Raw genomic sequence first — 49,424 nt, 5'->3', positions numbered from 1 at the left:
CCTGACAGCGGCCCGGAGCCGGACGCCGCGCCGGCCCCGCGCAAGCGCCCGCCCCGGGCCGCTGTCAGGCGGACGCCGCGCTGAGCCGCCACTGACACATGGCCCGTATACGGATCGTCACGTTGCGTGAGTTCGGTGGCACCGACGAGGGAAGTCCGGCACCTTTCCGACCTGCGGTTATTGGCACGGGCGCTCCCGCGCGCAACAATTACCGAGGGTGCACCGTGCGGCGCGTCGGGGCGCACGGTGCCCCTCTAGCTTTGACGCAGGGTGAGTAGGTCCCGAACGTCGCGGAAGGTCCCGCGGGCTGAGCTCGGCGGGGACCGCACGGAAGGGGACATGGGGTGAGCGAGGCGGTCGAGACCGGGATCGCCCCCATCGTTCCCGGATCCGAGGGCACGAACGGCGCCAAGCCCGGCAAGTCGGGCGCGCGAGGCGTCCCGCGGCCGCCGGCCGAGCCGGAGCAGCCGGAGACGACCAGCACCGAGCTGAGCGACCCTGCCCAGCCGTGGCGCACCCTGCGCCGGCAGGCGGAGCGCCGCCGCTACCTGACGATCCTCACGCCGCGGCGGGTCGGCAAGGAGAAGCCGCGCCGCCCGAGCCCGACCGCCGGGGTCCCCCGGGACGCACACCACCTGCTGCGTCCGCCGGCCGAGATGACCCGGACCGCGTCGAACTTCCCGGACCCGGAGCACGTCCGTCAGTACCTGCGGCACTCCTGCGACCTGACGATGAGCGGCGGCCTCGCCGCGAGCGTCGTCTACCCGCTCGGGGTGTGCGCGCTCGCCGAGCACTACGTGATCCGCCGGGTCGGCGGCTCCTCGGTCGCCGCCGTCTCGGCGGCCGCGGCGGCCGCCGCCGAGATCGGCCGCGCCGCGCCGGACCCGACCGGCGAGCGCGACCCGCTCTCGGTGGCCCCCGGGTTCGCCGGCCTCGCGGAGATGGTCGGCTGGCTGGCCGGGCAGGACGTCGCCCACCAGGACGCGATGAGCCTCGCCGCCGGTCTGACCCCCCTCGACGAGGGCCCCGAGCAGTGGCGGCTCGCCCGGCTGCTCCGCCCGGCGGGCAAGACCCGCACGCTCTACCGGCTCTTCACCGCCGTCCAGCGGCTGCGTGCCGCCGCCCCGGGCGAGCGCCGGCCGCTGCGCCGCCGCGTCGCGCTCGCGGTGCTCGCCGGCTTCACGGGCAGCTCGCGGGTCGCGACCGCGACCGCCTGGCTCGGCTCGCTCGTCGGCTGGGCGCTCGTCACCGCGGCCCTCGTCCGCTCCGACCTCGCCTTGCCGCTCGCGCTCGTCACCTCGCTCGTCTTCGCCGTGACCGCGGCCCTCGCGGCGGCCGGGCTGTCGGCGCTCGTCGCCGTGCTCACCCTGCGCGACCTCGTGACGCGGCGGGCACCGGCCCTCGGCTTCGGTCTCGTGCCGGGCACCGCTGTCGAGTGGACGTCGCGGCGCCGCCGCCGGCGTCGGGTCGCCCAGCGGCTCGACGACCTCGCCGGCATCCCGGCGGCCGACGGCGTCCCGGCCCTGTCGACGTGGCTCGCGGACCGGCTCGACGACCTCGCCGGGATCCCCGACCAGCGGCTGGAGACGAAGGACCTCTTCGACTCCGCGGGCCTGCGGCACGACGGCGGCATCGGCGGCGACGCCGACGCCGGCCGACCGTCCCTGACCTTCGGCGACCTGTGGCTCGGCCGGGTGGGGCCGCGCCGGGCGGGCGACGAGGAGACGCTGCGCCGCGCCGCCGCCGACCCCGAGCACCGCGTCGTCGACCTGCTCCTCACGACGACCAACGTCTCGCAGCACCGGCCCTACCGGTTCCCGCTGCCGGGCGCCGCCGAGCTGGAGCGGCGCGGGCTCACCCCGCTGCTGTTCTGCCGGATGTGCCTGGAGGCCGTCCTCCCGGTGCGGGTCGTCGCACACCTCGTCCAGGCGTCGCCGGCGCTCGAGCCGGACCACACCTGCCCGCGGCACGAGGGCTCCCAGCTCCACGAGCTGCCGGACCCGTGGGACGTCCCCGTGGCGCTCGCCGTCCGGATGAGCATGGCCGTGCCCGGGCTGCTCGCCGCCGTGCCGCTCGCAACGGTCGAGGCCGACCGCGACCGCCCGGGCGAGGGCAGCGTGCACCTGCACTGGTTCGCGGACGGCGACCTGTCGGCCGGGATGCCGGTCGGCGCCTTCGACACGCTCCTGCCGCGCTGGCCGACGTTCGGCTTCCACGTGCGGCCCGACGCCGCCTCCGCGCGCACCGCGGACGAGGCCCCGACGGCCGGCCCGGGCTGGGTGCTGCCGGAGCAGGACGCCGTGCGCCGCGCGGTGCACTGGCAGGACGTCCCGACGCTCGGCGCCTTCGCCCGGATGCTGCTCGGCACCGCCCGCTCGTGGGGCGACGCCTCGGTGACGGACCTGCCGGGCTTCCGGGGCCGGGTCGCCCAGGTCTCCGCGGGCGACCGCGCCGACGGACCGGACCCGGTGCCGTTCGTCCGGCAGCGCACGCTGCTCTCGCTCGCGCTGCGCGGTTTCGCCGCCGGCGAGGCGATGCGGCTGCGCTTCACCGGCTCGGACGACGGCGTCTCCGGGCAGAGCCAGACCGACCGGTACCGCTGGATCCGGCTCCGAACGGCGCTGCGCGAGTACCGCGGCATGAGCCTGTCGATCGGTGCCCGGCTGCCGCTCTACAGCGACCTCGCCGCCGGGTACCGGGTGCCGGAGGCGCTCGCGAGCTGGTTCCCCGAGGGGTTCGAGGCCGGCAGCCGTGACCCGTCGTGGCCGGAGGCGGCGGCAACGATCACCCACCTGCGGGCGCTGTCCGCGGGCGGCGTCCTCGACTGGGACGCCGAGCTCGGCGCCCCGCCCGTCGACCCGGACCTGCGGCTCAGCCCGCCGATCTGACGGCGGTCCCCGGCCGGCGGCCGGGCCGGGCGAGCGCCGCGGCGAGGGTCGCGAGCGCGGTCCCGGGCTCGGCGAGGTCGGCGAGGCGTTGCGACGGCAGCCCGCCGGCGATGACGAGCGCGGCGACGGCCGCGGCGTCGGCGGCACCGGTCGTCACGACGGTCGCGCCGAGCACCCGCGGGTCACGGCCTCCGGAGACGACGACCCGGACGAGGCCGGACGAGCCGACGAGCTCGTGGACGCGGGCGCCCTCGGTGCGCGCGGCCTCGCTCTCGCCGATCCCGACGACGGCGACCGCCGGGTGGGTCTGGACGCTCAGGACGAGCGGCTCGGGGGTCCACCGGGCGGCCCGGAGCCGGGCCACCGCGTTGGCGCCGGCGAGCCGGGCCATCCCGAGGTCGGGACGCCGGCCGGCGACCGGACCGGCCGCGAGGACGCTCGGTTCGGAGGTCCGCAGCCGGTCGTCGACGGTCACAGCACCGGCCTTGCCGACGGTGACCCCGGCCGACGGCAGGTCGAGCCCGGCGAGGTCGGCCCGCCGTCCGGTCGCGACGACGAGCAGCTCGGCCGCGACGTCGCTGCCGGCCTCGGTGCCCACCCAGGCGCCGTCGTCCAGGGTCGGCGCGACCTTGACGACCGGCGAGCCGAGGAGCAGCCGGACGCCGTCCTTGCGCAGCGCCGTCTCGATGGTCGCCGAGACGTCGGCGTCGAGCCCGGGCAGCACGCGGTCCTCCGCGTCGACGAGCGTGACCGTGACACCGAACCGGGCAAGTGCCTGCGCCAGCGCGACGCCGCGACGGCCGGCGCCGACGACCGCGACGGTCGGCGGCAGGTCGGCGACGTCGAGCAGGGTGTCCGGGGTGACGTACCGGGTGTCCACGAGCCCGGTGACGTCGGGGAGGGCCGGCGCGGACCCGGTGGCGAGGACGACCCGCTTCGTCGCGATCCGCAACAGGCCCCCCGCGGCGTCCGCGCCCGCGCGCTCGACCTCGACGGTGCCGCGCCCCGCGAGGCTCGCCCGGCCGAGGACGACGCGGACGCCGTCGAGCGCGGCGGCGTCCGGTGCCCCGGCGTCGGCGAGTGCGGCCCGTGCGGCGGTGCGCGCGGCGTCCCAGCCGAGCCCGGCGGCGGCCGCCTCGCGCAGGAGCGCGGCGATGGGCCGACCGGCGACCGGTCGTGGTCCGTGGGCGCCGTCGTCCACGAGCACGACCCGGGCGGAGCCGCCGGAGGCCGCGCGGGCCGAGGCAGCGGCAGCCACCCCGGCGGGGCCGCCTCCGATGACGACGACATCCGCCTGCGCGCGATCAGTCACGTGGAGGTGATCGGCGCGCGGGGCGTCGGCCTCGATCGGCGGTGCGGGTGACGGGGCCGGTCGCGGGGCACAAGATCACTCGTTCGGGTGCTTTGCTCTGCCAGCAGGAGCGAGCCAGGCACTGGTCGTTCGCCGGGCGATCGTCAGAAGAGGACGCCCTGCTCCAGGTCGAGGAGGAACCGCTTGCGGTCGAGCCCGCCGCCGTACCCGGTGAGCGAGCCGTCGGCGCCGATGATCCGGTGGCAGGGGACGACGATCGAGATCGGGTTCGCGCCGTTGGCGAGCCCGACGGCGCGGGACGCGCTGGGCAGCAGGCCGATCCGCTGCGCGATGTACCCGTACGAGACGGTGCGGCCGTAGGGGACGTCGACCAGAGCGGTCCACACCCGGCGCTGGAAGTCCGTGCCGGCCGGGTGGAGCGGCAGGTCGAAGACGGTGCGCTCGACGGCGAAGTACTCGCCGAGCTGACGGGCGGTCTCGGCGAGGACCTTGTCGTCCGGAGCCTGGTCGCCGAGGCGGGCAGCACCGGGCCGGTCGTCGACGCCGTCCTTGTGGCTCTCGAAGAAGACACCCGTGAGGTGGTTGCCGTCGCCGGTGAGGAGGAGCTCACCCACGGGCGAGTGGATCGTGGTCCACACCGCCCGCGCCGCCATGGGGCCATCCTCGCACCGCGATCCCCGCGGCGGCAGTCACTCGCGGGGGTCGGCGACGAGCTCGGCCCGGGTCTCGACGACGACGATGTCGAGCGACGGCGACACGACGGACGCCGTCCCGTCCACCGGCAGCGCGGGGCCGCCCGCGACGCTGTACGTGCCGGACCAGGTCGTCGTCAGCGTGACGGTGCGGCGCCCGGGAGCGGTCCAGGTGTGCGCCGTGCCGAGGTCTGGGTACGGCGCCCCGGGCGTGGAGAACGTGCGGCTCGAGCCGTCGCCGTAGGTCCACGCCCACGCGGTCGGCCGGGCGCGGACGAGGACCGGGGTGCCCAGCAGCGTGACCCGGAACGTCGCCGACCTGCTCGTCGCGTAGAGGTTCGTCGGGACCGAGACAAGGGTCCGCCCGCTCGCCGGCTGGACGTTCACCCCGGCCTGGGGCAGCGGCAGCCGCCGGAAGTCCGCGAGCGTGAACGCCGGGACGGCCGTGCCCGGCACGTCGCCCGGCCGTAGGCACACCGCCCCGGACTGGACCCAGGGCGTCTGCGACCCGTCGGGCGAACGGACGGCGGTGTAGCGCCAGTAGAGGATGTCCGTCGCATCTGGAGTTTCGCTGCACCACCGCAGCGCAGCTTGGCACAGGCCGTAGCTGCGAGCACTGCTGTCCGGTGAATTGCCGGCGCAGGCCGGTACGAACACGTAGATAGTCCTGTTGCCAGGCCGAGAACTGCCCTCTCCGGTTGAATCACCAGCCTCATCTGTCCAGTCGCCTGACACATCGATGACCTCGTCGCCAGCCTCAGCGTCGATGTCTCGCGACAGCGAGAGAGCGGGCACCACCGGGAGCACCACAAGCAAGATCGCCAGCAGAGTGCCAAGTGCGGTGCGGACTCGTCCGGTCACACTCGACCTGTCCGAGCAGCTCGCAACTGCCAACGACCCGACTGCCAGACGACCCGAGCCTGCATCTGAGTCGCCTTAGCAGGTTGAGACTCCTGGACTACGCCGCTGGCGTCGAGAGTGTCGCTGGCCTTCTGACTAAGAAGGACGTTCATGACGTAGGCAGCGCCGTCATCGTCAGCCGCCGACACCAAGGACTCGATCTCCACCGCTCCACCGCGGAAGGTTTGCCCCCGTGACTTGGCCGCTTCGACGTTCTTCTTCACGCTCAGGCAGAACTTGCATGCCGTGTCACTAACTGCCAGCAGCGGGCCAGGGTCAAGCGAGTCGTAACTGTAGTTGTACAGCGCCATGAAGTATCGATAGAAGGCTTCCGCGCCGGCCTTAGACCTCTGCTTGGCAGCTAGGGGAAACGGAACGATCACAGCTCTTTCCACGGGCGACTGACTACTCGTCGGGTCGACCGAGGATTCAGCGACGGAAGAGCTCGTAGCAGTCTGCCCGGGCGTCGAATCACCCGACGTGTTGCCGGCAAGAACCTGACCAGCGACAACGACGCAGACCACGATTGCGCTAACCGCGATCGCCATGCCCCAGAACGGATGGCGACCGATGATCTTCCCGTCCATCCGCCACACCCTAGACGCCGCACCACTCGTTTGTGATCACGACATCAGTCACCTGTGGACAACCCCGCTCTCACGCAAGGCCTGTGGACAACGCTCGACGTCCTGTCGTCCGGTCCGGCTACGGTTCGGCGCCATGATCAGGATGCCGACCGATGCGGACGGGCTCGTCGTGCCCTCCGCCGATCCGGGGGCCGCGTGGGACGCGGCGGCCGGTCTGACGTCGGTCGCACGGTCGGCCCTCGCAGCGGCTGACGCACTGTCCGCGACGCCGACGTCGGCCGTCTGCTGGACGGGCGACGCGGCCGACGGGTACCGGCGCGTGCGGGAGCGGATGACCCGGCGCAGCAACGAGATCGCCGAGCTCGCGTCCACCGGTGCGGCGGTCGTCCTCGGCTGGCTCCGGGAGGCCGGGCCGGCCCTCGTGTCGATGCGCATCATCGCCGAGCGGATGACGGACCTGCAGCGCCGGGTCGACGCCGCGGCGGCGCTCGCCTACGACCCGGTCCTCGACGCGGCGCTGCAGGCGGAGGTCGACGAGACCTACCGGCAGTGGCACGTCGCCCGTGACGCCTACTGGCAGGCGGTCGACGTCGCGGCTCGGCGGCTCGTCGCGCTCCGGGACGTCGTCGTCGACCGACCGCTCGACGGGCAGGACCAGGTCGAGGGCGCGATGCAGGCCGCCTGGGACGGCTACGTGGCCGGCCCGGCGACCGCCGCCTGGGCGCTGACCGGGCTCGCGTTCGTCGACCGGGACCGCTGGTGGGACAACGTGTCCGGGCTCCCGGGCGCGACGGCCGACACCCTGGGCGCCGTCGCCGACGACCCGCTCGGCGCCCTGGCCGACGTCGCCGACGTCGACGCCTGGGAGAGCGGCCACTACGGCGAGGCCGCAGGCGGCCTCGCGGCGATGTTCCTCCCCGGGCCTCGATGGCTCGGGCTCGGGGAGGACGTCGGCCGGCTGCGGTTCGCGAAGAACATCGCCGACCCGGACGCACCGAAGCCACAGCTCCAGACGGTCGACGAGATGCTCGATGGTGTCGACCTCTCCCGGCACGAGCACTACGAGTACGGCCACGCCCTGCGCAGACACGTCGACGTCGACGACGACTACCTCATGGACCGGCTGACCTACGGCACCCTGATCGACGATCCGGGACGTGGTGTCCCGCCACGGGAGGCATCCCGGTTCACCGACCGGGCAACCGCCGAGACGGTGATCACGGATGCGCTCCGGGTCAACCAGATCGATCTGCGCGACTTCGTCCATCAACCAGTGGGGTCCGAGCTGCACATCGCTTACATGTCACCGACTCCGATCGGTGAAGTGATGAGAAGAGCGCCTGACGGCTTCGAGGTCGACGTGGGGCACCAACTCGCCCTCAGCATCAAGATCGGCCCCGCAGGCCCCTACATCCACACAGCCTTCGTCATGGGAGACACGACGTGATCAGCTCTGCCTACCCCCGCCTGCGCTTCCTGCTGAGCGGCTACGCACCCGGCAGCGAGGTCCACGCCCTCGACCCCGACTCAGTCCCGGAGTCGGTCGTCTTCCGATGGCCGGACGAGGCCCTCGAGGAGCTCCGCGGGGACATCTCCCGGGCTCTCGACGTCATGTCCGCAGGCGACGACGAAGCCGCCCTCGACCTCCTCGGCCTTCATGTCGGGCTACCAGCAGGAGGAACCGCCGCCGGGTGGCTCCGCTATCTCGGGGAGCACCTGACGGAGTTCTTCCCGCACCGCAAGCCGCAGACGATCAACGGTGACGGCTGCCTGCCGCCGCGAGCGTCCCGCTTCACCGACCGGGAGACGGGCAACGACGCGGCGACCCAGGTGCTGCGCGCCAACGAGTCCCTGCTGCGGGCGTGGTCCGACGACCCGTCCGGGCCGTGGCGCCTGCATCTCTACGCCGACCTCGGACGGCCCGTCGGCCACTACCTCTCCGGCGAGGAGGTGCAGGCGTACCGGCGGGCCGGTCCGGGGTCGGCCCCCGAGCCGGCGCGGCACGCGGCGACCGGCTGCGTCGTCGTCATGCGCCGCGACCGGGAGACCCGCCGGCCCTACGTCGCGACGGCGTACCCGGAGAAGCACCTGCCCGTGGGCACCCGGGAGCGCTACCCCGACCTACCGCTGCTCCTCGGTGGCTACCTGGGGCAGGACTACGGCGCGCTGGACGGCAACCGCTGGGTCGCCGAGCGCAACTACAACAGCTCCACGCCGGCCGCGGTACGGGAGCGGGCCGCGGACCAGCTGGTCCGGTTGCTCGCCTCGGACGACGCGACGCTCAGGGCGGACGTCGAGGCCCTCGGGTCGTACGTCATGCCCGACGCGCTGCGCCGGTGGGTCACCGGCCTGCACCGGCGGATGACCCGGCTCGACTGGTCGGCGCCGAGGTAGCGACCGGCCGGCACGGAAACCCGTTGCGGGGGCGGGGCGGCGCTCCCTACGGTCGTGCCATGTCCCGCACCCGTCGACTTCTCGCCGCGCTGCTTCGCCGGCGCTCGACGGCTCGCGCCTGATCCTCACGGACGGGCCACGGACCCACCGTCGAGCGCCACGACCGCGCTCGGCACCCTGCCGCAGCACACGGACCGGGTCCTGCACGCCCCCGTGGCCCAACTGGTAGAGGCACCCGGCTCAGACCCGGGACGGTGATGGTTCGACTCCATCCGGGGGTACGCCGCGGTAGCCCAACAGGTAGAGGCACCAGGTCGAGGGCCTGGCCGGTGCGGGTTCGACTCCCGCCCGCGGCACCGAACGCTGCCGTCCCCTCGATCGATGCGGCTGTCGGCAGGAGCTTCTCGGTCGCGGGTGACCTGCTCACTGGCACCCTCGCGGGACGACCTTCTCGGACAGGACTGATGATGCGGCGACCGACGCTCTTCCTCACCGTGGGACTCCCCGGCACCGGCAAGACCACCGCCGCCCGGGGCATCGAGGCCGAACGGGGGGCGCTTCGTCTCACGAGGGACGAGTGGGTGAAGGCGCTCTACGGCACCGAGAACCCGCCGGCCGCCTCGGACGTGATCGGGGGTCGGCTCGTCGAGCTCGGCCTGCGCGCCCTCGCGCTCGGCAACGACGTCGTGATCGACTTCGGCCTGTGGAGCCGGGACGAGCGGTCCGCCCTGCGGCACGCCGCGGCCGAGCTGGGCGCGACGGTGGAGATGTTGTACGTCGAGCTCACCCCGGGCGAGCAGCGGACGCGACTCGACCGTCGCCAACGGGCGGAGCCGCACACGACGTGGCCCATGTCCGACGAGGAGCTCGCCCGGTGGGCCGCCGGCTTCGCCGTCCCTACCCCGGGAGAGCTCGACGGCACTGAACCCGTCGACGACCCTCCTGCCGGTTTCGTGACGTGGGCCGCGTGGCGCCGGCATCGTTGGCCGCCGTCGGTCTCCTGACAGACAGTCGGTCTCCTGACGGACACCGGCGTGCCGTCCCGGGCGAAGGGTTAGTCTCCGGATCATGGGCCTGTTCTCGCGGCGCAAGTCCCCGGAGTCGGTCGCCCGGGCGCAGGCACTGGCGATCGACGACTTCTGGCACTGGTGGCGCACGACCGGGGCCCGCGAGACCGCTGAGGCGATCGACGACAGGGCACCCGAGCGGATCACCGACGCCGTGAGCAAGCGCGTCCACGCCATCGACGGGGCCCTCAGCTGGGAGCTCGCGGCCGGTGCGGAGGCCGCCGACGGCGGCAGCCGGCACGTCCTCGTCGTGACCCCCGAGGGCGACCCGGCGCTGCGGGCGGTCGCCCGGCGCTGGCTGCTCGCCGCGCCGGAGCCGGACGCGACGTGGGAGTACGGCGACTCCCGGCGGGCCACGGCGCCGGACGGCCGGCTGACCCTCGGCGTCGGCGGTGCCCGGATCGACGTCGCACGGGCGACGATCGCGGCCCGGGTCGAGGGACCGGTCGTCGACGTGACCGTGCACCATCCCGACTTCGCCGACCTCGACGAGGACGTCCGGCGGCTGGCGGCGTTCCTCATGCTCGACGCGACGATCGGCGAGACCGAGGTCGAGCTGTGGGTCCGGGAGATCGGGACGACGACTGTCCCGCCGCTCGACCCGGTCCCGCTCCCCGGCCTGCGCAGCGTCGTCCGGCAGCTGCGCGAGCAGTACACCGACGCGGACGGCGGCCCGACCTGGGTGCTCCTGCACGGCGTCCGGCACGACGGGACACCGCTCGTCGCGAGCACCCAGGTGCCGCTCAAGGCCGTCACCGCGCCGCACTTCGACACCCACGCCGGCGTGGTCGTCCCCTACACCGACCAGACCCCCGAAGGGCTGCCCGGGCCGGACGGCCTCGCCGAGCTGCGCAGGTTCGAGGACCACCTCGCCGGGCGGCTCGAGGGCTGCGGGCGGCTCGTCGCGCACGAGACGAGCGGCGGCACGCGCCTTCTGCACTTCTACGTCGACGGCACGACGCCCGCGGTCGAGCAGCTCGAGGCGGCGGTCGTCGGCTGGTCCCAGGGCCGGGTGCGGGTCCAGGCCGAGCACGACCCCGGATGGTCGGGCGTGCAGCACCTGCGGGTCTGACCGCGCCCCAGGGCCCGACGGCGCACCGGCCGGCCCGGGTACCGCACCTCAGGCGCGCGGCCACCGCCGGTGCGGGTCGCCGTCCGGGTGCCGGGACGTCCAGTCCGCGGTGCCGAGCGCGACCGCACGGTGCACGGCACGGGCGACGCGCAGCCCCCACTGCGAGCGCGGCCCGCCGTACTCCTCGACGCCCGGGCCCCCGCCCCGCCCCGGCTCCGGGCACGCGACGCAGACCGCGTCGGACGACGTCCCGCTGCCGGGCACGCCGGCCTCGACGAGCGCCTGCGTCTTCGCCTCGGTCGCCGTGACGACCGCGTTGACGAGCGCCGCGTCCGACAGCGCCACCGGCAGCCGCACGAGGACGTTGATCGTCCCCGTCTCGCGGCGGACCGTCGCGTCGTCGGCGGCGGCCCACACCGGTAGCCCGAGACCGACGGTCGCGACCGCTGTGACGTCCTGCTCCTGGGCGCAGGTCCAGCGCGTGACGTCCGCGGCCGTGAGCATCCCGACGCCGGGCGCGTCACCCTCGGGGCCGCCCGCCGCACCGACCGCCGCGGCGATCTCCAGGACGTGCGCGGCCGGGTCGGGGTGGTGGTAGTCCATGGCCACCTTGGCGTTGAGCCACCAGGCCCGCGGCCCGATGCCGCCGCCGACGACGGCGGTCGAGACCATCCGCCAGCCGGGTCCGGGCGCCCAGAGCAGCACGGGCCAGCGCCGGCCGCCCTCCTCACGCTCCACGAGCCGGACGCCGGCCGCACCCGCCGGGTCACCGGCCACCGGGCCACCGACCGCGGCGGGAGCAGGACCGCTGCGCACGCCGGGCGCGGTCACGGCTGCGCCGGACCGTCGTCCGCCGACGGCACCGACGGGCACGGCTCCCCCGCCCGCACCGGCCGCGCCGGCCGCACCGGGTGCACCCGCAGCCCGTCGGGACCTTCGACGACCTCGGCGGTCGCCCCGTAGTGCCGGGCGAGCACGGACGACGTGAGCACCTCGCCGGGAGCGCCGGCCGCGACGACGCGGCCGCTGTCGAGAAGGACGAGCCGCTCGGCGTACTGCCCGGCGAGGGCGAGGTCGTGCAGGGTGCTGAGGACCGTGAGCCCGTCCTCCCGGCGCAGCTCGTCGACGAGCTCGAGGAGCTGCTGGGCGTGCCCGAGGTCGAGCGCGGCCGTCGGCTCGTCGAGCAGGAGGAGCCGCGGCTGCTGCGCGAGGGCCCGGGCGAGGACCGCCCGCTGCCGCTCGCCCCCCGAGAGCGTGCGCAGCGGGCGGTCGGCGAGGGGCCCGAGGTCGAGCCGGTCGAGCGCGTCCTGCGCGATCTCGCGGTCGGCGTCCCGGGCCGAGGACAGCAGCGGGTGGTACGGCGTCCGGCCGAGCAGGACGTACTCCCGGACGGCGACCCCGTCGGGCAGCACGGGGACCTGCGGCGCGTAGCCGATCCGGGCGGCGCGGTCGCGCGGGGCGAGCCGGCCGACGTCCGCACCGTCGACGAGCACCCGGCCGTCGTGCTTCTGCAGACCGGCGACGACGCGCAGCAGGGTCGACTTGCCGGCGCCGTTCGGGCCGACGATCGCGGTCCAGCGGCGGGGCTCGACCGTGAGGTCGACCCCTTCGAGGACCCGGGCCCGGCCGAGGGTGACACCGACGCCCTGCACCTCGAGCAGGGCCCCGCCCCACGTCGTCGGCGGCCCCGGCGGCGCGGCGCGCTCGCGCAGCCGCAGCCGCATCAGGACGACCCCCCGCCGACCCGGAGCAGCGCCGCGAAGAACGGGGCTCCGACGAACGCGGTGACGACGCCGATCGGCAGCTCCCCAGGCGCGATGACGGTGCGCGCCAACAGGTCCGCGAGCACGAGGAAGGCCGCGCCGCCGAGCAGCGAGACCGGCAGCACCGTGCGGTACGAGCCACCCGCGAGCCGGCGGACGATGTGCGGGACGACCAGCCCGACGAAGCCGATGAGGCCGCTCACGGCGACCGCGGCCGCCGTCCCGAGCGAGGCCGCGACGAGCACCGCGAACCGGACCCGGCGCGGCCGGACGCCGAGCGTCGTCGCCTCGTCGTCGCCGACCGCGAGGACGTCGAGGGCGCGGGCCGAGGCGAGCATGACGACCGTCGAGACCGCCATGTACGGCAGCACCATGACGAGCTGCGGCCAGTCCGCCGTCCCGAGCTGGCCGAGGATCCAGCCGTAGACCTGGCGGAGGTTGTCGGTGTGGGCCTGCTGCACGAGCGTCTGCAGGGCCGTGAGGAACGAGCTGACGGCGACCCCGGCGAGCAGCAGCGTGGCGCTGCCCGACTGGCCGCGGCCGGCCGCGGTCCCGAGCCCGTACGCGAGCGCGACACCGGTGAGCGCGCCGACGAACGCGGCGATCGGCAGGGTGCCGAGCGGGCCGAAGCCCTGCGGCACGAACGCGATGACGAGCGTCGCACCGAGCCCCGCGCCGGCCGCCGCGCCGAGCAGGTACGGGTCGGCGAGCGGGTTGCGGAAGACGCCCTGGTACGAGGCGCCCGCCAGCGCGAGGACGCCGCCGACGAGGGCCACGAGGAGCACCCGGGGCAGCCGGATGTCGAGCAGCACCCGGGCGTCGATCTCGCCGAGCGGGGTGCCGACCTCGACCCCGATCCGGTCGAGGAGCGTGGAGAGGATCCCGGACGTCGGCAGCGGCGTCACGCCGCGGCTCGTCGCGACGAGGACGGCGACGAGCAGCAGGGCACCGGCGACCACGAGGGCCGCGGCGCGCTGGCGTCGCACGACGTCCATGTCCCGCTCCTGCTCTGCCGGCGGACCGGCTCCTGCGGTCCGCCCCACTTCTGGTACCTCGGCCGGTCGGCCGCCCTGCTGGACGGCCGACCGGCCGCAGGCTCACTGCTGCACGGTCATCCTGCGCTCGTCACTGCCCCGCCAGCTCGCTCGCGACGGCCGTCGTGAAGTCCGCGACGCGCGGACCCCACCGGGAGGCGATGTCGTCGTCGCCCTCGACGACGCGCCCGTTCTTCACCGCGGGGATGCCGTCGAACCCGGGCCGCTTCGCGAGCGACGCGGCCGACTGCTGGCAGCACTTGGTGTCCGCCAGGACGATGAGGTCCGGGGCCTGCTTGACGACGTACTCGGCGCTCAGCTGCGGGTACCCGCCCGAGGCGTCCTTCGCGCCGTCCGCGATGTTCGTCAGGCCGAACAGCGTGTAGATGCTGCCGATGAACGTCGCGCTCGTCGCGCTGTAGAAGGTGTTGTCGAGCTCGTGGTAGACCTTCTGGCCCTTCACGGACGCCGGCACCGAGGCGACCGCCGCGGCGATCCGGTCCTGGGTGTCCTTGACGACCTTCGTCGCGTCGTCGCCGTGACCGGTGACCTGCCCGATCGTCGCCCACTGGGCGTACGCCTCGTCGAGCGTCGCGGCCGCGGGGAGGACGAGGACGGGCACGTCGAGCTTGGTGAGCGCGGCGACGAGGCCGTTCGCGTCGTTCGACGCGATGACGAGGTCGGGCTTGTAGCCCGCGACCGCCTCGGCGTTCGGCTGGAACCCCGAGAGCTTCGTCTTCGGGGCGTCCGTCGGGTAGCTCGACTGGTCGTCGACGGCGGTGACCTGGGCGCCGGCGCCGATGGCGAAGAGCACCTCGGTCGCCGTCGGGGACAGCGACACGATGTGCGACGGCTGCGCGTCGAGGGTCACCGGGCCGTTCTGGCCGGTGACGGTCACCGGGAAGGCAGCGGGTGCGGACGACGACGCGGCGGACGGCGTGGCCGCGGACGACGCCGCGGTGACCGCCGAGGAGGACCCGCCGCAGGCGGCGAGGGTGAGCAGGCCGGCCCCGAGGGCTGCGGCGAGGACCGCGCGGCGGGACGACCCGCGGGCGGTGGTGAGGCGATGCATGAGTGCTCCGGTGATCATGGGCAGGAGCGCACGCGGGTCCCTCGCCCGACGCGCGACCCTTACCTCGAGGGTCGAGGACGTCGGTACAGGCAGGCGACCTGGCTCACCCGCCGCCCCGTGGGGCGGCCGGAACACAGTTGCGGGACAGCGCCGGACTCGCACCGGCTTCGCTGGTCTGCACCATCGGCCCCGGATACGCAACCCGGGCCCGACCCGCGAACAGTAGCAGCCACCCGTGCGGGGGCGGGCGGGCGTGGTTGGCTGGGCGGCATGGACAGCGTCGAGCTCACCGTCCGCACCGGCAGCGCGCTCGTCACCGACCTGACGGCGCAGGTCACCGACTTCTGCCGGTCGAAGGGGGACGGGCTCGTGCACGTGTTCGTCCCGCACGCCACCGCCGGGGTCGCGGTCATGGAGACCGGGTCGGGCAGCGAGCCGGACCTCGCCGACGCGATCGACCGGGTCCTGCCCCGCGAGGACGTCTACCGGCACCGGCACGGCTCGCTCGGGCACGGCCGCGACCACGTCCTGCCGGCGTTCGTCGCGCCGTCCATGACCGTGCCCGTCCTCGGCGGCCGGCCGGCGCTGGGCACCTGGCAGAGCGTCGTCCTCGTCGACAGCAACGGCGACAACCCGACCCGGCGGGTCCGGCTGTCGTTCCTGCCGGGCTGAGCGCGACACCGGTCCAGGCATGCGCGAGGGGCGCCGTCCGGTCCGGACGACGCCCCTCGGCGGTGCTGCTGTGCTGCGGTGGTCCCGCGGTCAGCCCTTGAGCCCGCCCGCGAGCAGGCCGCGGACGAAGTAGCGCTGGAGCGAGATGAACACCAGGAGCGGGACGACCATCGAGACGAAGGCGCCCGCCGTGAGCCGCTGCCACTCCTGGCCGCGCGTACCGGCGAGGTCGGCGACGGCCGCGGTGAGCGGCTTGGTCTCCGACGTACCGAACACGAGACCGACGAGCAGGTCGTTCCAGATGTAGAGGAACTGGAAGATCCCGATCGAGGCCAGCGCCGGCACGATGAGCGGCACGACGATGCTCCGGAAGATCCGGGCGTGGTCGGCGCCGTCCACCCTGGCCGCCTCCATGAGCTCACCCGGCAGGTCGCTCATGAAGTTGTGGAGCAGGAACGTCACGAGCGGCATGCCGAAGCAGACGTGCGCGATCCAGATGATGACGAACTTCCCGGTGCCCTGCGGGTCCAGCAGGCTGAACGGCCAGGCCGTCGAGAAGATCCGCAGCAGCGGGACGAGCGCCATCTGGAGCGGCACGATCTGCAGCGCGAAGATCGCGATGAAGACCCAGTCCCGGCCCTTCCAGTTCATCCACGACAGCGCGTAGGCCGCCAGGGCGCCGAAGAAGAGCGAGAACATCACCGACGGGACCGTGATGACGACGCTGTTGAGGAAGAAGTTCGCGAGCTGCCCGTTGCTGGAGGACCCGAAGAGGACCTCCTTGTAGTTCTCGAGCGTGAACGACGGGTTCGAGAAGACCGTCCACCACCCGGTCTTCTTGATGTCGTTCTCGGGCCGGAACGAGGACAGCACCAGACCGAAGGTCGGGATCGTCCAGATCGTCGCGATGACGACGACGATGATCGACACGAGCGGGCTCGTGGACTTCTTCTTGACCCGGGCCGCCTTGGCGCTGGCGGCGCCGACGACGGCCCCGGCCGAGGGCGGGGGCGTGACGACGGTGCTCATCGGGCCTCCAGCTTCTGACGACGCAGCTGACGCACCTGGTAGAAGACGACGGGCGTCACGAGGACGAACAGGACGACGGCCAGTGCGGAGCCCCAGCCCTGCTGGTTGCCGGAGAACGAGTAGAAGTACATCCCGTTCGCGATGACGCTCGTGTCGTAGTTGCCGCCGGTCATCGTGCGCACGATGTCGAAGACCTTGAGCACGCCGATCGTGATCGTCGTGAAGACGACGACGACCGTCGGCCGGATCGTCGGCAGCGTGACCTTCCAGAACATCTGCCACGCGTTGACGCCGTCGAGCCGGGCGGCCTCGATCATGTCGTTGGGGATGCCCTTGATCGCGGCCGAGAGCACGACCATCGCGAAACCGACCTGCACCCAGATCATGACCATGATGAGCAGGAAGGTGTTCCACGGCGGGTTGAGCAGCCACTGCTGCGTCTCCAGGCCGAGCTTCTTGACGACGGCGTTGAGCAGGCCGATCTGCTCGAACCGGGTGGCCTTGTAGGCGAAGACGAAGCGCCAGATGATGGCGGCCGCGACACCGGAGATGGCCATCGGCAGGAAGATGAAGATCTTCGCGACGGCCTCACGCTTCATCTTGTCGATGAGGAGCGCGTACACGAGGCCGATCGCCACGGAGATGATCGGCGTGAAGAGCACCCAGATCGCGGTGTTGCGCAGGTTGAGCAGGCCGTCGGGGTCGGTGACGACCCACTTGTAGTTGTCCAGGCCCACCCAGCTCTCACCGTTGGGGTCCTTGAACGAGAGCATCGTGGTCCGGATCGCGGGGTAGACGAGACCGAACGTCACGAGGGCCACCGGCGGGCCGATGAACCAGGCGATCTGGGCCCGGTCGCGGAACAGCCGCTTGGGCCAGTTGTCGACGATGAACATGATCGCGGCTGCGACCACGAAGAAGGCAACGATGCCGACGACCAGCATCGTCAGCTTTGACTCCCAGTTCTCCATGCCCGTCCTCCTCGACGCAAAGAGCTGGTGGGGCCGTGCAGGGGTGGGTCACTTCTCACGCAGAAAGAATGTGATCCGAGACACGTCCGGCCCGGACGCTACCGTCCGGGCCGGACCTGCGGCTACTCGAAGGTCACATCGCGGGAGCTTCCCCGCTCACGACCTCGTTGCGTGGTGCTGTGAGGACGAGCCTCAGCTGGCGGGCCAGGACTTCTCGATCGAGTCCGTCACCGACTTGGTGTCGGCCCCGGTGACCCAGTTGATCATGCCCTTCCAGAACGTGCCCGCACCGACCGAGGCCGGCATCATGTCCGAGGCGTCGAACCGGAAGACCGAGTTCGGGTCCTGGAGGATCTGCACGGACAGGATCTGGATCGGGTTCGGCGTCTGGTCGGTGACCGTCAGCACGTTCTCGGTCTTGAGGCCCTTGTGCGCCGTGATCCAGTCGCCGAGCTTCGCCTTCTCGTTCACCCAGTTGACGTCCTGCATGTAGAGCTGGACGGCCTGGGTCTCCGCCTTGTCGTTGAAGGCCGCGAGGAACTCGCCGCCGCCGAGGACCGGCTTGCCCTTCGCCGGGTCGACCGGCGGGAGGTAGAACGCGTAGACGTCGCCGTCCTCGGCCACCTTCGTGCCCTCGGGCCACTGGTTGGCGTAGAACGAGGCCTGACGGTGCATCGCGCAGTCGCCGTCGACGATCGGCTTGCCGCCGTCCTGGAACGCCGTGGTCGCGATGGACTTGACGTCACCGGTACCACCGTTGACGTACGCCGGGTTCTTGAGGATCGCACCGGCCTTGTCGAACGCGTCCTGGACCTTCGGGTCGTTGAACGGGATCTTGTGCTGCCACCACTGGTCGTAGGTCTCCACACCCTGGGTGCGGAGCATGATGTCCTCGATCCAGTCCGTGCCCGGCCAGCCGGACGCGTCACCGGACTCGAAGCCCACGCACCACGGCTTGTCGACCTTGCCGCTCTTGGCGATCGTGTCGGACAGCTTGAGGAGCTCGTCCCACGTCTGCGGGATGGCCCAGCCGTTGTCCTTGAACATCTTCGGCGAGTACCAGACGAACGACTTGACGTTGGCGCCGAGCGGCGGGGCGTAGAACGTCCCGTTGACGGTGCCGTAGGTCAGCCAGTCGGCCGGGAAGTTCGCCTTCGACGCGGTCGCGACCTTCTCCGACGCCGGCTTGACGGCGTTGAGGCCGACCAGCGTCTGGAGGAGACCGGGCTGCGGGATCGGGGCGAGGTCAGGGGCGTTGTTGCCCTTGACGCGCACCTGGAGCTGGGCCTCGAACTCGCCCGAGCCGTTCCACTGGATGTCGATCCCCGTGCACTTCTGGAAGTGCTCGAAGGACTTCTCGAAGCGCTCGGCCTCGACGTCACGGATCGAGCTGTAGATCTCGACCTTCGCGTTGTTGAAGGTGCCGTACTGCGCGACGTCGGCGCACTCGGCGCTGCCCGTCGAGCCTCCGGCCGTGCCGGTTGCCGTGCCGCCACTGCTGGAGCCACCGCACGCCGACAGGGCGAGGGCGACACCGAGGGCACTCGCGACCGCGGTGCTACCGCGGCGCCAGGTGCGTGCTGCCATGGACTTTCCTCCCGGTCCAACGACGACCCGAGCGTCTTCGCCCGGGCTGCGTTCGGCGCTATGAAAGCGTTTTCGTAACGCCGTGGCAACAGCCGGACAGCACCGAGGCGGTAACGATTCGGTCACGTACCCGAAATCACCCACTTCCCGGGACGTCCGCTTTTTGGGAGCGCTCTCAGTCGAGAGCGACCCAAGCCCACGGACTCTTGGGGGTGGGGTGGTTCCAGGCACGGGACCGGGCGTCTCCGCCGGTGATCCCCATGCTGCTACCAGGGGGGACGCTACATGCTCCTGTGGTCGCGGTCACGGCCGAACGGCCCGCCGCGCGGGTTCGTGACCGTTTCGTTTCCGACCTCTCACAGGCCGGCCGGCGCGCGGCTCAGCCCGTGGTGCCCGCTGCCAGGCGCCGCATCGCCGTCTGGACGACGGTCACGAGGGCCTGCTTCGTGGCCGCCCTGGAACGTGCGTCGGTGTAGATCACCGGGACGTCGGCGGGGACCGCCAGCGCCGACCGGACGTCGTCCAGGGCGTGCCGGGCGACGCCCTCGAAGCAGTTCACGGCGACGACGAAGGGGATGCCCCGGGACTCGAAGTAGTCGACGGCGGGGAAGCACTGGTCGAGCCGGTCGGTGTCGACGAGGACGACCGCACCGATCGCGCCGCGGACCAGGTCGTCCCACATGAAGAGGAACCGGTCCTGCCCGGGCGTCCCGAACAGGTACAGCCACAGGTTGCCCGGCAGCGTGATCCGGCCGAAGTCCATCGCGACGGTCGTCGAGGTCTTGCGGTCGCTGACCATGCCGGCGTCGTCGACGCCGACGGAGTGCTCGGTCATCGCCGCCTCGGTGGAGAGCGGCTCGATGTCGGAGATCGACCCGATGAACGTCGTCTTGCCGACGGCGAACCCGCCCGCGACGACGATCTTCACGACGGTCGGCGGAGCCTGGCCCCCCTGCTGCGGCACGGCCGGGCCGGCGGCGGCCGGGGCCACGACGTCAGAGCGCGGAAATGCCATTGAGAACACTCTCCAGGACTGCGAGCGCGGCCGCCCCGGAGCGGGGGTCGGCCGGGTCGGACAGGGAGGCCTGGGTGAGGCCGTGGACGCGCACCGCACCGGCCTCCGCGAGGTCGGCGACGAGCACCCGGACGACGCCCACGGGCAGGTGCGCGTGGGCCGAGATCTCTGCCACCGACAGGTACTGCCCGGTCGTCAGCTCGAGGATCCGGCGGCTCTCCGGACCGGCCAGGGACGCCGTGGCAGCCGCGGAGGGCGAGGCGAGCCGGGGCGCCGAGTACGTTGCGCTGGAACGGTTCTCGGCCCCCGGCCCGGCGCCCTGGCCGGGGACGGCGGGTGGGTCCGTCGGCACGACGAGGCACTCGACGAGCGCCTCGATGGGCAGGTCGTCGCCGCTGGGTCGGGTCCGGCCGCCGGTCACCATGTAGGGCCGGACCGAGGGTGCGTCGACGGCCTCGTCGGCACCGCCGTCGGGGTGCTCGGCGCGGGCGTCGCGGGGGAAGGGGCTCATCGGCGGATCAGCCCCCGACGACCGCGCGGGTCGGGCCGGCGACCGGGAGGTGCGCGCGCATCTCGGAGACGAGCTGCGGGGTGAGCGTCGTCTCCGTGCGGCTCACGAGGAGAGCCATCTCGTAGCCGACGAGCCCGACGTCGGACGTCGCGTCGGCGACGACCGCGAGGACGGACCCGTCGGAGATCGTCATGAGGAGCAGGAACGAGGCGTCCATCTCGACGATCGACTGCCGGACCTCGCCGGCACCGAGCTGCCGGGCGGCGCCGCGGGTCAGGCTCGAGAGCCCGGCGACGATCGCGGCGAGCTGGTCGCCGCTCGTGCGGTCGAGCTCGTCGGACATCGCCATGAGCAGCCCGTCCGCCGAGACGGCGAGGGTGTGGCGGACGCCGGGGACGCCGCGGACGAAGTTGTCGAGCAGCCAGCCGAAGGTGGCCGCCTCGGTGCTCAGCTGGGTCACGGTCGCGTCCTCCGGGTCGTCGGTGCCGTCGGTTCCTGCTCAGGTGCTGCGGACGGTTCGGGTGCGGCTGCGCGCCCGGTCATGCGTCGTGCTCCGGGACCGGGACCCGCCGCGCCCGGCGCACGCCGTCGGTGAAGCCGGCGACGGTCGAGCGGACGCCGTCCGCGGTGCGCGGCCGGGGCGGGAGCGCCGCCGCCGGTGCATCGGGCGCCGCCCCGCGGCGGACCCGTGAGGGCAGCCCGCCGGCGGGCGCCGGGTCGGGCAGCGGCGTGCCGGGCTCGGCGAACCGCTCGGGCGGGTGGCTGCCGAACAGCGGCGCGGCGAGCGCCTCGGCCGCGAACGTCTCCGCCGGCCGCAGCCCGTGGTGGCCGTGGCCCTGCAGCTCCGGCACCTCCGCGGCGGGGCCGGCCGACATCGGCGGTGCGGACGGCGCGGGGGTCGGCGCCGGTGCGGGGGCCGGCGTCCGCCGGGTCAGCGACTCGGCGGGGGCCGCGTGGACGGTCGTCGGGCTGTACGACGAGAGCCGGCTCAGCTCGTTGAGCGCCTCGGACGTGATCGCGTGCCGCAGCCGCTCCTCGTCCTGGTCCTCGCCGCGGGCCCACGGCTTGGCCGGCGCGGCGTCCTTGCCGGGGAACAGGTCCGGCGACTCCGGCGGGAGCCAGCCGATGCCCTCCCGGATCGCCCGCCGGCTCGGCGGCTCCTCGGAGGTCACGGCCCGCCGGACGAGCTCGGCCGGGACGTCCGCCGGCCGCTCGGGCGCGCGGCCCCGGGCGTCGGCGGCCTTGGCCCGGCGCCCGCGCAGGAGACCGCCGCGGTGCTGGTGCGCGGCGGGGAGGATGTCGACGGTCATCGCGCCGAGCGGGACGCTGACGCCGGACGGCGTGGGCGCCTCGGGCTCGGGCTCCGACGTGTGCCCGGCCGGCGGGACCGGGGCCGGGGCAGGCGCCGCAGGGACGTCCTCGTCGGGCAGTTCCCGGACGAGCGGCGACCTGGCGGGCAGCGGCGGCGGGACCGCGACCGGTGCCTCGGCGGGCGGCTCGGCGAGCGCGACGGGTTCGGGCAGCGGCTCGGGCAGGCCGAGGCCCTCGGCGAACAGGGCCGGGCCGTGGTCGACGACGAAGTCCGGGTCGGTCAGCGGGTCGTACGCCGCCGGCGGCACGGGCTCGGGGTCGGCCGGGGCGGGCTCTTGCGCGACGGGCTCCGCCACGACGGGCTCCGCCACGACGTCCGGCGCTTCCGCCGCACTGTCGAGCGGTGCGAGGCCGGCGAGGTACACCTCCATCGGCTCCGGCGGTGCGAGCGGGACGACGTCCTCCTCGACGTCCTCCTCGACGTCCTCCTCGACGTCGTTCTCGACCTGGGCGGCCGGCTCGACGACCTCGCTCGTGCCGGCTTCGAGGTCGACGACGAACTGCAGCCCGGGCAGGTCGGTAGCGGGGGCGTCGACCGGTTCCGCGCCGGCCCGGGTGGCCTGCTGAACGGCCCCGGCGGAGACCGGGACCGGCTGCGGGACAACGGGTCCGGCCGGGATCCAAGGGCCGTCGGTCGCGGCGTCCGGGGCTTGGTCGACGGCGTCGTCGGCACCGGCCGGTTCCGCCGTCCCCTCGACGGTCCCGGCGACGAAGACGACGGCGCCGAGGTCGACGTGGGCGACGGTGCCGCCACCGGCCCCGGCCGCCAGGTGCACGCGCGCACCGATCTTCGCGGCGAGCCGGGCGACGACGAAGAAGCCGAGCCGCTGGCTGCCGACGACGTCCGCGACGCCGCCGTTCGCGAGCCGCGCGTTGGCGTCGGCGAGCTCGGCGCCGGACAGCCCGATCCCCGAGTCCCGGACGCTCACCCGCACGCCGTCCACCATGGCCCGGGTCTCCACGAGCACCGGGGCACCCGGGTCGGAGAAGGCCGCCGCGTTCTCGACGAGCTCCGCGACGAGGTGCGCCGCGGGCAGCGCGAGGTGCGCGACGACGGGCGGGTCGGCCATGACGTTGAGCCGCACCCGGTCGAAGTGCTCGATCTCGCTCACCGCGGTGCGGACGACGTCCGACAGCGGCATGGGCGCCCGCAGCCGGCGGCCGCCGTCCGCCCCGGCGAGCACGAGCAGCGACTCGGCGTTGCGGCGCATCCGGGTCGCGAGGTGGTCGAGCCGGAAGAGGTTCTCCAGGCTCTCCGGGCTCTCCTCGGTGCGCTCGAGCTGGTCGATGAACGCGAGCTGGCGCGACAGCAGCACCTGGTTGCGGCGGGCGACGCTGACGAACATGTCGGCGACGGCCGCCCGCAGCCCCGCCTGCTCGTGGGCGACCTCGAGGGTCGTCGCGTTGACCGACCGGAAGGCGAGCGCGAGCGCACCCACCTCGTCGGTGCCGTCGACGACCACCTCGGGGAGCGTGACGTCCTGCCCGGTCGCGACCTTGCCGACGATCCCCGGGAGCTCCGACGCCAGGCGCGTGACGTCGTCCGTCAGCCGGCGCAGCGGCGCCGTGATCCGCCGCGAGAGGACGAGAGCGAGGAGCACGCTCACCCCGACGAGCGCGACGACGGAGCCGAGCGCGACCGCCGCCCGGAGCCGGGCCGCGGCGACCCGGTCCTCGGCCTGGGTCGAGGCGGTCGCCGACACGAGGTGGGCCACCTGCCGGAGCTGCTCGGCGCGCTGCCCCGTCGTGAACACCCAGTCGGCCTCGGTGACCGGGACCTGCTCCGACGTGCCGGCGCCCGCGAGCGCCGTCCGCAGCCGGCCGAGGTCGGCGTCGGTGACCCGGCCGGACGTGAGCGCCGCGGTGAGGGCGGTGATCTGGGACGACGTCCCGTGGGCGCGCACCTCCTCGATCGTGCGGTCCTCGTCGAGGACGGCGATCGCGAGGTCGCGCTGCTGGGCGCCGGTCGGGGTGCCGCCGCGGATCATCGCGAGCCCGGCGAGCTGCTCGCGGGAGGCGGCCTCGCCGACCCGACCGAGCAGGGAGGCGACCGTGAGCGGCTGCGCGAGCGCCCGGTCCGTGAGGCCCTCGGCGATCCCGCCGGGGAGGTCGACGTCCGTGCGGACGACGTCGGTGTAGATCTGCTCGGCGAGCGCGGCGTCGACCGTGCCGGCGTCGATGCCGTCCCGGACGCCCCGCAGCCGGGTGTGCGCCTGCTGCGACCGGTCGACCGCGGCCGCGGCACCCGCCGACAGGGCGGACACGTCCGACGTCACGAGCGCGAGGTTGAGCGCGGAGACGTCGGCGTCGGTGCGCTCGCGGGCGGCGGTGAGCGCGGCCCGCGCGGACAGGTCCCCGCCGAGCACCTGCAGCGATGTGAGCCGCTCCTGCTGGAGCGACGCGGCGACCCGGCCGAAGCCGTCACCGGCGGCCGACAGCCGGCCCGCCCGCTGCGCCGCCGCAGCATCCGAGAGGGCGGTCACGGCGACCGCCCCGGAGGCGACCGCCATCGCGAGCACCGGCAGTGCGAGGACGGCGAGGACCTTCCACCGGATGCCCAGGTGTCGAAGCATGCAGGACGTCAGCTCCCCTCGCCGCAGCACCGCGATGTGGAAGGGCACACCGGGTGTCGGGCCTTCATCGGCATCCGGCCGGCGATCATCGAGGGGTTCCGGGGGAGGTTCACCCGGGCGTCGCAGGCGGGTGTCCGCCGTCCGGGCGACTGCGCTGGCACGGCTCGACGGGCCCGCGACACTGGGTCCGTGCCGATCACGTCCGCCCCGCACCCGTCCGGAGCAGCCGGTGACGAGGGCTCCCCCGGCCGTACGGCCGTGGTCGTGCTCGCCGGTGGCTCCGCGCGGCGCTGGGGCGGCCGGGACAAGACCGCCGCGGTGCTCGCGGGGCGGGCCGTCGTCCTCCACGTGGTGGACGGCGCACGCACCGTCCTCGGGGCGGGCGTCCCGGTCGTCGTCGTCGCCCCGGCCGACCACCCGGCGGCCGACGGGCTCGCCGCAGCGGGCGCCCGGCTCGTGCGGGAGGACCCGCCCGGCGGCGGACCGGTCGCCGGTCTCGCGGCGGGGCTCGCCGCGCTGCCGGCCGACGTCGACGTCGTCGCGGTCGTCGCCGGCGACGTCCCGTTCGGCGGGCCTGCGCTGGGCCGGACGACGCGGGCCCTGCGCGCCGACCGCACCCTCGACGCCGTCCTCGGCGAGGACCCGCTCGGCCGGCGGCAGCCGCTGCTCGGCGCCTACCGGCTCGCGCCGCTGCGGGCGGCGCTGGCCGCCGCCCCCGTCGACGGCCGCTCGGTGCGCTCGGTGCTCGACACCCTGACCGTCGCCCTGGCGCCCGTCGACACCCGCGAGTCGCTCGACCTCGACACCCCCGAGGACCTCGCCGTCGCTGCGGCCCTGCTCGACCCGCGGTGACCCCCGCCCTCGGGCTGGCGGCCGCGCTCGCGGTCGTCACCGGCTTCCTGCCGTGGCCGGACGCCGTGGTGACCCTCGAGCGGATCTGGCCCGTCCTCGCCTTCCTCGTGGCCGTGACCGTCGTCGCCGAGCTCGCCGACGCCGCGGGGCTCTTCGAGGTCGCGGCGGCCCGGGCGGCCCGGCTCGCCCGCGGCCGGGTGCTCGCGCTGTGGCTGCTCGTCGTCGCCCTCGCGACGGCGACGACCGTGCTGCTCTCGCTCGACACGACCGCGGTGCTGCTCACCCCGGTCGTCCTCGCGCTCGCCGCCCGGCTCGGCCTGTCGCCGGTGCCGTTCGCGATGACGACGGTGTGGCTGGCGAACACGGCGTCCCTGCTGCTGCCCGTCTCGAACCTGACGAACCTGCTCGCCGTCGAGCGCGTCGGCTGGAGCGCGGCCCGCTGGGCCGGGCAGCTCTGGGCGCCGGCACTCGTGTGCGTCGTCGTCCCGGTCGCGGTGCTGTGGCTGCTGCACCGGCGGGAGCTGCGCGGCCGGTACGTCACCGAAGCACCCGCCGGCACCGAGGTGGACGACGTCCCGCTGCTGCGGCTCGCCGGGCTCGTCTGCGCCGGGCTCGGGGTCGCCGTCGCGGCCGGCGCCCCGCCGTGGGCGGCCGCCGGGGCGGCGGCCGTCGTCCTGCTCGTGGCGTTCGCGCTGCGCCGTCGCGAGGTGCTCACGACCGGGCTCGCCCCGGTCGGTCTCGTCGTCACGACGGTGTCGATCTTCCTCGTGGTCGCCGCTCTCGACGAGCACGGTCTCGCGACGCTGCTCCGGGACGCCGCCGGGACCGCCGGTGCCGTCGCGCCGTCCGGGTTCGTCGACGCGCTGCGGGTCGCGGCGACCGGCGCCGTGTCGAGCAACGTCGTCAACAACCTGCCCGCCTACCTCGCCGTCGAGGGCGCCGTGCACGCCGGACCGGGCAGCGACCCGACCCGGCTGCTCGCCCTCGTCGTCGGCACGAACGCCGGCCCGCTCGTCACGGTGTGGGCCTCGCTCGCGACCCTGCTGTGGCGGTCGCGGTGCCGGGCCAGGGGGGTGCGGATCAGCGCGTTGCGGTTCGCGGCCGAGGGGCTCGCGTGCGTCGTCCCGATGCTCGTGCTCGCGACCGCAGTGCTCGTGATCACGCGCTGAGGAGGTCACCGGAAGGTCACTCCCCACCCGCCGACCCGCGGCGGTGGGCCATGCTCGACCCATGACGGACGACGTTCGACGCGCCAAGGACCGGCTCCTGCACAACCTGCGGCTCCAGGAGCACGTGTTCGCCGGGGTGGCCGCGGCGCTGCCCCGCTGGCTCGAGGTGTGCGGCGTCGTCGCCGAGTCGCAGGACCGGGCGGACGCCGTGGCCCGGGTCGGTGCGCTGCTGGGCCTCGACGCCGAGCAGGCGGCCGCCGTCCTCGACCTGCAGGTGCGGCGGTTCAGCCGCGGCGAGCGCGCGGACATCGACGAGCAGCTCGCCGAGCTCCGGCAGCAGATCGACGCCGTCGACCTCAGCGCGTGACGGACCGCCCGGTGCCGGGGCCCGACCTCGCGGCACGCTGCGACGCGGAGCCGAAGGCCCTGCGGCGCAGCGACTTCCGGGTGCTGCGTGCGCTGCCGACGCGCTGGTCGGACGACGACACGTACGGCCACGTGAACAACGTCGTCCACTACCTCATGTTCGACACCGCCGTGAACGGCTGGCTCATCGAGGCGGGCGGTACCGACATCCGCACGCTGCCGGCGATCGGGCTCGTCGTCGAGACCGGCTGCCGGTACCTCGCCGAGCTGCGCTTCCCGGAGACGGTCACCGCCGGCATCGGCCTGGAGAAGGTCGGCTCGAGCAGCGTCGTCTACCGGCTCGCGCTCTTCGGCGAGCACGCCGAGGAGCCGGCCGCGGTCGGCCGCTTCGTGCACGTGTACGTCGACCGCGGGACGCGTCGGCCGGTGCCCGTGCCCGACGAGGTCCGGGCGGCGCTCAGCCTGCTGGGCTGACGCCGTCCTCGGTGCCCGCCTCCTCGCGCCACGCCGCCCAGATGCCCCGGACGAGGTCGCGGACGTCCTGGTCGGTCCCGAGCAGGCCGGACGCGTCCTGCCCGGACCGGGCGGCGGCGTCCGCCGGCATCGTCATCATCGGCAGCAGGGCGAGGGCGGTGGCGCTGAAGAGGTCCCACGCCGCGGGATCGGCCGGGTCGTGCGGTGTGCCGTCCTCGTCCGGGAGCGCCATCGGGACCGCCTCCGGGTCGGCGACGTGCCGGATCACGAGGCCCTCGACGAGCGCCGAGAGGACCGTCGAGAAGGTGTGCACGGTGAACGGCGGGCGGGGCACCCAGCCGAACGCGGCGAAGAGCGCCTCGTAGAGCGGTTCGAGGGACTCGTTGAGCACCGCGTACTGGTGGTGCAGGAGCTGGCGGGTCGCCTCGTCGCGACGGGCGAGCGCCGACAGCGCCAGGGTGAGCGCGAGCTCGGGGCGGTCCAGGCCGGCGACCATGTTCGCGCGCGCGTTACGGCGGACGATCTCGTCCGGGGCGTCGAGCACCTCGAGCGCCACGGTGACGTCCGAGACGGTCTCCGCCGTCGGCAGGATCTCCGGCGACAGCACCCACCGGAGCAGGTCGTGCCGGTAGGACTCCTGGTCGTTCCAGTGGTGGTAGAACGCGCCGATCGTCCGCCCGGCCCGGCGGGCGACCTCGGGGGCCGTGACCTGGTCGAGGATGCGGCCGACCGGTTGCTCCCGCAGGAGCTCGGCGCCGGCAGCCAGCAAGGAGGCCCGGGTCTGCTCGCCGGCTTCCGCCCTCGACCGGCGACCGGGGAAGTCTTCGGTCATCGCGCCCCCCATCTCACAGGGGTGAAGCGTTCCATGACCAGCCGGGCGGTGGGGGCGACCGGGCCGAACGGGCCGAACGGGGGACGCCGCAGGCGCACATATCACCTACTATCTGATGTGCGGCATCGACCCGGCGGCCTCGGCCGGCGGGTGGATGTGAAGGCCGGTCACCCGGTGCCCGTCGACACGTCACACACGACAGGCGGGCCGGGACGGGGCGGTACCGACGTCGTGCGTGGTCCTGGGGGCAGGGCTCGTGTGCGGGGCGGCTCCGGGTGACCGACCTCGCGCCTGGTCTGCGGCCCGGCGGCCGGTCCTCAGAACCGACGGACCGCACCGCCGGGCGGCGGACAGGGGCCGCCCGTCTCGGGGCGCCGCAGGTCCCGCCCCGGCCGTAGGGTCGACCCATGCTGGCCGTCGTCGTCACCGCGCCCGGAGGGCCCGAGGTCCTCGCCCTGCAGGAGGTGCCGGACCCCGTCGCGGGCCCCGGCCAGGTCGTCCTCGCCGTCGCGGCGTCCGCCGTGAACCGCGCCGACATCATGCAGCGGATGGGCCACTACCCACCGCCCCCCGGGGCGCCCGACCACCCGGGGCTCGAGGCGAGCGGCACCGTCGTCGAGGTCGGCGAGGACGTCGAGGGCTGGGCCGTCGGTGACGAGGCCTGCGCGCTGCTCGCGGGCGGCGGCTACGCCGAGAAGGTCGCGGTGGACGCCGGTCAGCTGCTCCCGGTGCCGGAGGGCGTCTCCCTCGTGGACGCCGCCGCGCTGCCCGAGGTCACGTGCACCGTGTGGAGCAACGTCTTCATGCTCGCCGGCCTGCGGCCGAGCGAGACGCTCCTCGTGCACGGCGGCTCGAGCGGCATCGGCACGATGGCGATCCAGCTCGCCCGACAGGTCGGTGCCACCGTCGCGGTCACCGCCGGTTCGGCGGCCAAGCTCGCCGCCTGCGAAGCGCTCGGCGCGACGATCCTCGTGAACTACCGGGAGCAGGACTTCGTCGAGGTCGTCAGGGAGGCGACCGGCGGCCGGGGCGCGGACGTCGTCCTCGACAACATGGGCGCGAAGTACCTGGGCCGCAACGTCGACGTCCTCGCGACCGCCGGCCGGCTCGTCGTCATCGGCCTGCAGGGCGGCACGAAGGCCGAGCTCGACCTCGGCACCCTGCTGCGCAAGCGTGCGGCGGTGCTCGCGACGACGCTGCGCTCCCGGCCCGCCGCGGAGAAGGCGACGATCGTCGCGAGCGTCCGCGAGCACGTCTGGCCGCTCGTCGCGGACGGCGTCGTGCGGCCCGTCGTCCACGCGCGGATCCCGCTCGCCGAGGCCGCCCGCGCGCACGCCCTCGTCGAGGCCTCGGATCACATCGGCAAGGTGCTGCTCACGGTCTGACCGCCGGCCGGGTCGCCGTCGGCCGTGCCGCGACGCCACGCCGGCGGGACGACGAGCCCACGGCGCCGGGCGGTCACCCAGAGCACGGCGGAGACGGCGAGGCAGACGACGACCGCGGCGGGTGAGGCCTCGACGCCGAACCCGCCACCGGTGAGCGCGTCCCGGCCGGCGACCGGGGCCGACGACCAGAGGCTGCCGCCGGTGTCGTTGCCCGAGACGGCCACCCCGAACACCCCGCCCTGCACGTAGTTCCACGCCGCGTGCAGCCCGATCGGCAGCCAGAGCCGGCCCGTGACGACGTACGCCAGGCCGAGCATGAGGCCGGCCTCCACGGCGATCGCGAGCGCGCCCCAGACGGTCGCGCCGGGGTTCGCGAGGTGCGCGGCACCGAAGAGCACCGCGGAGCCGGCGAGGGCTCCGTACGTGCCGACGACCAGGGAGAGCCGGCGGAAGAGGATGCCCCGGAAGAGGATCTCCTCGCCGACCCCGGAGACGACGCCGACGGCGAACGCGGTGCCCGTCGCCCCGAGCCCGCTGCCGCCGCGGACCGTGTAGAGGCCGCCGAGCACGAGGGCACCGAGCGCGAGGCTGAAGGCGGCCGCCCCGACGACGAGGCCGAGGGCCAGCTCGCGCGGGGCGGGCCCGAGGGCCAGCTCGGTCGCCGGTCGCTTCTCGATCCACCGGGTCAGGGCGACGTACACCGCCGCGAAGGCGGCGGCACCGAGCAGCGCGGCCGGCCAGACCAGCGCCGGGACGGGCGAGGCGTCCGCGGCCAGGGCGAGCGCCTGGACACCGCCGTAGAAACCGAGGAACCCGAAGAACCACGGCAGCATGACGAGCAGCGGGACGCCGTACCGCCGCCACCCGCCCGGAGCGGGTCCGTCCGGAGCGGGTCCGTCCGTCGTACGACCGCCGGTCGGGTCGGTCATCGCAGGCACCTCGCGCATCGTTCGGGTCGTCCGGGCCGCCCGGACCGGACGACGGGGATCACGCTGCCACGTGCGGCGCCCGGCGTCGTCCATCGATCGGCGGACCGGACGCGGACCCATTGCCTCCGCCGTCCGGACGATCTACGGTCCAGGCACCGGCAACGCCGCCGGGCTGCCGAGGAGCGCGTATGGCCGAGATCCGGGGTTTCGCGAACGGTCCCTACGAGCGCCTCGCCGACGTCCTGTCGGCGACCCTCGACGACGGTTCCGACCTCGGTGCGAGCGTCGCGGTGACGGTGGACGGCGAGTTCGTCGCCGACTTCTGGGGCGGGTGGGCGGACTCCGACCGGACGGCACCCTGGCAGCAGGACACGATCGTCAACACCTGGTCGACGACGAAGACCATGACCGGCCTCGTCGCGCTCATGCTCGTCGACCGCGGGCTCGTCGACCCGGACGCACCCGTCGCGACCTACTGGCCCGAGTTCGCGCAGAACGGCAAGGAGGGCGTGCTCGTCCGGCACGTCCTCAGCCACTCCTCCGGGGTCTGCGGCTGGGAGCAGCCGGTCGTCCAGGAGGACGTCTACGACCAGGACAAGAGCGCGAAGATCCTCGCGGCGCAGGCGCCCTGGTTCGAGCCGGGCAGCGTCGTCGGGTACCAGGCGATCGTCCACGGCCACCTCGTCGGGGAGATCGTGCGCCGGGTCACCGGCCGCAGCCTCGGCACGTTCTTCGCCGAGGAGGTCGCCGGGCCGCTCGGCGCGGACTTCCACATCGGGCTCGCGCCGGAGCACGACGCCCGGGTCACGCCGGTGCTGCCGCCGCCGCCGCTGCCGTTCGACTTCGCGACGCTCGACCCGGCCTCGCCGATGTACAAGACCTTCACCGGGCCGCCGGTCGGGGCGGACTTCGCGAACACGGCCGAGTGGCGGCGGGCCGAGATCGGCGGCGCGAACGGCCACGGCAACGCGCGGTCGGTCGCCCGGGTGCAGTCCGTCGTCGCGAACGGCGGCACCCTGGACGGCGTCCGGCTGCTGTCGCCGGAGACGGTCGACCGGATCTTCGCGGTGCAGGCCGAGGGCGTGGACGTCGTCCTCGCGGTGCCCGTGCGGCACGGCCTGGGCTACGGGCTGCCCAGCGAGGCGGTCCCCTACGTGCACGACAACGGGCGGGTCTGCTTCTGGGGCGGCTGGGGCGGGTCGCTGGTCGTCGTCGACGCCGCCCGCCGGACGGTCTTCAGCTACATGATGAACCGGATGGCCCCCGGCGTCGTCGGCGGCCCGACCGCCGAGAAGCTGCTCACGGTCTTCAACACGATCTGACCGCACCGCCCCGAACGGCTGCGCCGAGAGCGGATCTGCCTGGGGCAGAAAGGGTTCCGGCAGGGCGTGGCCGCTCCGCACGATGGCTGCACGCGACGTCACCGCCCCGGTGGCGCACGGCAGCAGCACCGCGGAGGAACCATGACAACGACCCTCGAGTCACCGGGCGCGGACCTGCGCCACGACGACCAGCTGACCGCCCGGCTGCTCCACGAGCGCATCATCGTGCTCGGCACCGCGGTCGACGAGGCCGTCGCCAACCGGATCTGCGCGCAGCTCCTCCTGCTCTCGGCGGAGGACCCGCGCACAGACATCAGCCTGTACATCAACTCCCCCGGCGGCTCCGTCACCGCCGGCCTGGCGATCTACGACACGATGCAGCTCATCCCGAACGACGTCTCGACGCTCGCGATGGGGATCGCCGCGAGCATGGGGCAGTTCCTGCTCTGCGCGGGCACAGCGGGCAAGCGGTCGAGCCTGCCGCACGCGCGGATCATGATGCACCAGCCGTCGGCCGGGATCGGGGGCACCGCGTCCGACATCGCCATCCAGGCCGAGAACCTCGAGCACACGAAGGCCGTCATGCAGCGGCTCACCGCCCTGCACACCGGGCAAACGGAGCAGACCGTCGCCGAGGACAGCGACCGGGACCGCTGGTTCACCGCGGAGCAGGCCCGCGAGTACGGGATGGTCGACCAGGTCGTGTCCGGGCTCACCGACGTCCGGCCGGCGACCGCCCGCCGGAAGGTGGGGCTGGCATGAGCGCTGCATCCATGAACGGCGGGTCCATGAGCTACACGATCCCCACCGTCATCGAGCGGACGCCGAACGGGGAGCGGGCGTTCGACGTCTTCAGCCGGCTGCTCTCCGAGCGCATCATCTTCCTCGGGACGCAGATCGACGACGGCGTCGCGAACGTCGTCATGGCCCAGCTGCTGCACCTGGAGTCGGAGAACCCGGACGCCGAGATCGGGCTCTACATCAACTCCCCGGGCGGCTCGTTCACCGCGGCGATGGCGATCTACGACACGATGCAGTTCGTCCGCCCGGACGTGTCGACGTTCTGCATGGGGCAGGCCGCGTCGGCCGCCGCGGTGCTGCTGGCGTCCGGGGCGCCGGGCAAGCGGTTCGTCCTCGACCACGCGCGGATGCTGCTGCACCAGCCGTCGAGCCAGGGCGAGGGCACGGTCTCCGACCTGGCACTGCAGGCGCGCGAGATCCTCAGGGTGCGCTCCGCCGTCGAGGAGGTGCTGAGCCGGCACACCGGCCAGGACGTCGAGCGGCTGCGGCGCGACCTCGACCGGGACCGGGTCTTCACCTCGCGCGAAGCCGTCGAGTACGGGCTCGCGGACGACGTCATCGTGCGGCGGCCGGGGGTGCGGGACGCCGCGCGGGCCTCGTGAGGCTCAGGCCGCCAGGAGGGTGACGGAGGCCCGGTAGTCGTTCCGGGGCAGGTGCGGAGCGGCTGCCGGGCCGGCCGGCCAGGTGGTGAGGTCGAGCGTCCCGAGGGCGCCGGCGAGCAGCGCGTGCGCCCGGCCGAGCAGGTCGACGAGGCGCAGCTCGAGGGCCCCGGCGACCGCGGCGAGGATCTCCGAGGAGGCCTCCTTGCGGCCGCGCTCGACCTCGGACAGGTAGGGCACCGAGACGCCCGCCGCGTCGGCGACGTGCCGGAGCGTGCGGCCCTGGCGGTGCCGCTCGTCCCGCAGGACGGCGCCGACGACGGTGCGCCACAGCGGGTCCAGGGCGGTTCTCTGGTCGGGCACGGCGCGCTCCTTCCCGGGGGGACCCTCACGACGGTAGGCGCTCGCCGGGCCCCGCCGGAACGGTCGCGGGCCGGTTTGAGCCGTCGGCGTAACGCCGACGCCTCGACCGGCCCGCCGGGTCAGGAGTGCGGGCGGCCCACGACGTGGAGGATGCCGCCGCTCGCCCGCACGACGACGAAGCCGCCGGGCTTGGCCGCGCGCCCGGTCGCGTCGTCGGGGACGTCGTCGGGGCGGACCTGCGTGACCTCGCCGTCGACGAGCAGTGCGAACCGCTCACCGGGAGGCGCCGGCCACAGCAGGCTCACGAGCGGCCGTTCGGCGGCGTTCGCGACCGAGCGGTGCCCGGCCCGCACCGTGGCGACCTCGCCGTCCCAGGCGACGGCGACGGCCGACGCGCGCGGGCGCCCGTCGGCGTCCGTCGTGAGGAGCATGGGCGTCGTCCCGTACCCGGACGACACCTCCAGGAGCTTCTCGAGCTCGACCTTGACGCTCATGGACTCATCCTCCACCACACCTCGTCCACCACGGCTGTCGGTGCGGGCACCTAGCCTTGGTGACCATGGCCGACGCCTTCGAGTTCACCGCCGAGCTCTTCCGCTGGGAGGGCAACGCCGCCTGGCACTTCCTCGGGCTGCCGGAGGACGTCACCGACGAGATCGACGAGCGGTGGGGCAACGCCGCCGGCGGCTTCGGCGCCGTCCCGGTCGAGGTGACGATCGGCACCACCACGTGGCAGACGTCGATCTTCCCCGACACCAAGCGCGGCTGCTACGTGCTGCCCGTGAAGAAGCCGGTGCGCACCAAGGAGAAGCTCGAGGACGGGACCGTCGCGGCGGTGACCCTCACCGTGCGGCTGTCCTAGGGCTCACCCCAGCGCGGCGACCGCCTCGAGCAGCCGGTCGACGTCCTCGTCGCTCGAGTAGACCGACAGGCTGGCCCGGACGGCGGACCCGCTGTCCCGGATGCCCAGCAGGCCGGCGAGCTCCCACGCGTAGTTGTGGCCGGACCACACGTTGACCTCGGCCTTCGCACAGTGCTCCGCGACCTGGTCGGGGGTCAGCCCGCGCACCCGGAACCAGATCGTCGGCGCCTGCAGGGCCGGGCTGCCGAAGCGCTCGACGTGGTCCATCGCGGCCAGGCCCGCGATCATCCGGGCCAGCAGGGCCTGCTCGTAGGCCTCGACGGCGGCCATCGAGGCGAGGATGCGCTCCCGGCGGGGGGCGTCCGGGCCGGGCTGGCCGCCCGCGCCGGCGAGGGCGCCGAGCCCGGCGACGTGGTCGACCGCCGCCGCCATGCCGGCGTGCTGGGCGAAGGGCGAGGTGCCGTACTCGAAGCGGTCCGGGACGTCGGTCGAGGACGACGCGAGCTTGTCCGGCATGACCGTCTCGAGGAGGGCCGGCTCCCCGACGACGGTCGCGAGGTGCGGGCCGGACCACTTGTAGGCGCTCGTCGCGTAGAAGTCGGCGCCGAGGGCCGCGACGTCGACCGGCACGTGCGGCGTCGCGTGGACGCCGTCGACGTAGACGAGCGCGCCGGCGGCGTGGGCGGCGTCCGCGATCGCCCGGACGTCGGGCCGGGTGCCGATGACGTTCGACGCGGCGGTGACGGCGACGAGCCGGGTCCGCTCGGAGAGGTGCTCGGTGACCGCCTCGACGGGCAGCTCGACGTCGGGCAGCGTCGGCACGGCCCAGCGCACGGTCACCCCGGCGCGCTCGGCGGCCTGCACCCACGGGCGCACGTTGGCGTCGTGGTCGAGCCGGGTCACGACGATCTCGTCGCCGGGCTTCCACGTCTTCGAGAGGCCGTCGGCGAACCGGTAGGTCAGCGCGGTCATGCTCGGCCCCAGCGCGACCCCCTCGACCGCCGGCGCCCCGACGAGGTCGACGATGCCCTCGCGGGCGGCCCTCGACGCGGCGTCCGACCGCTTGGAGGCCGCGAAGTACGCGCCGTGGTTGCCGATGCCGGCGGCGTAGGTCGCCGACTCGGCGTCGATGACGGACCGCGGGACCTGGGTGCCGGCCGCGCCGTCCAGGTAGGCCCACCCGTCGGCCAGCGCCGGGTAGAGCGCCCGCACCTTCGCCACGTCGTACGTCACGTCGTCCGCCTCTCGTCGTCCGCCCGGCACGCTGCCCGCCGCCGGTCCGGCGCAGCCTACGACTCAGGCCGGATCATCCGACATCCCCGTCCCGAGGAGCGGGCCCGCGCTCCGATCGACCACCTGGGCGGACACTCGTCGCGAGGCTTTGCACTGCCATCACCAGCGAGCCAGCCGTCGCCGCGCCACAACGCAACCACAAGTGCCCTCCGGACGGCGCAACCGGCCCGGAACGCCGCTTCTGGTTGCGTTGTGGCCCGCCGCGCGCCACAGCTTCGTCGTTGCCGCGCGACACCCGGGGCCGGTGCCAGCGTTTCGCCGACCAACGACGACGCTGTGGCGCGGCCCGCTCCTGATGGCAGAGCAAGCGGGCTGGCTCGCTGGTGATGGCAGAGCAAAGCACGGGGGCACCGGGGTGCCGGCGGGCGCACCGTGCGGGGGCTCGCGCTGACGGCGGCGGCCGGACACGGCAGGATTGGGGCCATGAGCGAGAGCAACGGTGAGGCCGGGGACGCCGAGCGGGGCGGGGAGCGGCTCGTGGTCGTGACTCCCGAGGGCATGGCGGTGACCGGTCAGCAGGAGGACGGCGAGCGCAGCCCGGCCGAGCTCATCGAGGAGCCGGCGAAGGTCATGCGGATCGGCAGCATGATCAAGCAGCTGCTCGAGGAGGTCCGCAGCGCGCCGCTCGACGAGGCCGGCCGCGCGCGGCTCGCCGAGATCCACGCCCGGTCGATCAAGGAGCTCGAGCAGGGGCTCGCCCCCGAGCTCGTCGACGAGCTCCAGCGGATCACCCTGCCGTTCGCGCCCGAGACGACGCCGTCCGACGCCGAGCTGCGGATCGCGCAGGCCCAGCTCGTCGGCTGGCTCGAGGGCCTCTTCCACGGCATCCAGACGGCGCTCTTCGCCCAGCAGATGGCCGCCCGGGCCCAGCTCGAGCAGATGCGCCGTGCCCTGCCCGGTGGCCAGATGCCGCCGGGGATGGGCGGGCCGGGCGGGCCGATGGGTGCTCCCGGGATGCCGCGCGCGGACGACGGCGGCGACCGGCAGACCGGGCAGTACCTCTGACCCTTCGGACGGCGGAACGTCAGGACGCGCGCCACAGCGGCCGCGTGAGGCACGTCGGGCCGCCGTCCCCCTTGTTGAGCTCGGTGGCGACGTACGTGTGCACCTCGACGTCGTGCGCCTCGAGCGCGGCCTGGACCCGCGCGTTGCCGGCAGGCAGGACGACGACGCCCGGGCGGACGGCGAGCACGTTGCCGCCCTGGGTCGCGAACTCCTCGGCGTCGACGTCGACGAGCGTGACGCCCTGGTCGGTCAGCCGCTCGAGGAGGCCGACGGGGGCGATCGGCCGGTGCACGACGGCCAGCCGCTGCGAGACGAGCGAGACGACGCTCATGAGGTGGAGCACGGCGTCCGGGCCGAGGTGCCACGGCAGGTCGTAGCGGTGCCGCATCCGCACGCCCTCCTCGCGGAAGAGCGTCGCGAGCTGGAGGTGCCCCTGGGCGTTCGTCCGGTGCCCGCGGCCCATTGCGAGGACGCCGTCCTCGAGCCACATGAGGTCCCCGCCGTCCGCCGTGGCCGGCTCCTCCAGCCGCCCGACGACGGGTACCCCGGCGGCCTCGACGAGGGGCGCGAGCCAGTCCGCCTCGCCCGCGCGGGCCGGCTTGGCGGCCCGGAGCACGACCGCGCCGCTGCCGCCGACGAACACGCTGTCGTACGCGTAGACGGCGTCGACGAGCCCGGGCGGCGCCTGCACCCGGACCACCTCGACGCCGAGCCGCTCGAGGAGGTCGACGAACGTCGCGTGCTCGGCGAGCAGCGCGCCCGGCTCCGGCTCGCGCCAGCCCGCGGCGGCGAAGTCGCCCTCGGTCGTCGGGGTCACGACGAGCGCCCGCCGCAGCGGGGCCACCATCGACCGGACGCCGTACCCGTGATCGGCCACGGCCGCGAACCTACCTGCACGCCTGCCGGGCACGCGGTTCACAGCCGACTCACAGGTGTGTTCCGGCCCAGGTCCACCCGAGCGGTCCATGATCCTGGGGTCGGCGCGTGGGGGTCGACACCGGGTCGACGTCGCCAGAAGGAGCACCTCCATGCCCGAGCGGGCCGAGCCGAGCACCGCCGAGGTCCCCGCCTGGGCCGTGGCCGCCGCGAGCGGGCCGGTGCCCGACGCAGCCGCCGGCCCCGCGCCGTCCGCACCGCCACCGTCAGCACCGCCACCGTCCGCACCGCCGCCGTCCGACGGGAGCGACGGCCCGACGCCCGCGGCGCACGCCCGGATCGACCTCGAGCCCGGCGCCGACCCGCGGTGGACCCGGCCGGCCCTGCTCGGCCTCCTCGTGCTCACCGCCGTCGCGTGGCTGTGGGACCTCGACCGCAACGGCTGGGGCAACACCTTCTACGCGGCGGCGGTGCAGGCCGGCACCGAGTCCTGGAAGGCGTTCTTCTTCGGCTCCTTCGACGCCGCGAGCTTCATCACCGTCGACAAGCCGCCGGTGTCGCTGTGGGTCATGGCGCTGTCCGGGCGGGTCTTCGGCTTCTCCTCGTGGAGCATGCTCGCGCCGAACGTGCTCCTCGGGGTCGCTGCGGTCGGCCTGCTCTTCGCGACCGTGCGCCGGGCCTGGGGCGCCCGGGCCGGGCTGCTCGCGGCCGGGGCGCTCGCGGTGACCCCGGTCGCGGCGCTCATGTTCCGGTTCGACAACCCGGACGCCGCGCTGACCTTCCTGCTCGTCGCCTCCGCCTGGGCACTGACCCGCGCGCTCGAGGACGGCCGGTGGCGCTGGCTGCTGCTCGCCGCCGGGCTGCTCGGGACGGCGTTCCTCACGAAGTCGCTCCAGGCGCTGCTCGTGCTGCCCGGGTTCGCCCTCGCGTACCTCGTCGCCGCCCCGGGCGGGCCGGGACGGCGGCTGCTCCGGCTCGTCGGGGCGGGCGGCGTGCTCGCGGTGTCGGGGCTGTGGTGGATGGTGCTCGTCGACGCGGTCCCGGCCTCGTCGCGGCCGTACGTCGGCGGGTCGACGGACAACTCGACCCTCTCGCTGGCGCTGGGCTCCAACGGCCTCAGCCGGCTGCTGGGCGGTGCCGGGCCGGGCGGCGGTCAGGGCCCTGTCGGTGGCCGGGGCGGCGGACCGGGGGCAGGATTCGGCGGCACCCCCGGCATCGGGCGGATGGTCAACGACCTCTTCGGCGGCGAGATCGCCTGGTTGCTGCCGGCCGCGGTGCTGCTGCTCGTCACCGGTCTCGTGCTGACCCGGCGGGCGCCGCGCACCGACCCGCGGCGGGCGAGCCTGCTGCTCTGGGGCGGCTGGCTCGTCGTCACGGGGGGCGTCTTCTCCTTCATGGGCGGGATCGTCCACACCTACTACACGGTCGCCCTCGCCCCGGCCGTCGCGGCGCTCGCGGGCATGCTGCTGCCGGCGCTGTGGCGCGGCCGGACGGTGCCGCTCGCCCGCGGCGTGCTGGCCGTGACCGTGCTCGGCACGGCCGGTACGGCGTTCGTGCTCCTCGGCCGTGCGGACGGCTGGCTCCCCTGGCTGCGCTGGACCGTCGTGGCCGCCGCGGTCGTCGCGGCGCTCGGGATCGTCACCGTGACGTCCGGCCGCCGCGTCCGCGTCGCGGGCGCGGTGGCCGGGCTCGCCCTCGCGTCGGCCGTCGCGGCGCCGGTCGCGTGGTCGCTCCAGACCGTCGCGACGTCGCACACGGGCAGCATCCCGACGTCCGGCCCGCGGACCGCGACCGGCGACGGCCCGTTCGCGGGACGCACGCCGGACCTCGACCGGCTGCGCCGTCAGCTCGAGGCCCGCGGCATCCAGCTGCCTCCGGGCGGCGGTCCGGGCGTCGGTCCGGGCGTCGGTCCGGGCGGCGGTCCGGGCGGCGGACCNCGCTCGCCGGTCCGGGCGGCGGACCGGCGAGCGGTGCGCCGGGGCTGCCCGGTGGCGCCGGTCCCGGTGCCGCTCAGCAGGCCGACGCGGCGCTCGTCGCACTCGTCTCCGCCGACGCCGGCCGGTACACCTGGGTCGCCGCGGCGCCGTCGTCGATGACCGCCGGCCCCCTCCAGCTCGCCTCCGGCCGCCCGGTGATGTCGCTCGGCGGCTTCAGCGGCCAGGACCCGGCCGTCACCCTCGACGGCTTCAAGGCCCTCGTCGCCGAGGGCAGGGTGCACTACTACGTGGCCGACGGGCGCGGCGGTCGTGGCGGCGGCCCGGGGTTCGGCGGCGGTCGCGGGCCCGGCGCGGACGACGCCGCGGGCGGCATCGCGCAGTGGGTCGCCGCGACGTTCACGGCGCGGACGGCCGGCGGGGCGACGGTCTACGACCTCACGCGGCCGACGGCGTCGACGGCGTGACCCGTCGGGACGTCACCCACCCGGTGACGACCCCGACGCCGAGCACGACGACCCCGACGAGCACCGACAGGACCGGCAGCGTGAGCGCCAGGACGGCGCAGCCGGTCAGCCCGAGGAGCAGGACGACCGTCGCCGGGCGGCCCTCGCCGGGCCCGAGCCGCCAGGCCGCGAGGTGCGTCAGGGCGTAGTACGTCAGCACCGTCACGGACGAGAAGCCGATGACCTCCCGCAGGTCCGCGACGAGGACGAGCAGCGCGACGACGGCGGCGACGAACCACTCGGCGTAGTCCGGGACACCGTGCCGCACGTGGGTCAGCCGCCAGGTCAGGTGACCGTCCCTGGCCATCGCGAACAGCACCCGGGAGACCCCGAGGAGCAGCCCGAGCAGCGCGCCCGCGGACGCCGCGACGGCCCCGACCCGGACGACGGTCTCCGCCCAGCCGCCCGGCAGCCCGGAGACGAGCCCGACGAGCGGGTCGGCCCGCCCGACGAGCCCGCCCGGCCCGGCGGCGTGCAGCGCGCTCAGGACGACGACGAGGTAGAGCGCCACCGTCAGGGCCAGGGCCAGGCCGATCGCGCGCGGGATCGTCCGGCGCGGCTCCCGGACCTCCTCGCCGAGCGTCGCGACGCGCGCGTACCCGGCGAAGGCGAAGAACATGAGCCCGGCCGCCTGGAGCACGCCGTAGCCGGAGAAGCTGTCGAAGGGGCGCAGCCCCCACATCCGGAGCCGCCACACGGTCTCGGTGAACCAGCCGGGGGGCTCGAAGACGATCGCGCCCCAGCTCGCCTCCGCCGCGACCGGGGCCGGCCCGAACCACGCCGTGACGACGACGAGGAGCAGCGCCACCCCCGCGACCGCCAGCGTCACCCGGGTCAGCCGCGCGCCCCGCCGGATGCCGCCCGTGCCGAGCAGGACGACGACGAGCAGCGCTCCGAGCGCCGTCCACCGGGCGTGCCCCGGCAGCGCGTACGCCCCGATCGTGGACGCCATCGCCGCGCAGGACGCGGTCTTGCCGACGACGAAGGCCCACCCCGCAAGATGCCCCCGGCGCCGTCCGAGCCGGGCCGTCGCGTAGGCGTAGGTGCCCCCGGCCTCCGGGTGGACGGCGGCGAGCCGGCCGGACGACGTCGCGTTGAGCCAGGCGACCGCCCCGGCGAGCACGACCGCGAGCGGCAGCCAGCGGCCCGCCGCGAGCGCGGCCGGCGAGACGGCGGCGAAGATGCCCGCGCCGACCATCGACCCCAGGCCGAGCAGGACCGCGTCGCGCAGGCCGAGCCGGCGGGCCAGCACGGGCCGGCCGGGCCCGCCGTCCGCGGCCGGGCCGTCGTCCGCCGGGCTCACGCCGTCCGTTCCGCGAGCCCGGCGAGCAGCGCCTCCAGCACCTGGGCGACGCCGTCCTCGGCGCACGGCGGGGCGACGGCGTCGGCCGCGGCGAGTGCCTCCGGGTGCCCGTCGGCCATCGCGTAGCCGCGGCCGGCCCAGTGCAGCATCGGCACGTCGTTCGGCTGGTCGCCGAAGGCGACGACCTCGGACGCCGCGATCCCGCGCTCCTGGGCGAGCATCGCGAGGGTCGAGGCCTTGCTCACGCCGAGCGCGGCGACCTCGAGCAGCGAGCTGCGGGCGTCGGAGTGCACGGGCTCGGCGATCCCTGCGAGCGCCGGCCGGGCCAGTGCCAGCATCGGGTCGGCCGTCGATGTCTCGTCGCGGCACAGCACCTTGAGCACGACCGGGTCGTCGGCGAGGAGGTCGGCGATCGTCCCGGACATCGCCTCCCGGGCGGCCTCGTGGTGCGGCATGAACTCGGTCTCGCGGCGGTAGCCGGTGAGCGTCTCGAGCGCGAAGCGGGCGTTCGGGAGGACGGCCCGGAGCGCCTCGACGGCCGCGTGGACGGTGTCCGGGGCGAGCGCCCGGGTCTCGACGACCGTCTCGGTCGCGAGGTCGTAGACGAGTGCGCCGTTGCCGAGGATCGCCAGCCCGCGGTGCCCGGTGGCCTCGATGACCGGCGGCATCCAGCGCATCGGCCGCCCGGTGACGAAGACGACGTCGACGCCGCGCTCCTGGCACCGGCTGAGCACGGAGACGGTGCGCGGGGACATCGTGCCGTCGTGGCGCACGATCGTCCCGTCGAGATCGGAGGCGACGAGCCGCATGGGGTCATCCTCGCCGGTCCCGGGCCCACCTGTCGCACCGGTCCGCACCGGGCGGGGGAAGGCCGCCGGGGCATCCCCCCGCTGTGCCCCGGCGGCCTGGCTCCCTGCGGGCGGTACCGCGGCGGGCTGGTCTGTCATCCGCCGTGTCTCGTCTGTCATCCCGCTGGTCACGTACCGGCAACCCTGACCGCGCCCGGCGGTGCCGTCAAGGGTCGATGCACAGGTGCACCTTTTCGATACCCCACCCGGAGCAGCCTGCGACGCAAGGGATCTCGGCGCTCACGGTGGGCGACGACGGACCCGCGACGTCAGGCCTCCCCGAGAGCGACGAGCTCGGCGTCCGTGAGGAGCCGGGAGCGCAGCAGGAACCGGACGCCGAGCGGCGCCTCGACCGAGAAGCCCGCCCCGCGGCCCGGGACGACGTCGATCGTCAGGTGCGTGTGCTTCCAGTACTCGTACTGCGGCTTGGACATCCACACCGGGACGGTCACGTCGCCGTCAGGGCCGGGCACGGCGAGGTCGCCGACGTGCTGGTCCGACGAGCCCGTGATGAACTCGCCGTCCGGGTAGCACATCGGCGACGACCCGTCGCAGCACCCGCCGGACTGGTGGAACATCAACGGCCCGTGGTCGGCCATGAGCCGCACGAGCAGGTCCGCGGCGTCGGGTGTGACGGCGACGCGCGAGACGTCGTCCATGGCGCACTCCTTCGTGCTGGGACGGGGACGGCCGGGCGGACGCCGCCGGCACGAGGCCGGCGACGTCCGCCGAGTACCACGCCGCCCGCAAGGCCCTGCGGACGGCGGGTCCTGTCAGAAGAAGCCGAGCTTCTTCGGGGAGTAGGAGACGAGGAGGTTCTTCGTCTGCTGGTAGTGCTCGAGCATCATGTGGTGGGTCTCGCGGCCGATGCCCGAACCCTTGTAGCCGCCGAAGGCCGCGTGCGCGGGGTAGGCGTGGTAGCAGTTCGTCCACACCCGGCCGGCCTCGATCGTGCGACCCGCGCGGAACAGCGTCGCGTTGTCGCGCGCCCAGACCCCGGCGCCGAGGCCGTAGAGCGTGTCGTTGGCGATCTTCATGGCGTCGTCGAAGTCGTCGAACCGTGTCACCGAGACGACCGGCCCGAAGATCTCCTCCTGGAAGATCCGCATCGAGTTGTCGCCCTCGAAGATCGTCGGGGTGACGTAGTAGCCGCCCGCGAGGTCGCCGTCGAGGTGCGCGCGCTCGCCGCCGGTGAGCACCTTGGCGCCCTCGGCCTTGCCGATCTCGATGTAGGACAGGATCTTCTCGAGCTGGTCGTTGCTCGCCTGGGCGCCGATCATCGTCGCCGTGTCGAGCGGGTTGCCCTGGACGATCGCCTTGGTGCGCTCGGTCGCGTCGCCGAGGAACTGGTCGTACATCGAGGACTGGATGAGCGCGCGGCTCGGGCAGGTGCAGACCTCGCCCTGGTTGAGCGCGAACATCGTGAAGCCCTCGAGGGCCTTGTCGTAGAAGTCGTCCCGCGCGCTGGCGACGTCGCCGAAGAAGATGTTCGGGCTCTTGCCGCCGAGCTCGAGCGTCACCGGGATGAGGTTCTGCGACGCGTACTGCATGATCAGGCGGCCGGTCGTCGTCTCGCCCGTGAACGCGATCTTGCGGATCCGCGGGGACGACGCGAGCGGCTTGCCGGCCTCGACGCCGAACCCGTTGACGACGTTGAGGACGCCGGGCGGGAGCAGGTCGGCGATGAGGTCCATGAGGAACATGATCGACGCGGGCGTCTGCTCGGCCGGCTTGAGGACGACGGCGTTGCCGCCGGCGAGCGCGGGGGCCAGCTTCCAGACCGCCATGAGGATCGGGAAGTTCCAGGGGATGATCTGGCCGACGACGCCGAGCGGCTCGTGGAAGTGGTACGCCACGGTGTCGTCGTCGATCTGGCTGATGGTGCCTTCCTGCGCGCGCAGGGCACCGGCGAAGTAGCGGAAGTGGTCGATCGCCAGCGGGATGTCGGCGGCGAGGGTCTCGCGGACCGGCTTGCCGTTCTCCCACGACTCGGCGACGGCGAGCGCCTCGAGGTTGGCCTCCATCCGGTCCGCGATCCGCAGCAGCACGTTGGAGCGGTCCGTCGCCGAGGTCTTGCCCCAGGCCGGGGCCGCGGCGTGCGCGGCGTCGAGGGCGAGCTCGATGTCCTCGGCGGTGCTGCGGGCGATCTCGCAGAACGGCTTGCCGTTGACCGGGGAGACGTTCTCGAAGTACTGGCCCTTGACCGGCGCGACGCGCTCGCCGCCGATCCAGTTGTCGTAGCGCGACGCGTAGGTCGCGGGGCTGCCCGGCTGTCCGGGCGGGGCGTAGACGGTCATCGTTGGCCTCCAGCGCTCGTCCGGCCGTCGAGGCCGGGTCCGGTCTCGTCGTCGAGCCGGTGCCGAGGAACGTACGTACGCCGACGTTGCAACGACGTTGCACAGGTCACACGGGACGGCGGGGCGCCGGGTCGGACCGGTCAGGCGGGCGCGAGCCGCCGGACGTGCGCGCGGGCCGTGGACCGCTTCGGCGAGCCGTAGGGCAGCACCTGCTCGAGGAGCTGCCAGGCGGCGGCGTCGTCGTGACCGGAGCCGGACGCCGTCCAGCGCTCGAGAGCGGCGGCGCTGCGCGACCGGAGCACCGCCTCGCGCAGCTCGGCGACGACCTCGTCGCGGGCGGCGACGACCGCCGGTGCGGCGGAGCCCGGCAGCGGCGGGCCGGGGAAGGCCTCGACGGCCTTGACGACGGCGCCGCGGGCGAGCAGCCGGCGGACCTCCTCGAGGTCGGTCGTCAGGCCGACGACGAGCCGGTAGGGCTTCGAGGCGAGCGCGTCGGAGCCGAAGGCCTCGGCGAGCACGCGGCGCAGCCGGACGAGCTCGGCGCGGATCGTCACGAGGTGCTCGCCGCGCTCGTGGAGGGCGGCGTCGATGCCCTGGCCGGTGAGGCCCAGCGGGTGCCGGGCGAGCAGCCAGAGCATCTCGGAGTGCCGTGGGCTCAGCGTCGTCGTGCGGCCGGCGACGTCGAGCACCGCGCCGTCGCGGCCGAGCAGGCTCAGTGTGGCGGGCCGGGCGGCCGCCTTCGCGGCCAGTCGGGCGGCGCGCAGAGCGTCCGGCTGCTCCGCGGGGCGGCGCGGGACGCCGATCACCGTCGGCCGGGTCGACTCCCAGGCGGCCCGCTCGCGGGCGGCGGCGAGCAGCTGGGACTCCATCGCCGACGCGCAGGCCCGGACGAGCGCGAGGCTGCGCGGCCCGGCCAGCTCCGCCCCGCCGGTGAGGTCGACGACGCCGAGCAGCTCACCGGAGAGCGGGTCGCGGACCGGGGCCGCGACGCACGACCACGGGTGCACCTGGAGCCCGAAGTGCTCGGACGCCGCGATCTGGACGGGCTTGCGGGTGGCGAGCGCCGTCCCGGGAGCGTTCGTGCCGGCGCCGCCCTCGCTCCACAGCGCCCCCGCGACGAAGTGCATCGCCTCCGCGCGGCCGCGCAGCCCGCGGTGGCCCTCGACCCAGAGCAGCCGGCCCTGGGCGTCGCCGACCGCGACGATGTGGCCGGCCTCCTCGGCGTCCTCGGCGAGCAGCGAGCGCACGAGCGGCATGAGCGGGGCGAGCGGGTGGGCGTCCCGGTAGGCGGCGAGCGAGGAGTCGTTGAACTCGATCGGGGCGTGCGCGACCGGGTCGACGCCCAGTCGCAGCGAACGGCGCCACGAGTCGGCGACGACCGGACGGACGAGGTCGGGGAGCGGTGCGTCCGGCTCGGCGAGGAAGGCCTCGTGGACGCCGTCCAGCGCCTCGGGACGCTCAGCGGTCATCCCTTGGGATGGTACGTGGCCCGGGTCACGTCCGGCAGGGGACGAGAGTCCGACGACGTCACACCCCCGCCGGCCGGACCTGCCGGTTCAGTGGTGCGGCTCCTTCGGGTGCCGGACGACGACCACGGGGCACGACGCGTGGCTCACGACGTGCTGCGACACCGAGCCGACGAGCGCGCCGACGAAGCCGCCGTGGCCGCGGCAGCCGAGGACGACGAGGTCGGCGGTCTCGCTGAAGCGGGTCAGCACCTCGGCCGGGTGGCCCTCGGTGACGACGAGCCTCACGGGGGCGCCGTCGAGGACCTCCTTGACGACCTGCTCGAGGAGCGCACGGGTGTCGCCCTCGAGGTCGATGTCGTTGACGGTCGGGACGTAGCCGGACATCGTCGGGTAGCTCATGGTCACGTACGACCAGACCCCGACGGCGACGAGCTCCGACCCGGTGTACGTCGCCTGCCGGTACGCCCAGCGCAGCGCGTCCTTCGAGGCGTCCGAGCCGTCGACCCCGACGACGATGCGTCCGTAGTCGGTGCGGGTGGGGGTGGCGGGTGCGGTGCTGTCGGTGCTCATGGCGGTCTCCTCGCGGCGAGGCGTGGTGGACGCCTCTGCCTCGATGCTCGCCCCCTGCCGGGCGGCCGGACCGGGCCCCTGGTCCCGCACCTGCCCGCCGGGGTGTGCGCACCGACGACGACGGGCCCGCCCCCGGCAGGGAGCGGGCCCGTCGTCGACCAGGTCCGGTGGTGCTCCGCGGTCAGCGGGTCTTGGCCGCCGAGCTGTCGGCCGTCACGTCGTAGCCGCCGAGCGGGTCCTCGGCGTACTCGCCGGCGGTCAGCGGCTCGAGGTCGTCGTACGTCTCGTCCTCGACGGCCGCGATGACCTCGGGGAACTCCGCACCGGACGCCGAGAGGTCGGCGGTCGGGGCGGGGGCGGCGTCCTTGACCTCGACGACCGGGGCGGCCTCGACGACCGGGGCCGGCTCGGCGACGGGCGCCGCGGCGGCGGGCGCGAGGTCCATCGGCGCGGGCTCGAGGAGCAGGCCGGCACCGGCCTCGTCCGGGGTCATCGCCTTGCCGGCGACGGGCAGCGGGGCGTCGCTGATCGAGGCGCCGGGGTAGCCGGCCTCCTTCTCCTCGGACAGCACGCTGGCGAGGACGCCGCGGATCGTGTCGAGACGCTTGACCGAGTCCGCGTGCACCTCGAGGAGCGTCGCGAGGCGCTCGTTCTGGAGGTCGGTGATCTCCTTGGTGCGGCGGTCGGCGTCGGACAGCACGCGCTCGGCGCGCTGCGAGGAGTCGGCGAGCTTGGCCCGGGCGTCCGCGGTCGCGGCGGAGATGAGCCGCTCGGACTCCGAGCGGGCCTGCGCGAGGATCCGGTCACCCTGCTCGCGGGCCTGGTTGAGGATCGCGTCGGCCTCGGACTTGGCGCTGTCGGCGGTGAGCCCCGCCTCCTGCTTCGCGGCCGCGACGACGACCTCGGCCTCCTCGGCGGCCTTGGCGACCTTCTGGTCGGCCTCCTCGGCGGCGAGGCGGAGGATCTGCGACATCCGCTCGCTGATCTCCTCGTGGGCCGGCCGGCTCGCGAGCTGGGTCTTCGCGGAGGCGGCCTCGTCGCGGGCGCGCTCGATCTCGCGGCGGGCGTTCTCGGCGTCGGACTGCGCGCCGCGGGTCTGCTCCTGCAGCCAGGCGATGTAGTCCTCGACCTGCTTCTTGTTGTAGCCGCGCACCTGCGTCTCGAAGAGGGTGTCCACGGACACGTCCTGGGCATTCAGGTTCGTCAGGTCCATCGTCTCTTCCTCGCGGGCTAGCGGCTGTTCAGGAGAGGATCAGAGGTGACTGTGACTGGCTCCGGGGACCGCGCGCAACTCACTCGTCCCGATTGCCCCGGTTCCCCCGCACCGCTATCACCCAGGGCAACTTCGGCGCTGCACTCCGTCGCCTTTAGGTGCCCTGTCAGCGTCGCACTACAAGCGGTAACGCTACAACCTCGGAGAGTGGTCGATCACGAGGTGTTGGCTAGCCATCACTGATTGGTACCGATCCGAGACACCGTCGGGCGTTCCGGGCGGGCCGTTCAGCCGATCGAGACCCCGAGCCAGGCGAGCAGCGCGACCGCGGTGCAGCCGAGGGTCGCGGCCACGGCGAGCGGGACGGCGAGCATCTCCCGGCCGCGCTCGGCCGCGTGCGCCGTCCGGTTCCAGAGCACGGACGGCGCCCGGTGCCGGCCGCGCGAGGCGCCGCCCCAGTAGTGGCGCTCGAAGTCGACGTCCTCGAGGGCGTCGACCCGCGGGTCGCGCAGCGCGCCGGCGCCCGCGACCCCGGGCCCGCCCTGGACCGGCGACAGGTCCGCGGACGGCGCGTAGCGCGCCTCGGAGCCGATGCCGACACCCGGGGTCGGCGGACCGGGGACGGCCGCGACCGGCGGCCCGCCGTCCGGACCGAGCGCGGGCACGCCGTACGCGGCGGTCGGGGGGACGTCCCCGAGCCCCTCGGGCGGCCCGAACAGGCCGTCGTCCGCCCGGCCCGGCCACGGCAGCGCCGGCCCGTCGCCGTAGACGGTGAGCGCGCGCGTCGTGAGCTGGTCGGGGGTCTGCGGGCCGACGAGCGCCGCCCGCAGGCTCTCGAGCACCTCGGCGACCTGCAGCGGCGACAGCCGGGGCGTCAGCGCACCGACGGCGTCGTCGACCTCGCGGACACCGACGACGTTGACGCCGGGCGAGACCGTCGCCGGGACGACGTCGTGCTGGACGGCGCAGACGAACGCGCTGACCGTCGTCCGGTACGCCGGGTCGAGGAGCGCGCTGATCGCACCGGCCGCGGCGGAGACCGCCGCCGTCTCGCGCAGCCGCGGGATGCCGTTCTGCCGCAGGACGCCGCCGCGGACCTCCACGGCACCGGTCCACTGCCGGCTGAACATGACGACGACGCCGCCCGGCCCGACGCCGACGTGGTCGATGACGACGCCCGGCCGGCCCGGCCAGTGCACGGCGTCGAGGAAGGTCCAGCCGTCGGGGGCGAGGGCGACGAGAGCGTCCGCGACGAGCCGTCGGCCGGCCAGACCGTCGGTCCAGCCGTACTCGGCCCGCTGCGCGACGAGCAGCTCGCGCCGAGCGTGGGCGAGCTGCGACTCGGCCGCCGCGACCCGCTCCAGGGCACGCCGCAGGCGATCGCTCGCTCCGTGGAGCCGGGCGGCGTCCTCGCTGGCGTGCATGGCGACGATCCTCGGTACGGTCCGTGACGGGCCCCTGGCGTACAGGGCCGTCCCGGGACGGGCGGTGACGGTGGGTGCCGGAGAGTCTGCCGTATCGCCCCGGTCTCTCGCGGGCACTCCGGCCACAACGTCACCGCGTGTCACGCCCCGCCCGCCACCCCGCAGTTACTAGCCCGTATGACCCAGTTGTTGGGTCATACGGGCTAGTAACTCGGGGTGGCG

45 protein-coding genes, 2 tRNA genes, 1 pseudogene and 1 riboswitch are annotated in these 49,424 nt (G+C 74.4%); of the genes and pseudogenes, 19 read left to right on the top strand and 29 right to left on the bottom strand.

Going from position 1 to position 49,424, the window contains the following annotated elements; genetic code table 11:
* The first annotated feature begins 344 nt into the window (after window positions 1-344).
* Entirely contained in the window at window positions 345-2,888 is a 2,544-nt protein-coding gene (locus EDJALFJO_RS15935) for a hypothetical protein (protein ID WP_088286957.1), read from the top strand.
* Here EDJALFJO_RS15935 and EDJALFJO_RS15930 read toward each other — a convergent pair.
* The 4 genes from EDJALFJO_RS15930 to EDJALFJO_RS15915 form a co-directional block, all read right to left on the bottom strand.
* Complete coding sequence (locus EDJALFJO_RS15930) at window positions 2,872-4,200, bottom strand: FAD-dependent oxidoreductase (protein ID WP_088286955.1); 1,329 nt, start codon at window positions 4,198-4,200, stop codon at window positions 2,872-2,874. The two genes, EDJALFJO_RS15935 and EDJALFJO_RS15930, sit on opposite strands and share 17 nt — an antisense overlap.
* Before the next feature lie 143 nt (window positions 4,201-4,343).
* Complete coding sequence (locus EDJALFJO_RS15925; protein ID WP_088286953.1) at window positions 4,344-4,853, bottom strand: methylated-DNA--[protein]-cysteine S-methyltransferase; 510 nt, start codon at window positions 4,851-4,853, stop codon at window positions 4,344-4,346.
* Window positions 4,854-4,889: 36 nt separating this feature from the next.
* Entirely contained in the window at window positions 4,890-5,348 is a 459-nt protein-coding gene (locus EDJALFJO_RS15920) for a hypothetical protein (RefSeq protein ID WP_088286951.1), read from the bottom strand.
* 401 nt (window positions 5,349-5,749) lie between these two features.
* The gene (locus EDJALFJO_RS15915) at window positions 5,750-6,379 is read right to left on the bottom strand and encodes a DUF6318 family protein (RefSeq protein ID WP_088286949.1); all 630 of its coding nucleotides are present in this window, start codon (window positions 6,377-6,379) and stop codon (window positions 5,750-5,752) included.
* 133 nt (window positions 6,380-6,512) lie between these two features.
* Here EDJALFJO_RS15915 and EDJALFJO_RS15910 point away from each other — a divergent pair, with 133 nt between their 5' ends.
* From EDJALFJO_RS15910 to EDJALFJO_RS15885, 6 genes are all read left to right on the top strand, one after another.
* On the top strand, window positions 6,513-7,826 hold the full coding sequence (locus EDJALFJO_RS15910; RefSeq protein ID WP_088286947.1) for an RNase A-like domain-containing protein: 1,314 nt from the start codon (window positions 6,513-6,515) through the stop codon (window positions 7,824-7,826).
* On the top strand, window positions 7,823-8,773 hold the full coding sequence (locus EDJALFJO_RS15905; RefSeq protein WP_088286945.1) for an RNase A-like domain-containing protein: 951 nt from the start codon (window positions 7,823-7,825) through the stop codon (window positions 8,771-8,773). Before EDJALFJO_RS15910 ends, EDJALFJO_RS15905 begins: the two co-directional genes overlap by 4 nt.
* Window positions 8,774-8,980: 207 nt before the next feature.
* Window positions 8,981-9,054: transfer RNA gene (locus tag EDJALFJO_RS15900), tRNA-Leu, on the top strand.
* 1 nt (window position 9,055) lies between these two features.
* Window positions 9,056-9,129 (top strand) — tRNA-Leu (locus EDJALFJO_RS15895).
* Between the two features lie 108 nt (window positions 9,130-9,237).
* Window positions 9,238-9,777 carry an ATP-binding protein gene (locus EDJALFJO_RS15890; protein WP_088286943.1) on the top strand — a complete coding sequence of 180 codons (540 nt, stop codon included), beginning with the start codon at window positions 9,238-9,240 and terminating at the stop codon, window positions 9,775-9,777.
* Window positions 9,778-9,841: 64 nt separating this feature from the next.
* Window positions 9,842-10,912: a DUF695 domain-containing protein gene (locus tag EDJALFJO_RS15885; protein ID WP_088286941.1), complete on the top strand. Its 1,071-nt coding sequence runs from the start codon at window positions 9,842-9,844 to the stop codon at window positions 10,910-10,912.
* A gap of 48 nt (window positions 10,913-10,960) precedes the next feature.
* Here EDJALFJO_RS15885 and EDJALFJO_RS15880 read toward each other — a convergent pair whose 3' ends face one another.
* From EDJALFJO_RS15880 to EDJALFJO_RS15865, 4 genes are all read right to left on the bottom strand, one after another.
* A complete protein-coding gene (locus EDJALFJO_RS15880; protein ID WP_369812544.1) occupies window positions 10,961-11,689 on the bottom strand; it encodes an adenosylcobinamide amidohydrolase in 729 nt (242 codons plus the stop codon).
* 50 nt (window positions 11,690-11,739) lie between these two features.
* Complete coding sequence (locus EDJALFJO_RS15875; RefSeq protein WP_088286939.1) at window positions 11,740-12,636, bottom strand: ABC transporter ATP-binding protein; 897 nt, start codon at window positions 12,634-12,636, stop codon at window positions 11,740-11,742.
* Complete coding sequence (locus EDJALFJO_RS15870) at window positions 12,636-13,670, bottom strand: iron ABC transporter permease (RefSeq protein ID WP_088286937.1); 1,035 nt, start codon at window positions 13,668-13,670, stop codon at window positions 12,636-12,638. Before EDJALFJO_RS15870 ends, EDJALFJO_RS15875 begins: the two co-directional genes overlap by 1 nt.
* Before the next feature lie 130 nt (window positions 13,671-13,800).
* A complete protein-coding gene (locus EDJALFJO_RS15865) occupies window positions 13,801-14,781 on the bottom strand; it encodes an ABC transporter substrate-binding protein (RefSeq protein WP_088286935.1) in 981 nt (326 codons plus the stop codon).
* Window positions 14,782-14,851: 70 nt separating this feature from the next.
* Window positions 14,852-15,002: riboswitch (cobalamin riboswitch) on the bottom strand.
* Window positions 15,003-15,051: 49 nt separating this feature from the next.
* Between EDJALFJO_RS15865 and EDJALFJO_RS15860 the strand changes: the two genes are divergently transcribed.
* Window positions 15,052-15,453 carry a YjbQ family protein gene (locus EDJALFJO_RS15860; RefSeq protein WP_088286933.1) on the top strand — a complete coding sequence of 134 codons (402 nt, stop codon included), beginning with the start codon at window positions 15,052-15,054 and terminating at the stop codon, window positions 15,451-15,453.
* Between the two features lie 90 nt (window positions 15,454-15,543).
* Here the strand turns inward: EDJALFJO_RS15860 and EDJALFJO_RS15855 are convergent, their stop codons facing one another.
* The 7 genes from EDJALFJO_RS15855 to EDJALFJO_RS15825 all read right to left on the bottom strand — a co-directional run bounded on the left by EDJALFJO_RS15855 (window position 15,544) and on the right by EDJALFJO_RS15825 (window position 24,510).
* A complete protein-coding gene (locus EDJALFJO_RS15855; RefSeq protein ID WP_088286930.1) occupies window positions 15,544-16,482 on the bottom strand; it encodes a carbohydrate ABC transporter permease in 939 nt (312 codons plus the stop codon).
* Window positions 16,479-17,453: a carbohydrate ABC transporter permease gene (locus EDJALFJO_RS15850; RefSeq protein ID WP_088286928.1), complete on the bottom strand. Its 975-nt coding sequence runs from the start codon at window positions 17,451-17,453 to the stop codon at window positions 16,479-16,481. The genes EDJALFJO_RS15855 and EDJALFJO_RS15850 overlap by 4 nt, the downstream gene beginning before the upstream one ends.
* A 192-nt stretch (window positions 17,454-17,645) precedes the next feature.
* A complete protein-coding gene (locus EDJALFJO_RS15845) occupies window positions 17,646-19,040 on the bottom strand; it encodes an ABC transporter substrate-binding protein (protein ID WP_088286926.1) in 1,395 nt (464 codons plus the stop codon).
* 379 nt (window positions 19,041-19,419) lie between these two features.
* Window positions 19,420-20,055 carry an ATP/GTP-binding protein gene (locus EDJALFJO_RS15840; RefSeq protein ID WP_198950347.1) on the bottom strand — a complete coding sequence of 212 codons (636 nt, stop codon included), beginning with the start codon at window positions 20,053-20,055 and terminating at the stop codon, window positions 19,420-19,422.
* On the bottom strand, window positions 20,036-20,566 hold the full coding sequence (locus EDJALFJO_RS15835) for a DUF742 domain-containing protein (protein WP_088286924.1): 531 nt from the start codon (window positions 20,564-20,566) through the stop codon (window positions 20,036-20,038). The genes EDJALFJO_RS15840 and EDJALFJO_RS15835 overlap by 20 nt, the downstream gene beginning before the upstream one ends.
* A gap of 7 nt (window positions 20,567-20,573) precedes the next feature.
* Window positions 20,574-21,026 (bottom strand): roadblock/LC7 domain-containing protein, encoded by a 453-nt coding sequence (locus EDJALFJO_RS15830; RefSeq protein WP_088286922.1) that lies wholly within the window; start codon window positions 21,024-21,026, stop codon window positions 20,574-20,576.
* Between the two features lie 79 nt (window positions 21,027-21,105).
* Window positions 21,106-24,510, bottom strand: a complete 3,405-nt coding sequence (locus EDJALFJO_RS15825; protein WP_143448608.1) for a nitrate- and nitrite sensing domain-containing protein — start codon at window positions 24,508-24,510, stop codon at window positions 21,106-21,108.
* 189 nt (window positions 24,511-24,699) lie between these two features.
* On the opposite strand from EDJALFJO_RS15825, the gene EDJALFJO_RS34380 reads away from it, so the two are divergent.
* The 4 genes from EDJALFJO_RS34380 (at window position 24,700) to EDJALFJO_RS15805 (ending at window position 27,371) form a co-directional block, all read left to right on the top strand.
* Window positions 24,700-25,362 carry an NTP transferase domain-containing protein gene (locus EDJALFJO_RS34380; protein ID WP_158220458.1) on the top strand — a complete coding sequence of 221 codons (663 nt, stop codon included), beginning with the start codon at window positions 24,700-24,702 and terminating at the stop codon, window positions 25,360-25,362.
* Entirely contained in the window at window positions 25,359-26,531 is a 1,173-nt protein-coding gene (locus tag EDJALFJO_RS15815) for an SLC13 family permease (RefSeq protein WP_088286919.1), read from the top strand. Before EDJALFJO_RS34380 ends, EDJALFJO_RS15815 begins: the two co-directional genes overlap by 4 nt.
* 61 nt (window positions 26,532-26,592) lie before the next feature.
* A complete protein-coding gene (locus EDJALFJO_RS15810; protein WP_088286917.1) occupies window positions 26,593-26,898 on the top strand; it encodes a hypothetical protein in 306 nt (101 codons plus the stop codon).
* Between the two features lie 11 nt (window positions 26,899-26,909).
* On the top strand, window positions 26,910-27,371 hold the full coding sequence (locus EDJALFJO_RS15805) for a thioesterase family protein (protein ID WP_088286965.1): 462 nt from the start codon (window positions 26,910-26,912) through the stop codon (window positions 27,369-27,371).
* Here EDJALFJO_RS15805 and EDJALFJO_RS15800 read toward each other — a convergent pair.
* Window positions 27,355-28,203, bottom strand: coding sequence for a TetR/AcrR family transcriptional regulator (locus EDJALFJO_RS15800; RefSeq protein ID WP_158220457.1), 849 nt, complete (start codon window positions 28,201-28,203; stop codon window positions 27,355-27,357). The two genes, EDJALFJO_RS15805 and EDJALFJO_RS15800, sit on opposite strands and share 17 nt — an antisense overlap.
* 407 nt (window positions 28,204-28,610) lie before the next feature.
* Between EDJALFJO_RS15800 and EDJALFJO_RS15795 the strand changes: the two genes are divergently transcribed.
* Window positions 28,611-29,588 (top strand): NAD(P)H-quinone oxidoreductase, encoded by a 978-nt coding sequence (locus EDJALFJO_RS15795; protein WP_088286913.1) that lies wholly within the window; start codon window positions 28,611-28,613, stop codon window positions 29,586-29,588.
* Here the strand turns inward: EDJALFJO_RS15795 and EDJALFJO_RS15790 are convergent.
* A complete protein-coding gene (locus EDJALFJO_RS15790) occupies window positions 29,558-30,517 on the bottom strand; it encodes a CPBP family intramembrane glutamic endopeptidase (RefSeq protein WP_143448606.1) in 960 nt (319 codons plus the stop codon). The genes EDJALFJO_RS15795 and EDJALFJO_RS15790 overlap by 31 nt on opposite strands.
* 188 nt (window positions 30,518-30,705) lie before the next feature.
* Between EDJALFJO_RS15790 and EDJALFJO_RS15785 the strand changes: the two genes are divergently transcribed.
* The 3 genes from EDJALFJO_RS15785 to EDJALFJO_RS15775 all read left to right on the top strand — a co-directional run bounded on the left by EDJALFJO_RS15785 (window position 30,706) and on the right by EDJALFJO_RS15775 (window position 33,242).
* Window positions 30,706-31,839: a serine hydrolase gene (locus EDJALFJO_RS15785; protein ID WP_088286909.1), complete on the top strand. Its 1,134-nt coding sequence runs from the start codon at window positions 30,706-30,708 to the stop codon at window positions 31,837-31,839.
* A gap of 141 nt (window positions 31,840-31,980) precedes the next feature.
* Window positions 31,981-32,601, top strand: coding sequence for a ClpP family protease (locus EDJALFJO_RS15780; protein ID WP_088286907.1), 621 nt, complete (start codon window positions 31,981-31,983; stop codon window positions 32,599-32,601).
* The gene (locus EDJALFJO_RS15775) at window positions 32,598-33,242 is read left to right on the top strand and encodes an ATP-dependent Clp protease proteolytic subunit (RefSeq protein ID WP_233149888.1); all 645 of its coding nucleotides are present in this window, start codon (window positions 32,598-32,600) and stop codon (window positions 33,240-33,242) included. The genes EDJALFJO_RS15780 and EDJALFJO_RS15775 overlap by 4 nt, the downstream gene beginning before the upstream one ends.
* 3 nt (window positions 33,243-33,245) lie before the next feature.
* Here EDJALFJO_RS15775 and EDJALFJO_RS36100 read toward each other — a convergent pair whose 3' ends face one another.
* Window positions 33,246-33,602 carry a helix-turn-helix domain-containing protein gene (locus EDJALFJO_RS36100; RefSeq protein WP_304441280.1) on the bottom strand — a complete coding sequence of 119 codons (357 nt, stop codon included), beginning with the start codon at window positions 33,600-33,602 and terminating at the stop codon, window positions 33,246-33,248.
* A 119-nt stretch (window positions 33,603-33,721) separates the two neighbouring features.
* Window positions 33,722-34,096: a pyridoxamine 5'-phosphate oxidase family protein gene (locus EDJALFJO_RS15765; protein ID WP_088286903.1), complete on the bottom strand. Its 375-nt coding sequence runs from the start codon at window positions 34,094-34,096 to the stop codon at window positions 33,722-33,724.
* A 65-nt stretch (window positions 34,097-34,161) separates the two neighbouring features.
* Between EDJALFJO_RS15765 and EDJALFJO_RS15760 the strand changes: the two genes are divergently transcribed.
* The gene (locus EDJALFJO_RS15760) at window positions 34,162-34,464 is read left to right on the top strand and encodes a DUF1905 domain-containing protein (RefSeq protein ID WP_088286901.1); all 303 of its coding nucleotides are present in this window, start codon (window positions 34,162-34,164) and stop codon (window positions 34,462-34,464) included.
* Between the two features lie 3 nt (window positions 34,465-34,467).
* Here EDJALFJO_RS15760 and EDJALFJO_RS15755 read toward each other — a convergent pair whose 3' ends face one another.
* Window positions 34,468-35,697 carry a cysteine desulfurase-like protein gene (locus EDJALFJO_RS15755; RefSeq protein ID WP_088286899.1) on the bottom strand — a complete coding sequence of 410 codons (1,230 nt, stop codon included), beginning with the start codon at window positions 35,695-35,697 and terminating at the stop codon, window positions 34,468-34,470.
* Between the two features lie 483 nt (window positions 35,698-36,180).
* Here EDJALFJO_RS15755 and EDJALFJO_RS15750 point away from each other — a divergent pair, with 483 nt between their 5' ends.
* Window positions 36,181-36,762: a bacterial proteasome activator family protein gene (locus tag EDJALFJO_RS15750; protein ID WP_088286897.1), complete on the top strand. Its 582-nt coding sequence runs from the start codon at window positions 36,181-36,183 to the stop codon at window positions 36,760-36,762.
* A gap of 19 nt (window positions 36,763-36,781) precedes the next feature.
* Here EDJALFJO_RS15750 and EDJALFJO_RS15745 read toward each other — a convergent pair whose 3' ends face one another.
* Window positions 36,782-37,639 (bottom strand): dimethylarginine dimethylaminohydrolase family protein, encoded by an 858-nt coding sequence (locus tag EDJALFJO_RS15745; protein ID WP_158220456.1) that lies wholly within the window; start codon window positions 37,637-37,639, stop codon window positions 36,782-36,784.
* Window positions 37,640-37,727: 88 nt separating this feature from the next.
* On the opposite strand from EDJALFJO_RS15745, the pseudogene EDJALFJO_RS36455 reads away from it, so the two are divergent.
* Window positions 37,728-39,574: pseudogene (locus EDJALFJO_RS36455) on the top strand (ArnT family glycosyltransferase); the annotation flags it as partial.
* A 436-nt stretch (window positions 39,575-40,010) separates the two neighbouring features.
* Here the strand turns inward: EDJALFJO_RS36455 and EDJALFJO_RS15735 are convergent.
* From EDJALFJO_RS15735 to EDJALFJO_RS15700, 8 genes are all read right to left on the bottom strand, one after another.
* Window positions 40,011-41,381, bottom strand: coding sequence for an APC family permease (locus tag EDJALFJO_RS15735; RefSeq protein ID WP_233149887.1), 1,371 nt, complete (start codon window positions 41,379-41,381; stop codon window positions 40,011-40,013).
* Window positions 41,378-42,190 (bottom strand): HAD-IIB family hydrolase, encoded by an 813-nt coding sequence (locus tag EDJALFJO_RS15730; RefSeq protein WP_088286893.1) that lies wholly within the window; start codon window positions 42,188-42,190, stop codon window positions 41,378-41,380. The genes EDJALFJO_RS15735 and EDJALFJO_RS15730 overlap by 4 nt, the downstream gene beginning before the upstream one ends.
* Window positions 42,191-42,498: 308 nt before the next feature.
* Window positions 42,499-42,888, bottom strand: a complete 390-nt coding sequence (locus tag EDJALFJO_RS15725) for a DUF779 domain-containing protein (protein WP_088286891.1) — start codon at window positions 42,886-42,888, stop codon at window positions 42,499-42,501.
* 114 nt (window positions 42,889-43,002) lie between these two features.
* Window positions 43,003-44,526, bottom strand: a complete 1,524-nt coding sequence (gene adh / locus EDJALFJO_RS15720; RefSeq protein ID WP_088286889.1) for an aldehyde dehydrogenase — start codon at window positions 44,524-44,526, stop codon at window positions 43,003-43,005.
* Window positions 44,527-44,666: 140 nt separating this feature from the next.
* Window positions 44,667-45,995: a GAF domain-containing protein gene (locus EDJALFJO_RS15715; RefSeq protein ID WP_088286887.1), complete on the bottom strand. Its 1,329-nt coding sequence runs from the start codon at window positions 45,993-45,995 to the stop codon at window positions 44,667-44,669.
* Window positions 45,996-46,082: 87 nt separating this feature from the next.
* On the bottom strand, window positions 46,083-46,565 hold the full coding sequence (locus tag EDJALFJO_RS15710; protein WP_088286886.1) for a universal stress protein: 483 nt from the start codon (window positions 46,563-46,565) through the stop codon (window positions 46,083-46,085).
* Between the two features lie 181 nt (window positions 46,566-46,746).
* The gene (locus EDJALFJO_RS15705; RefSeq protein WP_088286884.1) at window positions 46,747-47,778 is read right to left on the bottom strand and encodes a hypothetical protein; all 1,032 of its coding nucleotides are present in this window, start codon (window positions 47,776-47,778) and stop codon (window positions 46,747-46,749) included.
* 287 nt (window positions 47,779-48,065) lie between these two features.
* Entirely contained in the window at window positions 48,066-49,202 is a 1,137-nt protein-coding gene (locus tag EDJALFJO_RS15700; RefSeq protein WP_088286882.1) for an NERD domain-containing protein, read from the bottom strand.
* Between the last annotated feature and the right edge of the window lie 222 nt (window positions 49,203-49,424).

Source organism: Kineosporia sp. A_224 (assembly GCF_002198655.1).
Taxonomy (GTDB): domain Bacteria; phylum Actinomycetota; class Actinomycetes; order Actinomycetales; family Kineosporiaceae; genus R-H-3.
The sequence above is the reverse complement of the archived record's forward strand: the minus strand, read 5'-3'. Positions and strand labels throughout refer to the sequence as shown.

What these genes read in the sequence shown, in the direction of transcription:
- EDJALFJO_RS15925 (WP_088286953.1), bottom strand. Translation starts at nt 4,853, where the DNA reads ATGGCGGCGCGGGCGGTGTGGACCACGATCCACTCGCCCGTGGGTGAG.
- EDJALFJO_RS15915 (WP_088286949.1), bottom strand. Translation starts at nt 6,379, where the DNA reads ATGGACGGGAAGATCATCGGTCGCCATCCGTTCTGGGGCATGGCGATC.
- EDJALFJO_RS15910 (WP_088286947.1), top strand. Translation starts at nt 6,513, where the DNA reads ATGATCAGGATGCCGACCGATGCGGACGGGCTCGTCGTGCCCTCCGCC.
- EDJALFJO_RS15890 (WP_088286943.1), top strand. Translation starts at nt 9,238, where the DNA reads ATGATGCGGCGACCGACGCTCTTCCTCACCGTGGGACTCCCCGGCACC.
- EDJALFJO_RS15885 (WP_088286941.1), top strand. Translation starts at nt 9,842, where the DNA reads ATGGGCCTGTTCTCGCGGCGCAAGTCCCCGGAGTCGGTCGCCCGGGCG.
- EDJALFJO_RS15875 (WP_088286939.1), bottom strand. Translation starts at nt 12,636, where the DNA reads ATGCGGCTGCGGCTGCGCGAGCGCGCCGCGCCGCCGGGGCCGCCGACG.
- EDJALFJO_RS15870 (WP_088286937.1), bottom strand. Translation starts at nt 13,670, where the DNA reads ATGGACGTCGTGCGACGCCAGCGCGCCGCGGCCCTCGTGGTCGCCGGT.
- EDJALFJO_RS15865 (WP_088286935.1), bottom strand. Translation starts at nt 14,781, where the DNA reads ATGCATCGCCTCACCACCGCCCGCGGGTCGTCCCGCCGCGCGGTCCTC.
- EDJALFJO_RS15860 (WP_088286933.1), top strand. Translation starts at nt 15,052, where the DNA reads ATGGACAGCGTCGAGCTCACCGTCCGCACCGGCAGCGCGCTCGTCACC.
- EDJALFJO_RS15855 (WP_088286930.1), bottom strand. Translation starts at nt 16,482, where the DNA reads ATGAGCACCGTCGTCACGCCCCCGCCCTCGGCCGGGGCCGTCGTCGGC.
- EDJALFJO_RS15850 (WP_088286928.1), bottom strand. Translation starts at nt 17,453, where the DNA reads ATGGAGAACTGGGAGTCAAAGCTGACGATGCTGGTCGTCGGCATCGTT.
- EDJALFJO_RS15845 (WP_088286926.1), bottom strand. Translation starts at nt 19,040, where the DNA reads ATGGCAGCACGCACCTGGCGCCGCGGTAGCACCGCGGTCGCGAGTGCC.
- EDJALFJO_RS15840 (WP_198950347.1), bottom strand. Translation starts at nt 20,055, where the DNA reads ATGGCATTTCCGCGCTCTGACGTCGTGGCCCCGGCCGCCGCCGGCCCG.
- EDJALFJO_RS15835 (WP_088286924.1), bottom strand. Translation starts at nt 20,566, where the DNA reads ATGAGCCCCTTCCCCCGCGACGCCCGCGCCGAGCACCCCGACGGCGGT.
- EDJALFJO_RS15825 (WP_143448608.1), bottom strand. Translation starts at nt 24,510, where the DNA reads ATGCTTCGACACCTGGGCATCCGGTGGAAGGTCCTCGCCGTCCTCGCA.
- EDJALFJO_RS15810 (WP_088286917.1), top strand. Translation starts at nt 26,593, where the DNA reads ATGACGGACGACGTTCGACGCGCCAAGGACCGGCTCCTGCACAACCTG.
- EDJALFJO_RS15800 (WP_158220457.1), bottom strand. Translation starts at nt 28,203, where the DNA reads ATGACCGAAGACTTCCCCGGTCGCCGGTCGAGGGCGGAAGCCGGCGAG.
- EDJALFJO_RS15795 (WP_088286913.1), top strand. Translation starts at nt 28,611, where the DNA reads ATGCTGGCCGTCGTCGTCACCGCGCCCGGAGGGCCCGAGGTCCTCGCC.
- EDJALFJO_RS15790 (WP_143448606.1), bottom strand. Translation starts at nt 30,517, where the DNA reads ATGACCGACCCGACCGGCGGTCGTACGACGGACGGACCCGCTCCGGAC.
- EDJALFJO_RS15785 (WP_088286909.1), top strand. Translation starts at nt 30,706, where the DNA reads ATGGCCGAGATCCGGGGTTTCGCGAACGGTCCCTACGAGCGCCTCGCC.
- EDJALFJO_RS15780 (WP_088286907.1), top strand. Translation starts at nt 31,981, where the DNA reads ATGACAACGACCCTCGAGTCACCGGGCGCGGACCTGCGCCACGACGAC.
- EDJALFJO_RS15775 (WP_233149888.1), top strand. Translation starts at nt 32,598, where the DNA reads ATGAGCGCTGCATCCATGAACGGCGGGTCCATGAGCTACACGATCCCC.
- EDJALFJO_RS15765 (WP_088286903.1), bottom strand. Translation starts at nt 34,096, where the DNA reads ATGAGCGTCAAGGTCGAGCTCGAGAAGCTCCTGGAGGTGTCGTCCGGG.
- EDJALFJO_RS15760 (WP_088286901.1), top strand. Translation starts at nt 34,162, where the DNA reads ATGGCCGACGCCTTCGAGTTCACCGCCGAGCTCTTCCGCTGGGAGGGC.
- EDJALFJO_RS15750 (WP_088286897.1), top strand. Translation starts at nt 36,181, where the DNA reads ATGAGCGAGAGCAACGGTGAGGCCGGGGACGCCGAGCGGGGCGGGGAG.
- EDJALFJO_RS15730 (WP_088286893.1), bottom strand. Translation starts at nt 42,190, where the DNA reads ATGCGGCTCGTCGCCTCCGATCTCGACGGGACGATCGTGCGCCACGAC.
- EDJALFJO_RS15725 (WP_088286891.1), bottom strand. Translation starts at nt 42,888, where the DNA reads ATGGACGACGTCTCGCGCGTCGCCGTCACACCCGACGCCGCGGACCTG.
- adh (WP_088286889.1), bottom strand. Translation starts at nt 44,526, where the DNA reads ATGACCGTCTACGCCCCGCCCGGACAGCCGGGCAGCCCCGCGACCTAC.
- EDJALFJO_RS15715 (WP_088286887.1), bottom strand. Translation starts at nt 45,995, where the DNA reads ATGACCGCTGAGCGTCCCGAGGCGCTGGACGGCGTCCACGAGGCCTTC.
- EDJALFJO_RS15710 (WP_088286886.1), bottom strand. Translation starts at nt 46,565, where the DNA reads ATGAGCACCGACAGCACCGCACCCGCCACCCCCACCCGCACCGACTAC.
- EDJALFJO_RS15705 (WP_088286884.1), bottom strand. Translation starts at nt 47,778, where the DNA reads ATGGACCTGACGAACCTGAATGCCCAGGACGTGTCCGTGGACACCCTC.
- EDJALFJO_RS15700 (WP_088286882.1), bottom strand. Translation starts at nt 49,202, where the DNA reads ATGCACGCCAGCGAGGACGCCGCCCGGCTCCACGGAGCGAGCGATCGC.